58 protein-coding genes and 2 pseudogenes (1 of these 60 cut by a window edge) are annotated in these 55,672 nt (G+C 57.8%); 31 read left to right on the plus strand and 29 right to left on the minus strand.

The window, feature by feature from the left end; all coding sequences use genetic code 11:
• Nucleotides 1–185 (plus strand): annotated as a pseudogene (locus tag HGP16_RS31690) (DNA mismatch repair protein MutT); the annotation flags it as partial.
• Nucleotides 186–319: 134 nt separating this feature from the next.
• Here the strand turns inward: HGP16_RS31690 and HGP16_RS31695 are convergent.
• The gene (locus tag HGP16_RS31695) at nt 320–2,014 is read right to left on the minus strand and encodes a dihydroxyacetone kinase family protein (RefSeq protein ID WP_168843905.1); all 1,695 of its coding nucleotides are present in this window, start codon (nt 2,012–2,014) and stop codon (nt 320–322) included.
• Between the two features lie 336 nt (nt 2,015–2,350).
• Here HGP16_RS31695 and HGP16_RS31700 point away from each other — a divergent pair, with 336 nt between their 5' ends.
• From HGP16_RS31700 to HGP16_RS31730, 7 genes are all read left to right on the plus strand, one after another.
• The gene (locus tag HGP16_RS31700) at nt 2,351–4,075 is read left to right on the plus strand and encodes a penicillin-binding protein 2 (protein WP_168843906.1); all 1,725 of its coding nucleotides are present in this window, start codon (nt 2,351–2,353) and stop codon (nt 4,073–4,075) included.
• 356 nt (nt 4,076–4,431) lie between these two features.
• The gene (locus HGP16_RS31705; RefSeq protein ID WP_168843907.1) at nt 4,432–5,271 is read left to right on the plus strand and encodes a transporter substrate-binding domain-containing protein; all 840 of its coding nucleotides are present in this window, start codon (nt 4,432–4,434) and stop codon (nt 5,269–5,271) included.
• A gap of 54 nt (nt 5,272–5,325) precedes the next feature.
• Nucleotides 5,326–5,988: an amino acid ABC transporter permease gene (locus HGP16_RS31710; RefSeq protein WP_168843908.1), complete on the plus strand. Its 663-nt coding sequence runs from the start codon at nt 5,326–5,328 to the stop codon at nt 5,986–5,988.
• Between the two features lie 4 nt (nt 5,989–5,992).
• Nucleotides 5,993–6,652 (plus strand): amino acid ABC transporter permease, encoded by a 660-nt coding sequence (locus HGP16_RS31715; RefSeq protein WP_168843909.1) that lies wholly within the window; start codon nt 5,993–5,995, stop codon nt 6,650–6,652.
• 12 nt (nt 6,653–6,664) lie between these two features.
• Nucleotides 6,665–7,435: an amino acid ABC transporter ATP-binding protein gene (locus HGP16_RS31720; protein WP_168843910.1), complete on the plus strand. Its 771-nt coding sequence runs from the start codon at nt 6,665–6,667 to the stop codon at nt 7,433–7,435.
• A 15-nt stretch (nt 7,436–7,450) separates the two neighbouring features.
• A complete protein-coding gene (locus tag HGP16_RS31725; protein ID WP_168843911.1) occupies nt 7,451–7,840 on the plus strand; it encodes a RidA family protein in 390 nt (129 codons plus the stop codon).
• Between the two features lie 17 nt (nt 7,841–7,857).
• Complete coding sequence (locus HGP16_RS31730; protein WP_168843912.1) at nt 7,858–8,664, plus strand: IclR family transcriptional regulator; 807 nt, start codon at nt 7,858–7,860, stop codon at nt 8,662–8,664.
• Nucleotides 8,665–8,904: 240 nt separating this feature from the next.
• On the opposite strand, the gene HGP16_RS31735 is transcribed toward HGP16_RS31730, so the two are convergent.
• The 5 genes from HGP16_RS31735 to HGP16_RS31755 all read right to left on the minus strand — a co-directional run bounded on the left by HGP16_RS31735 (nt 8,905) and on the right by HGP16_RS31755 (nt 12,478).
• Nucleotides 8,905–9,204, minus strand: a complete 300-nt coding sequence (locus HGP16_RS31735) for a hypothetical protein (RefSeq protein WP_168843913.1) — start codon at nt 9,202–9,204, stop codon at nt 8,905–8,907.
• 293 nt (nt 9,205–9,497) lie between these two features.
• Nucleotides 9,498–10,304, minus strand: coding sequence for an ABC transporter ATP-binding protein (locus HGP16_RS31740; protein ID WP_168843914.1), 807 nt, complete (start codon nt 10,302–10,304; stop codon nt 9,498–9,500).
• 18 nt (nt 10,305–10,322) lie between these two features.
• Complete coding sequence (locus HGP16_RS31745; RefSeq protein ID WP_168843915.1) at nt 10,323–11,021, minus strand: ABC transporter permease; 699 nt, start codon at nt 11,019–11,021, stop codon at nt 10,323–10,325.
• Nucleotides 11,021–11,746, minus strand: a complete 726-nt coding sequence (locus HGP16_RS31750; RefSeq protein WP_168843916.1) for an ABC transporter permease — start codon at nt 11,744–11,746, stop codon at nt 11,021–11,023. The genes HGP16_RS31745 and HGP16_RS31750 overlap by 1 nt, the downstream gene beginning before the upstream one ends.
• A gap of 33 nt (nt 11,747–11,779) precedes the next feature.
• Nucleotides 11,780–12,478, minus strand: a complete 699-nt coding sequence (locus tag HGP16_RS31755) for a GntR family transcriptional regulator (RefSeq protein ID WP_168843917.1) — start codon at nt 12,476–12,478, stop codon at nt 11,780–11,782.
• A 184-nt stretch (nt 12,479–12,662) separates the two neighbouring features.
• Between HGP16_RS31755 and speB the strand changes: the two genes are divergently transcribed.
• From speB to HGP16_RS31790, 7 genes are all read left to right on the plus strand, one after another.
• The gene (speB, locus tag HGP16_RS31760; RefSeq protein ID WP_168843918.1) at nt 12,663–13,709 is read left to right on the plus strand and encodes an agmatinase; all 1,047 of its coding nucleotides are present in this window, start codon (nt 12,663–12,665) and stop codon (nt 13,707–13,709) included.
• A gap of 82 nt (nt 13,710–13,791) precedes the next feature.
• Nucleotides 13,792–14,634: a lysine/arginine/ornithine ABC transporter substrate-binding protein gene (locus tag HGP16_RS31765; protein WP_168843919.1), complete on the plus strand. Its 843-nt coding sequence runs from the start codon at nt 13,792–13,794 to the stop codon at nt 14,632–14,634.
• 123 nt (nt 14,635–14,757) lie between these two features.
• Nucleotides 14,758–16,140: an aspartate aminotransferase family protein gene (locus tag HGP16_RS31770; protein WP_168843920.1), complete on the plus strand. Its 1,383-nt coding sequence runs from the start codon at nt 14,758–14,760 to the stop codon at nt 16,138–16,140.
• A 17-nt stretch (nt 16,141–16,157) separates the two neighbouring features.
• Nucleotides 16,158–17,750 (plus strand): gamma-glutamyltransferase, encoded by a 1,593-nt coding sequence (gene ggt / locus HGP16_RS31775; RefSeq protein ID WP_168843921.1) that lies wholly within the window; start codon nt 16,158–16,160, stop codon nt 17,748–17,750.
• Between the two features lie 18 nt (nt 17,751–17,768).
• A complete protein-coding gene (locus tag HGP16_RS31780; RefSeq protein WP_168843922.1) occupies nt 17,769–19,202 on the plus strand; it encodes an NAD-dependent succinate-semialdehyde dehydrogenase in 1,434 nt (477 codons plus the stop codon).
• 69 nt (nt 19,203–19,271) lie between these two features.
• Nucleotides 19,272–20,336 carry a phosphotransferase gene (locus HGP16_RS31785; RefSeq protein WP_168843923.1) on the plus strand — a complete coding sequence of 355 codons (1,065 nt, stop codon included), beginning with the start codon at nt 19,272–19,274 and terminating at the stop codon, nt 20,334–20,336.
• A gap of 44 nt (nt 20,337–20,380) precedes the next feature.
• Complete coding sequence (locus HGP16_RS31790; RefSeq protein ID WP_168843958.1) at nt 20,381–21,703, plus strand: aspartate aminotransferase family protein; 1,323 nt, start codon at nt 20,381–20,383, stop codon at nt 21,701–21,703.
• A gap of 55 nt (nt 21,704–21,758) precedes the next feature.
• Here the strand turns inward: HGP16_RS31790 and HGP16_RS31795 are convergent, their stop codons facing one another.
• From HGP16_RS31795 to HGP16_RS31805, 3 genes are all read right to left on the minus strand, one after another.
• Nucleotides 21,759–22,535 carry a molybdopterin-dependent oxidoreductase gene (locus tag HGP16_RS31795; RefSeq protein ID WP_168843924.1) on the minus strand — a complete coding sequence of 259 codons (777 nt, stop codon included), beginning with the start codon at nt 22,533–22,535 and terminating at the stop codon, nt 21,759–21,761.
• On the minus strand, nt 22,532–23,392 hold the full coding sequence (locus HGP16_RS31800; protein WP_168843925.1) for a cytochrome b/b6 domain-containing protein: 861 nt from the start codon (nt 23,390–23,392) through the stop codon (nt 22,532–22,534). The genes HGP16_RS31795 and HGP16_RS31800 overlap by 4 nt, the downstream gene beginning before the upstream one ends.
• Before the next feature lie 131 nt (nt 23,393–23,523).
• Nucleotides 23,524–24,135, minus strand: coding sequence for a hypothetical protein (locus HGP16_RS31805; RefSeq protein ID WP_168843926.1), 612 nt, complete (start codon nt 24,133–24,135; stop codon nt 23,524–23,526).
• A 260-nt stretch (nt 24,136–24,395) separates the two neighbouring features.
• Here HGP16_RS31805 and HGP16_RS31810 point away from each other — a divergent pair, with 260 nt between their 5' ends.
• From HGP16_RS31810 to HGP16_RS31840, 7 genes are all read left to right on the plus strand, one after another.
• On the plus strand, nt 24,396–24,950 hold the full coding sequence (locus tag HGP16_RS31810) for a sigma-70 family RNA polymerase sigma factor (RefSeq protein ID WP_168843927.1): 555 nt from the start codon (nt 24,396–24,398) through the stop codon (nt 24,948–24,950).
• On the plus strand, nt 24,940–25,581 hold the full coding sequence (locus HGP16_RS31815) for a DUF1109 domain-containing protein (RefSeq protein WP_168843928.1): 642 nt from the start codon (nt 24,940–24,942) through the stop codon (nt 25,579–25,581). Before HGP16_RS31810 ends, HGP16_RS31815 begins: the two co-directional genes overlap by 11 nt.
• Before the next feature lie 329 nt (nt 25,582–25,910).
• On the plus strand, nt 25,911–26,141 hold the full coding sequence (locus HGP16_RS34850; protein ID WP_409526877.1) for a hypothetical protein: 231 nt from the start codon (nt 25,911–25,913) through the stop codon (nt 26,139–26,141).
• 136 nt (nt 26,142–26,277) lie between these two features.
• Nucleotides 26,278–26,568 carry a DUF2934 domain-containing protein gene (locus HGP16_RS31825; RefSeq protein ID WP_168843929.1) on the plus strand — a complete coding sequence of 97 codons (291 nt, stop codon included), beginning with the start codon at nt 26,278–26,280 and terminating at the stop codon, nt 26,566–26,568.
• A 15-nt stretch (nt 26,569–26,583) separates the two neighbouring features.
• Complete coding sequence (gene xth / locus HGP16_RS31830) at nt 26,584–27,357, plus strand: exodeoxyribonuclease III (protein ID WP_168843930.1); 774 nt, start codon at nt 26,584–26,586, stop codon at nt 27,355–27,357.
• 684 nt (nt 27,358–28,041) lie between these two features.
• Nucleotides 28,042–28,242: a type II toxin-antitoxin system VapB family antitoxin gene (locus HGP16_RS31835; protein ID WP_017958375.1), complete on the plus strand. Its 201-nt coding sequence runs from the start codon at nt 28,042–28,044 to the stop codon at nt 28,240–28,242.
• A complete protein-coding gene (locus HGP16_RS31840) occupies nt 28,239–28,622 on the plus strand; it encodes a PIN domain-containing protein (RefSeq protein ID WP_168843931.1) in 384 nt (127 codons plus the stop codon). The genes HGP16_RS31835 and HGP16_RS31840 overlap by 4 nt, the downstream gene beginning before the upstream one ends.
• A 577-nt stretch (nt 28,623–29,199) precedes the next feature.
• Here the strand turns inward: HGP16_RS31840 and HGP16_RS31845 are convergent.
• From HGP16_RS31845 to HGP16_RS31860, 4 genes are all read right to left on the minus strand, one after another.
• Nucleotides 29,200–29,973, minus strand: a complete 774-nt coding sequence (locus HGP16_RS31845) for an ABC transporter permease (RefSeq protein WP_168843932.1) — start codon at nt 29,971–29,973, stop codon at nt 29,200–29,202.
• The gene (locus HGP16_RS31850) at nt 29,957–30,727 is read right to left on the minus strand and encodes an ABC transporter ATP-binding protein (RefSeq protein ID WP_168843959.1); all 771 of its coding nucleotides are present in this window, start codon (nt 30,725–30,727) and stop codon (nt 29,957–29,959) included. The genes HGP16_RS31845 and HGP16_RS31850 overlap by 17 nt, the downstream gene beginning before the upstream one ends.
• Nucleotides 30,728–30,801: 74 nt before the next feature.
• Complete coding sequence (locus tag HGP16_RS31855) at nt 30,802–31,803, minus strand: ABC transporter substrate-binding protein (RefSeq protein ID WP_168843933.1); 1,002 nt, start codon at nt 31,801–31,803, stop codon at nt 30,802–30,804.
• Nucleotides 31,804–31,850: 47 nt separating this feature from the next.
• Nucleotides 31,851–32,933 carry a 4-oxalomesaconate tautomerase gene (locus tag HGP16_RS31860; protein WP_168843934.1) on the minus strand — a complete coding sequence of 361 codons (1,083 nt, stop codon included), beginning with the start codon at nt 32,931–32,933 and terminating at the stop codon, nt 31,851–31,853.
• 109 nt (nt 32,934–33,042) lie between these two features.
• Here HGP16_RS31860 and HGP16_RS31865 point away from each other — a divergent pair, with 109 nt between their 5' ends.
• From HGP16_RS31865 to HGP16_RS34860, 3 genes are all read left to right on the plus strand, one after another.
• Nucleotides 33,043–33,942, plus strand: coding sequence for a LysR family transcriptional regulator (locus HGP16_RS31865; RefSeq protein WP_168843935.1), 900 nt, complete (start codon nt 33,043–33,045; stop codon nt 33,940–33,942).
• Between the two features lie 686 nt (nt 33,943–34,628).
• The gene (locus tag HGP16_RS34855; RefSeq protein WP_168843936.1) at nt 34,629–34,877 is read left to right on the plus strand and encodes a DUF982 domain-containing protein; all 249 of its coding nucleotides are present in this window, start codon (nt 34,629–34,631) and stop codon (nt 34,875–34,877) included.
• A 72-nt stretch (nt 34,878–34,949) separates the two neighbouring features.
• A complete protein-coding gene (locus HGP16_RS34860; protein WP_168843937.1) occupies nt 34,950–35,201 on the plus strand; it encodes a DUF982 domain-containing protein in 252 nt (83 codons plus the stop codon).
• Here HGP16_RS34860 and HGP16_RS31880 read toward each other — a convergent pair.
• Both HGP16_RS31880 and HGP16_RS31885 read right to left on the minus strand, forming a co-directional pair.
• Nucleotides 35,106–35,450 (minus strand): hypothetical protein, encoded by a 345-nt coding sequence (locus tag HGP16_RS31880; protein WP_168843904.1) that lies wholly within the window; start codon nt 35,448–35,450, stop codon nt 35,106–35,108. The genes HGP16_RS34860 and HGP16_RS31880 overlap by 96 nt on opposite strands.
• A 369-nt stretch (nt 35,451–35,819) precedes the next feature.
• Nucleotides 35,820–36,167, minus strand: a complete 348-nt coding sequence (locus HGP16_RS31885; protein ID WP_168843938.1) for an NIPSNAP family protein — start codon at nt 36,165–36,167, stop codon at nt 35,820–35,822.
• A gap of 106 nt (nt 36,168–36,273) precedes the next feature.
• On the opposite strand from HGP16_RS31885, the pseudogene HGP16_RS34865 reads away from it, so the two are divergent.
• Nucleotides 36,274–36,411, plus strand: a pseudogene (locus tag HGP16_RS34865) (transposase); the annotation flags it as partial.
• 173 nt (nt 36,412–36,584) lie between these two features.
• Here the strand turns inward: HGP16_RS34865 and HGP16_RS31895 are convergent.
• The 3 genes from HGP16_RS31895 to HGP16_RS31905 form a co-directional block, all read right to left on the minus strand.
• On the minus strand, nt 36,585–36,902 hold the full coding sequence (locus tag HGP16_RS31895) for a WGR domain-containing protein (RefSeq protein ID WP_168843939.1): 318 nt from the start codon (nt 36,900–36,902) through the stop codon (nt 36,585–36,587).
• An 87-nt stretch (nt 36,903–36,989) separates the two neighbouring features.
• Entirely contained in the window at nt 36,990–37,634 is a 645-nt protein-coding gene (locus HGP16_RS31900; RefSeq protein WP_168843940.1) for a TenA family protein, read from the minus strand.
• A 5-nt stretch (nt 37,635–37,639) separates the two neighbouring features.
• Nucleotides 37,640–38,482, minus strand: coding sequence for a BtpA/SgcQ family protein (locus HGP16_RS31905; protein WP_168843941.1), 843 nt, complete (start codon nt 38,480–38,482; stop codon nt 37,640–37,642).
• A 26-nt stretch (nt 38,483–38,508) separates the two neighbouring features.
• Here HGP16_RS31905 and HGP16_RS31910 point away from each other — a divergent pair, with 26 nt between their 5' ends.
• Nucleotides 38,509–39,411, plus strand: coding sequence for a PfkB family carbohydrate kinase (locus tag HGP16_RS31910; RefSeq protein WP_168843942.1), 903 nt, complete (start codon nt 38,509–38,511; stop codon nt 39,409–39,411).
• Nucleotides 39,412–39,414: 3 nt separating this feature from the next.
• Here HGP16_RS31910 and HGP16_RS31915 read toward each other — a convergent pair whose 3' ends face one another.
• The 7 genes from HGP16_RS31915 to HGP16_RS31945 all read right to left on the minus strand — a co-directional run bounded on the left by HGP16_RS31915 (nt 39,415) and on the right by HGP16_RS31945 (nt 45,991).
• Nucleotides 39,415–40,185 (minus strand): glutamine amidotransferase, encoded by a 771-nt coding sequence (locus tag HGP16_RS31915; protein WP_168843943.1) that lies wholly within the window; start codon nt 40,183–40,185, stop codon nt 39,415–39,417.
• A 17-nt stretch (nt 40,186–40,202) separates the two neighbouring features.
• Nucleotides 40,203–41,279, minus strand: a complete 1,077-nt coding sequence (locus HGP16_RS31920; RefSeq protein WP_168843944.1) for a phosphotriesterase — start codon at nt 41,277–41,279, stop codon at nt 40,203–40,205.
• Complete coding sequence (locus tag HGP16_RS31925; RefSeq protein WP_168843945.1) at nt 41,279–42,283, minus strand: ABC transporter permease; 1,005 nt, start codon at nt 42,281–42,283, stop codon at nt 41,279–41,281. Before HGP16_RS31925 ends, HGP16_RS31920 begins: the two co-directional genes overlap by 1 nt.
• A complete protein-coding gene (locus HGP16_RS31930; RefSeq protein ID WP_168843946.1) occupies nt 42,280–43,089 on the minus strand; it encodes an ATP-binding cassette domain-containing protein in 810 nt (269 codons plus the stop codon). The genes HGP16_RS31925 and HGP16_RS31930 overlap by 4 nt, the downstream gene beginning before the upstream one ends.
• Nucleotides 43,086–44,036, minus strand: a complete 951-nt coding sequence (locus HGP16_RS31935) for a substrate-binding domain-containing protein (protein WP_168843947.1) — start codon at nt 44,034–44,036, stop codon at nt 43,086–43,088. The genes HGP16_RS31930 and HGP16_RS31935 overlap by 4 nt, the downstream gene beginning before the upstream one ends.
• A gap of 20 nt (nt 44,037–44,056) precedes the next feature.
• Nucleotides 44,057–45,094: a LacI family DNA-binding transcriptional regulator gene (locus tag HGP16_RS31940; RefSeq protein WP_168843948.1), complete on the minus strand. Its 1,038-nt coding sequence runs from the start codon at nt 45,092–45,094 to the stop codon at nt 44,057–44,059.
• A 186-nt stretch (nt 45,095–45,280) separates the two neighbouring features.
• A complete protein-coding gene (locus tag HGP16_RS31945; protein WP_168843949.1) occupies nt 45,281–45,991 on the minus strand; it encodes an SDR family NAD(P)-dependent oxidoreductase in 711 nt (236 codons plus the stop codon).
• 117 nt (nt 45,992–46,108) lie between these two features.
• Here HGP16_RS31945 and HGP16_RS31950 point away from each other — a divergent pair, with 117 nt between their 5' ends.
• A complete protein-coding gene (locus HGP16_RS31950) occupies nt 46,109–47,050 on the plus strand; it encodes a LysR family transcriptional regulator (protein ID WP_312867356.1) in 942 nt (313 codons plus the stop codon).
• 139 nt (nt 47,051–47,189) lie between these two features.
• Nucleotides 47,190–47,840, plus strand: coding sequence for a glutathione S-transferase family protein (locus HGP16_RS31955; protein WP_168843950.1), 651 nt, complete (start codon nt 47,190–47,192; stop codon nt 47,838–47,840).
• Nucleotides 47,841–47,889: 49 nt separating this feature from the next.
• On the opposite strand, the gene HGP16_RS31960 is transcribed toward HGP16_RS31955, so the two are convergent.
• Nucleotides 47,890–48,483, minus strand: a complete 594-nt coding sequence (locus tag HGP16_RS31960) for a TetR/AcrR family transcriptional regulator (protein ID WP_168843951.1) — start codon at nt 48,481–48,483, stop codon at nt 47,890–47,892.
• A gap of 136 nt (nt 48,484–48,619) precedes the next feature.
• On the opposite strand from HGP16_RS31960, the gene HGP16_RS31965 reads away from it, so the two are divergent.
• The gene (locus tag HGP16_RS31965) at nt 48,620–49,843 is read left to right on the plus strand and encodes an MFS transporter (protein ID WP_168843952.1); all 1,224 of its coding nucleotides are present in this window, start codon (nt 48,620–48,622) and stop codon (nt 49,841–49,843) included.
• 141 nt (nt 49,844–49,984) lie between these two features.
• Here the strand turns inward: HGP16_RS31965 and HGP16_RS31970 are convergent, their stop codons facing one another.
• From HGP16_RS31970 to HGP16_RS31980, 3 genes are all read right to left on the minus strand, one after another.
• Entirely contained in the window at nt 49,985–51,601 is a 1,617-nt protein-coding gene (locus HGP16_RS31970) for a Fic family protein (protein WP_168843953.1), read from the minus strand.
• Nucleotides 51,602–51,847: 246 nt separating this feature from the next.
• Complete coding sequence (locus HGP16_RS31975; protein ID WP_168843954.1) at nt 51,848–52,633, minus strand: class I SAM-dependent methyltransferase; 786 nt, start codon at nt 52,631–52,633, stop codon at nt 51,848–51,850.
• 205 nt (nt 52,634–52,838) lie between these two features.
• Nucleotides 52,839–54,623: an APC family permease gene (locus HGP16_RS31980; protein WP_168843955.1), complete on the minus strand. Its 1,785-nt coding sequence runs from the start codon at nt 54,621–54,623 to the stop codon at nt 52,839–52,841.
• Between the two features lie 244 nt (nt 54,624–54,867).
• Between HGP16_RS31980 and HGP16_RS31985 the strand changes: the two genes are divergently transcribed.
• On the plus strand, nt 54,868–55,672 hold the 5' portion of the coding sequence (locus tag HGP16_RS31985) for a DUF1989 domain-containing protein (RefSeq protein WP_168843956.1). Its footprint extends 1,565 nt past the window's final position; the window shows 805 of its 2,370 coding nt (coding positions 1–805); the start codon lies at nt 54,868–54,870; its stop codon lies beyond the right edge, outside the window.

A 55,672-nucleotide genomic window follows, 5' to 3' on the forward strand; every position in this document is an offset into this window, starting at 1 on the left:
AGACCGTTCCCTCTATCGTTCAAGTCCATCTTCTTGACGTCGCCGAATTGGTGGAGCGCTTTCCGGAGCGCGGTCAGCGCCAGCTGCAATGGTTCTCGCCCCACGAAGCGGCCGCCCATGTCCGCGAGCCGGAGTTGAAGAGCCTGCTGCGCGGGGTGGAGGCAGCTCTCGCGCCGGACAAATGAGCGAAACGGCGGACGCCGCCTAATGGCGGTCCGGATAAATCGCATGTTCAAATCTCGTCTGAGGATGCCTTGGAAGGTTGGCTCGAGCATGGAGCACAACGGATGCGAATGACTCGCAGCCTGCGCTCGCGCAATCAGAGACTTGTCGCCAGCGCCGCCATCCAGATCGCAACGGCGGCGGCACCGCCGTCTTCGGTTCCGAGAGCTCTTTCGCCGAGATAGCTTGCGCGGCCGAGCCTTGGCACCATATCCGCCGTACGGCGCGCGCCGTCCGCCGCTGCCATCGCCGCGCGCTTCCACGCCTCGATCGCGGGCACATTGCCGTCAGTCGCCTCAAGTGCTCTTAACGCTGGGTCGAGTGCATCCAGCATGGTTCGATCGCCCGGTTTGGCGCTGCCGATCTCGCTGATCGCAGCTATGCCGATTGCGAAAGCGGCCCGGAAATCCTCGGGCGAGAAGCGATTGTTCTCTCCGAGATGGCGTCCGGCTCGGGTGAGCGCAATGGCATAGAAAGGACCCGAGCTACCGGCGATCGCCCTGCGCAGCGCATTGCCGATCGCAACCAGGGCATTGGCGGGATTGATCCAGGCGCGGTCGGGCAGGGCGCGGATAGCTTCGGCGCCACGAAGCATGCTCGCTCCGAGATCGCCATCGCCCGCCTTGCTGTCGAGCTCCGTCAGATGGGCTTCGGCTTCTTCCAGCGCATTGCAGACGGCAAGGCCGATACGGCGGAGCTCGCTGGGGTCGAACCGACCCGCATCGCCAAGTGGAGCCTCGTTCTCCGGCGTCTTTGGCACCCGCACGATATGGGGCGCTTGCGCAATTTCGCCGCCCCTCGGCCAGGCGGAGGCACTGGTTGCGGCATCCAGCAGCTCGACATCGCCTGGGCGTAGATCCAGAAGCGAAATCGAACAGCCGGGCATTTCGAGCGCAGTCAGGAAATTGCCGCTCCAGGCACGCTCGATTGCGAGACCCCGCGAACGCAAAGACGCGAGCGCGCAACCGGCGACAATCGCCAGCTCCATTGGCGGCGTCGCGCCGAGACCATTGACGAGCAATGCAACCTTGGTACCCGCGACGAGCTTCATATCCTTTGCGATCTGATCGACGATCCTGTCGGTGATCGCGTCGGCGGGCAGAAGCTTCGTGCGCTCGACACCCTTTTCCCCGTGAATGCCGAGGCCCAGCTCGATCTCGTCCTCGCCGAGCGTGAAACCGGCCTTGCCAGCCGCAGGGACGATGCAGGAGCCGAGCGCGACCCCCATGGTGCCGAGACGGGACGCCGCGGACCGAGCGATGGCGGCGACCTCCTTCAGGCTCTTGCCACCGGTCGCGGCGGCGCCCGCGATCTTGTGCACCAGCACCGTTCCGGCAATGCCGCGCCGGCGCTCGGGCGGCACGAGCCCTGAAAGCGCCACATCATCCGCCACGACGACCACTTCGGTTGGAATACCCTCGATGGCGGCCAATTCGCCGGCAAGGCCGAAATTCAGGCGGTCGCCGGTATAGTTCTTCACGATCAGCAATGCGCCCGCGGGGCCGGCACTGGCGCGGATTGCGGCGAGAACCGCGTCGACGCTGGGGGAGGTGAAAACCTCGCCGGTGACAGCTGCGGTCAACATGCCCGGTCCGACATATCCGGCATGAGCCGGCTCGTGCCCAGCGCCGCCGCCCGAGATCAGCGCCACCGGCCGCTCGGCGACCGCGGGAAGATCGGCGCGAACAACGACATTCTCCGTGTCCAGCAGGGCGAGGCCGGGCGCAAGGGCGACGATGCCCTCCAGCATTTCCCGTACGACATCGATGGGTCGATTGATGAGCTTCTTCATTGGCCTCCATCCCGTTGCTGCTTGCGTCGAAACGCTACCGGTCATCTCGCGCTTATGCTCGGTAAGGGAGAACTAGCGGCAAAATGCGCATTGAAATCCACTCCACCAAGACCCTGCGCCCACCACCCCTAGAATCTCGCGCACCATAGCATAATCGCCGTTCATGCCATGAACCGCGACCAAGAAATCAAATGGGCCGTCGAGCAGGATGGCGGTCTTGCGCCGTTCATCCCGGGCGCCATGGCAGCAGCGCGGCTATGATTAGTCTCCTGTTAACTAACTCGGTTTAAAGTTTCTTAATCCAGAGGCCCTCCCAGCTCTTGCGAATAATCGGTAATGTCAATTATCCATGCCCTCGGCGCAAATAGCGGTCGCCTCATCAGGATCACCTTTGGCCCAGGGTGGCGCCAGCAACCGCCGGCGCGTGTTGCGGGTCAGGCCAAACTTGCAAGAGCCCGCATCATCATGCTGGCCTGCGGGCTGGTCGTCTGTTATCTGGCTATCGTCGCCAAACTCATCTATTTCGACCTGGAGCCGAGAACCGATACGTCCGCGATCCCGCCGGATCGCGTGAGCGCGGCTCGCCCGGATATCGTCGACCGGAACGGTGAACTGCTGGCGACCGATGTCCGCACCGTATCGATGTTCGCCGAGCCAAACCGCGTGATCGATCCGGACGAAGCGGTTGAGAAAATCGCCTCGATCTTTCCCGATATCGACCGCAAGTCCCTCTATAAGAAGCTTGCCGACCGGCGGTCGCACTTTGCCTGGCTACGCCGGCAGCTGACGCCGAAGGAACAGAGCGAAATCCTTGCGCTCGGCATTCCGGCAATCGGTTTTCGCCCCGAGGTGAAACGCTTCTATCCGGGCGGCCGCACGGCCGCGCATATTCTCGGCTATGTCGATATCGACAATCATGGCGTTGCCGGCATGGAAAAATATCTCGACATGCAGGGCCTGTCGGATCTCGCTTCCACAGGCCTGACCAGCCGCGATACACTCGAACCGGTGCGCCTCTCGATCGATCTTCGCGTTCAAAACGTCGTTCACGATGTCGTCACCAACGCGCTCGATCTTTACAAAGGTAAGGCGGCCGGTGCGGTGGTTCTGGATATCCATACCGGTGAAGTACTGGCAATGGCGTCCGCGCCCGATTTCGATCCGAACGACCCGCAAGCAACCGGCAGCGATGGCTGGCTCAATCGCATGTCGAACGGTACGTTCGAAATGGGCTCGACCTTCAAGACCTTTTCGATGGCAATGGCATTTGATGTTGGCGCCGTAAAGGCGACCGACACGTTCGATGCATCCGCGCCGCTGCACTATGGCGGCTTCATCATCCATGACGACCGGGACGTACCGCGTCGCTGGCTGACCGTGCCGGAAATTTTCCGCTATTCTTCCAACATCGGCACGGCCAAGATGATGGACCGCGTCGGCATGGACAACCAAAAGGCCTATCTCACCCGCTTCGGCCTTTTGACCAAGCTGAAGACCGAATTGCCGGAAGTCAAAATGCCAACCCAGCCTCGTGTCTGGAAGAAGATCAACTCGATTACGATTTCCTTCGGCCATGGCGTCGCCACCACTCCGCTGCAGACGGCAGTCGCAGGTGCAGCGCTGATGGATGGCGGCGAATTGATCGAGCCCACGTTTCTGCCGCGTACACGCGAAGAAGCAGAAAAGGTGGAAACACCGATCGTCAAGCCGGCCACCAGCGATATCATCCGCTCGCTCTTCAAACTCAATGGCGAGGAAGGCTCCGGCAAACCGGCCAACGTTCCCGGTTACCATGTCGGTGGCAAAACAGGCACAGCCAACAAGGTCATCCACGGCGTCTATTCTCACAAGCTGAGCTTCAATTCATTTCTTGGCGCCTTCCCGATCGAACATCCGCGATACGTCGTGCTTGCCTTCGTGGATCAGCCGCTGACCGGCGAGCACAATTTGACCTTCGCCACCAACACGGCTGCGCCGATGGTGCGTGATATCATCAAACAGGCGGCTCCGATGCTTGGCGTCAAGCCGGATTTCGGCTCGAACTTGATCGCATCCTACTGAGAGGCCGTCGTATTCGGTTGCCTGTCGCTTTGCACGCCGCCACCCTCGACCGAGATAGATGCCGTCGCTGAAGTGTTCGCCGCGCTCCTCCACGATCCGGCGCGATCGTCAGCGCGTTTCGATTTCTGACTGCGCAAGCCCAATACACCCAATTTCCATCAACGCCGCCATTTTGGGCACAGATCGTGGCCGCCGTGGTTGCGATTTTAAGACCTGGCGACGTAGCGCCGGGCCGTATGCAGCGACGGCTATTGACAACTCACCCCTCATAGGACTTGATATTAAAATCCGTTAAAACGGACATATGTCCATAATTATGGACAATGGGAACGATACTCTACAAAAGGGGAGCCGCAATGACGATTTCACTTAGAGCCGGCCTGATCTCGCTGGCCGCGACCGCAATTCTCTGCAGCCCGGTGCTGGCCGCCGGCAGCAAGCTCGATGACGTGCTGGCCCGCGGCCACCTCGTGATGGGGACCGGCAGCACCAACGCGCCCTGGCATTTCAAGAGCGCGGACGACAAGCTCCAGGGCTTTGACGTCGATATGGGCCATATCATCGCCAAGGCTCTCTTCGGCGATCCGGACAAGATCGAATATGTCAACCAGTCCTCGGACGCGCGCATTCCGAACATCACCACCGACAAGGTCGACATCACCTGCCAGTTCATGACCGTGACGGGCGAGCGTGCTCAACAGATCGCTTTCACGATCCCTTATTATCGCGAGGGCGTCGGCCTCATGCTCAAGGCGGACGGCAAATATGCTGACTATGCCGCACTTAAGGCTGCCGGCTCCTCGGTGACGATCTCGGTACTTCAGAATGTCTATGCGGAAGCGATGGTCCATGCGGCCCTTCCGGAAGCAACCGTCGATCAGTACGATTCCGTCGACCTGATCTACCAGGCGCTTGAGTCCGGCCGGGCCGATGCCGCCGCCACCGATCAGTCGTCACTTGCCTGGTACATGACCCAAAACCCCGGCAAGTATAAGGATGCCGGTTACGGATGGAACCCGCAGACCTATGCCTGTGGCGTCAAGCGCGGCGATCAGGATTGGCTGAACTTCGTCAATACCGCCCTTCATGAGGCTATGACGGGCGTCGAGTTCGATACTTATGCGAAGTCCTATAAAACTTGGTTCGGCAAAGACCTGGCACCTCCGCAGATCGGCTTTCCGGTCGAATTCAAGTAATAGGCAAAAAGGAACGGGAGTATCTCCCGTTCCTTCTTCTGGAGGTGGCCTGTCATGGGTTACACGCTGAATTTTGCTGCCGTTTGGCGCAACTTTGATTTTCTCCTGAGCGGATTGCTGCTGAGCCTTGGGCTGGCAGTGATCTCGCTGTTGATTGGTGCCGTGCTCGGTCTTCTGGTGGCCTTTGCGCTGATCTCGAAGCAACGAGTGGCTGTGGTGCCTGCACGCTGCTACGTCACGCTTATCCGCAATCTCCCAATCCTGGTGCTTGTGCTGTTTGCCTTTTTTGCATTGCCACAAATAGGGTTTAGGCTCGACAAGATCAAAAGCTTTGTCCTCGTCCTGTCCTTGTACTCTGGCGCCTATCTCGCCGAGGTGTTTCGTGCGGGACTGTTGTCCATTCCCAGGGGTCTGACGGAAGCCGGGCTTGCGATCGGCCTCACCGGGATGCAGATTCGTACATCGATCGTTGCGCCGCTGATGCTGCGCAATGTACTCCCTTCCTTGTCATCGACAGTCATATCGCTGTTCAAGGATACCTCGCTTGCGGCAACCATTGCTGTCCCGGAACTGACTTTTGCCGCGCGCAAGATCAACGTCGAAAGCTTCCGCGTGATCGAGACATGGATGGTTACCTCGGCGCTCTATGTTGCAACCTGTCTCCTGATCGCCGCCGGCATGCGTTTTGTTGAACGCCGGCTGGCGCTGCCGAGGTAAGTCGATGTCACAGACTTTTTTAGATCAGCTTTGGATCGCCCGTTATGTCATCATGAACGGTCTGGCAATGACTGTGTCCATATCGTTACTGGCAATTCTTGGGGGTTCACTCCTTGGCGTCCTTGTCGGGCTATCTCTCGCCTATGGCAATGTCGTCCTTCGTCTCATCATACGTGTCTATACCGACGTGATCCGTGGAACGCCGGTTCTCGTCCTGGTGCTGGCAAGCTACTATGTGTCGAGTGCCGTCGGGCTCGCGCTCGGACCCTTTGCCGCCGGTGTGCTGGCATTGGCCATCTTCTGCTCGTCCCATGTCGGAGAAATCGTGCGTGGTGCGCTGCAGGCGATCCCGAAAGGGCAAACCGAAGCGGCCAAGGCGATCGGACTGACCTTTTCGCAAACATTCACCTCGGTGCTCTGGCCGCAGGCGCTGCGCCAATTCCTGCCGGCCTGGGTCAACACCGCCGCAGAGATGGTCAAGGCGTCGACGCTGCTGTCCGTCATCGGGGTGGCCGAGCTGCTTCTTCGCTCACAGGAGATCATCTCCCGCAACTTCATGAGTCTGCAATTCTACTTTCTTGCGGGGGCTCTGTATTTCGTCGTCAACTTCGGGATCGAACGCTTCGGTCAGTTCATCGAGCGCAAGACCGCTCTTCCATCGTGAGGAGGCCAAGCCATGGCCAAGACAATTCTCGAAATCAAGGGCCTGCGGAAGAGCTACGGTCATCACGAGGTCCTCAAAAGCGTCGACTGCTCGGTTGCTGAGGGCGAGGTCATCTCGATCATCGGCTCGTCCGGGTCGGGCAAGACGACCATGCTACGCTGCGTGAATATGCTGGAAGAGTTTCAGGGGGGCACGATCAGCCTCGACGGCGAAGAGATCGGTTATCACATCGAGGGCAGTTCTCGCCGGCGCAAGAGTGAAAAGGAGATTGCCCGTCAGCGTGCGCTGACAGGGATGGCATTCCAGCAATTCAATCTCTTTCCGCACATGAGCGCGGCTGAAAACGTGATGCTTGGCCTGATCAAGGTAAAGAAGATGCCGAAGGCCGAGGCGCGCGCAATCGCCGAGCGCTGGCTCGACCGCGTCGGCCTTTCGGCACGCACCAGTCACTACCCCGGCCAGCTTTCCGGCGGCCAGCAACAACGTGTGGCGATCGCCCGCGCGATCGCGATGTCGCCGCGCCTGATGCTCTTCGATGAGGTGACCTCCGCACTCGATCCGGAACTGGTGGGCGAAGTGCTGCAGGTGATCAAGGGGCTCGCCGCGGATGGAATGACCATGCTGCTGGTCACGCACGAAATGCGCTTTGCCTATGAAGTCTCGTCCCGGGTGATTTTCATGAACCAGGGTGTGATCTGCGAGCAGGGTGATCCGAAGGAAATGTTCATCAAGCCCAAAACCGAGCGGCTTGCCGAATTCCTGAAAAACTCAAGCTTCAACTAAAAGGAAAGAAAGAATATGACGATCAAGCGTTACGGTGCGGGTGAGACCGGCGCAGGCGGCCAGCCGCTGCCATTTGCACGCGCCACCGAAGCCGCGGGATGGCTTTATGTATCCGGCCAGGTGCCGATGGAAAAGGGCGAGATCGTGCCTGGCGGCATCATCGGGCAGAGCCGAAAGGCAATCGAAAACATGATTGCGATCCTCAATGAAGCCGGCTACAGCTTGGAAGATGTCGTGCGCGTCGGCGTGTGGCTTGATGATCCACGCGATTTCTGGAGCTTCAATGGTGTCTATGCCGAGTATTTCGGCAAGAACCCGCCGGCTCGCGCTTGTGTTCAATCGCGCATGATGGTCGACTGCAAGGTCGAGGTTGATTGCGTGGCTTACCGCGCCGATCGCGCCTGACAAGGATTGGAGAGAGCATGACCGAGGCCGCAAGCGATACAGTATCGCGACGCACCCGGGGACTGGATCGCGCCTTCGAGATTCTTGAATTTCTCCGCGTGAAACGACAGCCCATGCGGCCGAACGAGATCGCGTCCGAAATCGGGGCTCCCCGATCGTCGGTCTATGAATTGGTCAATCTTCTCTTGCGCCATGGCATGCTCGATTACCAGGGGAATGACGGCCGTGTTTATCTCGGCCGTCGCCTGTACTTTCTCGGAACAGCCTATGCCGAACAATTCGATTGGATGCGCGAATGTGATCGCATGCTGGTGCGGCTGGCCGAGGAAACACGCGAAACGGCGCAGATGTGCCTGCTTGAAGGCAGGAAATATACGGTTGCCATGATGCGCGAAGGTGTCCGGCCTTTCCGCATTTCGTCAAATGTCGGCGAACCGGTTGCGATCCCCTGGACGGCTTCAGGACGCCTATTGGTGTCGCATCTTACCGATCGAGAAATTATCGATCTGATCCCGCCGGAGGATTTTGTCCTTCCCAATGGGAGGCAGATGGAGCCGTCCGAGTTCATCGGCCAGGTGCGCCAGGCTGGTCGCGACGGTTTCTTCACGTTCAATAGTGAAGTTGAAAATTTCACCCATTGCTTCGCAGTTCCGATCCATCAGGCCGGGGGAGCCTGCATAGCCACGCTCTGCCTCGTCGCCCCACGCGAAGATGGCCTTCGCAACCGCAACATCTACCTTCAAAGCCTGGCGACAGCAGCCAATGAAATCTCTGAGAAACTGGGCTTTCACATTGAACGGGACAAGTCCATCGCGCTCCGTTGAGCCGCCGTTCAAAATGTTCTGGCTTAATGATCGGAAAGAGGGCTGAGATAGCGATCATCGTCTTTTCATGAGGATCACCGGAGCGAGCCCGGCTCCTGGCGGATAACTTCAATGGCAATCGTGCTGATTCAGTTTCAAAATTGCAGAGGCAGCACAGCGTAGCTTTGGCGTTAGCTCGATTTTGTACAAAGCCGAGCTTAGAGGCGTTGCTGTCTATTCGAGCAGGCCCTAACAGTGGCACTAATTGGACTTGGTGCCTTCCTTGTCCGAGACTCGACCAAGATCTGGCATTGCGCCCGTAATCTGTCGGCTCGCCTTCAAGTCGTTTTCATCAAAGGCGTACCGGCGCAAGATCGCAAAGAGTGCTTCATTCATTTGCGCGCCATCCAGAAGCTCGGGACTGTCGCAAATGACATTGATGGTTCGTTGAACGACACGATCGGCAGCCACTTCCGAATCGACAAGCTTGCTAGCCCACTGGCGAAGAAGGGCGCGAAGTTGCGGATCCTGTGGTATGTCTGGGGACGGTGTAAGGGACATGTTCACTCCTCCTATCCTTGCAGGCGGGAGCACGCATGAGCCCTCGGTCGTCACGGCATATAGGATTGGTCTGTGACGATGATTTATCGTATCAATTAGAGCGCAAGAGTCCAGTTCCAATCGAGCTGGCGGCTACTATTAATCTGCTTAAGTGCTCGGGTATCGCGGTCGACCGTGGAATCGCGGCCTATCCCCGGTCATTGTGCGAACACAGATAGAGGCGGTGTTCTCTTCCGTGTCCGACCGGGGCGAAAACGTAAGGCACGGCCAGATGACGGTAAAGTTGTACTTCTTCAGATTCGTTCGTTTGCGAGAAACTGACGAAATCGCTCGGATTTCGGACGTTTGAATAGTTCCGCCGGCTCTCCCGTCTCTTCAATGACACCCTTGTGAAGAAAAACAACTTTATTGGACACGTCTCGCGCAAACGCCATTTCGTGTGTGACGACCAACATCGTTCGACCTTCCTCAGCAAGAGAGCGCATCACCTTCAGGACCTCACCGACGAGTTCGGGGTCAAGCGCAGAAGTCGGTTCATCAAAGAGCATTACCCTGGGCCGCTGCGCGAGAGCGCGGGCGATAGCAGCGCGTTGTTGCTGGCCTCCGGATAGATGCGCCGGATAGAAATTCCGCTTGTCGGCGATTCCAACCCGCTCGAGCAGCGCTTCTGCTTCAGCAATGCATTCAGCACGATCGCGTTTTTGTACGTGCACCGGCGCCTCGATCACATTCTCCAAAATGGTCATATGTGACCAAAGATTGAAGCTCTGAAACACCATGCCAATGTGTTCGCGCAGTCGATCTACTTGGCTGCGGTTAGCGGGCTCGGTTCTGTGGCGGCCTTTTTTCAAAGCGAACATCTCGCCGCCAATACGTATCTCCCCACTGTCAGGCACTTCAAGCATGTTGATGCATCGGAGCATCGTCGACTTGCCGGAGCCGGAAGAACCCAGGATCGATACAACGTCGCCTTCGTGGGCCTCCAGCGAAACACCTTTCAAAACCTCCAACGGGCCAAAGCATTTTCTGAGGTCTTTGACCGAAACGGCAGCGCATTTTTGTATGTTATCGCTGGCCAAAACTGTTCCCCTGACGGACATGCGCACTCCCATTACGTGTTAAGATTGCGGCCGCATGCGCATATGTGGGGAAAGCCAAAATTCGACCACCATGAGCATACGCGTGACGACGAAATTGATCGCAAGGTAGATCGCCCCTGCGACGATGAAGATTTCGAAAGCCCGAAAGCTGTCAGCGATCAATTTTCCCGCGAGACCGGTGACCTCCATGATGGTGATGACAGACGCAAGTGCCGTTGCCTTGACCATCAGGATGATCTCGTTGCCATAGGCAGGCAGTGCGTGCCTGACGGCAATCGGAAGAATGATCCGTCTGAACAATAGAATGCCCGACATGCCGCAAGCGCGCGCTGCCTCAACCTGTTGCATGGAGACCGCCTGCAGGCCACCTCGAAAGATTTCGCTGCAGTAGGCGGCAGTATTCAGTGTCAGTGCCAACACGGCACACCAGTAGGGTTCACGAAAGAACCACCAGACGCCAAGGTCCTGCAGCCCATGCCGGAATTGACCCAGGCCGTAGTAGATCAGGAACATTTGGACAAGAAGGGGTGAACCTCTGAATGCGAAGACATAGGCGCGGGTTACGGTTCGGCCGATTGCGCCGCCTGTTACTGCGAAGAGCGAGATGGCAAGCGCCAGGGCACTCCCCGCCAGGATGGAGGTGATCGCAAGTTCGATGGTCAGCGGCAAACCGGTTAGTAAAGTGAGGAGCGTCTCCCACATGAAGCCAATATCCATCACAACGCCCTCCTGATCCCTTGAGTTGTCCGAGCTTCCATTTTCCTGAACAGAATCGAGGAGAACCAGGTTACAACGAGATAGAGGACGACCGCTGTGAGGTAGAATTCGAACGGACGGCGCGTGGATCCCGCGGCGATTTGCGATTGGCGGAGGAGTTCGACAAGACCCGTCACAGAAATCAATGCTGATTCCTTCAGCACAAGTTGCCAAGTGTTTCCAAGGCCCGGAATGGCGTAGCGAAGCACGAGTGGCGCGACGATGCGTCTGAATTTCGGCCACGGCCGCATGCCAACGGCGCTGGCTGCTTCAATTTCGCCGCGTGCAACCGATCTGAAGGCGCCGCGAAAGATTTCAGCTTGATAAGCCGCCGAGACCACACCAAGTGCCAAGGTCCCTGTCAAAAAGGGAGGCATTCCTATGAATCCACGATAACCTAACAGGCCACCGACGGAGCCGAGAAAGGCGCTTCCGCCAAAATAGAAAAGATAGATGACCAGAAGGTCCGGCACGCCGCGTAGAACCGTCGTGTAACAGTCGGCAAACCAGCGAACCGCCATGTGCCGGGACAGTTGCATGAAGGTGACAATTGAGCCGATGATCGTTCCAGCCAGAAAGCCACATGCGGAAACGCCAATTGTCATGGCCGCTGCCGTCAGAAGGAGCGAACCCCACCCCGTCTGTCCGAAGCCGACGAGTGCCAGGTAACTATCGATAAGCTCCATGCGTGAACCTCTTTGTAAAAGACCAGCTTCGGTTCAGTCGGCAGCTCGCCGATGCGCCCAAATGCGCTGGAGCTTCGACATATTCTTGAGGGAGCTTTGAACGTGAGCACGCGCTGCATTTGCCGCGGCCTCGCGGTCGCGTGCACAGATAGCGTCCGCGATTGCCTGATGCTCATCGAGATCAGTATGCTCGAGATCGACCCAAAGAACTTCGAGCCACAGTGCCAAACGAAGCTGCTGGTAGACTTGGTCGGTCACCCTTACCAGCGCTTCGTTGCGAGTTGACTCCACGATGACGTGATGGATGTGTAGGCCAAGGTCGAGGTTGCGGGCCGCGTCGGACGGCGCCTCGTTAGTCGTCTCCTTGAGCTCTACCATCTGGGCAATTACGCCCCGAAGCCGATCAAGGTCTTCCTCCGTCGCCGTCTCGCAGGCGAGCTGCGCCGCGCAAACATCGAGTGCCTCGCGAACAACCAACAGATTGCAGAATTTGGTGATGTCCAGATCGGTGACCGTGTAGCCGAGGTTCCTTTGCCCGACGATCAGCCCTTCCTCTTCAAGTTTCATAAGCGCTTCGCGCAACGGCGTTCGGCTGACGCCAAAGCGCTTGGCAAGTGTGCTTTCAGACAGGCGCTCCGAGGGTCGTAGTTGGCCACTGAGGATCAGGTCCTTCAGCTGCGAGTATGTGCTCTCACGCAATGAGACTCGCTGTTCCGTTTTGGTCGATGCCAATTAATTCCCCTTCCGTCTTTTGGGCCATTTGCCAGGCCTCCAAGCGTAATCATAACTTTTTCCCTCTTGCTCGATCAAGAAGAATACGATTATGTATACAATATTGGCCACAACAAGCAATGGCTCTTCATCTGCGTTTTTGGAAGCGGCTTGAAAATGTGGGTACAGGATAAATGGAGGCCCGATGCCTGAGATTCTAAGTCTGGAAGAACTGCGGAAACGCTTTTCGAACGTCTCAGGCGGCGAGATGTTTGATCCGGGGTTTCGAAAGGTTGCCGAACTGGTCTTCGGGGAGGGCGACAGCCGTCAGGCTCCTTACTGTGGCGTACCAACGCTTTTGAAGGCTCCTTATCGTCCTGATGCGTCGCCCGGTTTCGCGGGTATCGACATCGCGCTTTTCGGAATTCCGATGGATCTTGGCGTAACGAACCGATCAGGCGCACGGTTCGGGCCGAGAGCCGTTCGCAATGTCGATCGGGTCGGTCCTTATGACCATGTCCTACATGCGGTACCAACCGCCCATGCCCGCGTTGCTGACGTTGGCGACGTTCCCTTCCGCAGCCGCTTTGATCTTGCGGCGTCGCATGAAGATATCGAGAAATTTGTGCGCGGGATCATGCAAGCCGGCGTCGTGCCGCTTGCAGTCGGCGGCGATCATTCGATCGGCCTTCCGATCCTAAGGGCTGTCGGCAAGGATCGACCCGTGGGGATGATCCATATCGACGCACATTGCGACACGGGCGGTTCATTTGAGGGCTGCAAATTCCATCACGGCGGCCCCTTTCGCCAAGCGGTTCTTGACGGTGTCCTTGATCCAAGGCGGACGGTTCAGATCGGAATTCGAGGAAATTCCGAATATCTGTGGGAATTCTCGTATGCCTCCGGCATGACCGTCATACATGCGGAAGACGTCGGCGACCAAGGCTTAAAAGCCGTAATCGCAAAGGCGAGAGAAATCGTCGGACCTGGCCCGACCTACATCAGCTTCGATGTAGACTCTCTTGATCCGGCTTTTGCGCCGGGCACAGGCACGCCCGAAGTCGGCGGATTGACCTCCGCTCAGGCTCTGGGAATCCTGCGCGGCCTCATGGGTTTGAATATAGTTGGCGGCGACGTCGTCGAGATCGCTCCGCAATATGATCCAACCACAAACACGGCACAGATAGCAGCTCAGGTCTTATTCGAAATCCTCTGCCTAGCGGCCGAGGCAATCAAGGTTCGCACGTCCTAGCAATCGGAGCAGGACGTTGCGGAGTCTGTAACAGCCTTGTCTCGCAAAAGAGGGGCAGGGTACAACAAAAAGGGGAATGCAAATGCAACTATCGAAACTTTTGCTGACGTCCGCCCTGCTCGGCGTTTTGTCGGCCGGCGCTGCCGTCGCCGAGACAAAACCAACCGAAATCACCATTGCGACCGAAGGCGCATACGAGCCGTGGAATTTCACCGGCCCCGACGGCAAGCTCGCCGGGTTCGAGATCGATCTCGCCAACGACCTTTGCGCTCGCATGAAGATCAAGTGCACGATCGTTGCCCAGGATTGGGACGGCCTCATTCCGTCGCTCAACGCGAAAAAGTTCGATGCCATCATGGCCTCGATGATCGTTACCGATAAGCGTCTTGCCGTCATTTCGTTCAGCGAACCCTATGCGCCAACGGCGGCGGCCTTCATGGTCGACAAAACAGGTCCGCTTGCGAAGCTTCCAGGGACCGGGACGACGGTCGATCTGGCTGGTGACAAAGCGAAGGTCGAGCAGGAATTGCAGCCGCTTCGCGACGCTCTCAAAGGCAAGGCCGTCGGCGCCCAGGTATCGACCGCAAATGCCACGTTTCTCGACACCTACTTCAAGGGCGTCGTCGATCCGAGAGAATACAAGACCGTCGAGCAGCATGATCTGGATCTTCAGGCTGGTCGCATCGACGCCGTCATTGCACAGAAAACGTCTCTGACAGCAACGCTCGGCAAGGACGATTTCAAGGACTACACGATCGCTGGTCCGACATTCAAAGGCGGGGTTTTTGGGCAGGGCATCGCCGCAGGCCTTCGCAAGGACGACACGGTCTTGAAGTCGATGTTTGATACGGCGATCAAAGCCGCCAAAGCGGACGGCACGATCGACAAACTTTCGCAAAAATGGATCAAGACAACTCTTGATTGATGCGGAGCGAAAGCCCGCCTGAGAGCAAAGAGCAGCCGGTGCGGGCGACGTCTCACCGGCTGACTGACGAAGCCTTGCCCAGCATCGCGCTGTCGAAACAAACCTACCATTCGGAGAACCACTGTGACCATTCTTCTCAACTCCCTGGAATCTCGCGACGCCGCGTTTGTTCTCCATCCCTATACCAACGCGTCACAGCATTTGAAGGATGGCCCGCTGGTGATTGCCAGGGGTGAGGGAATCCACATCATCGACAGCGAAGGCAATAAATATATCGAAGGTCTTGGGGGGCTGTTTTGTGCGTCGCTCGGCTTTAGCGAACAGCGTCTGGTCGATGCAGCAACGCGCCAAATGAAGGAATTGCCGTTCTATCACAGCTTCGGCGGCAAATCGCATGAGACAGCCATCGAGCTGGCCGACAGGCTTATCCAGCTTTCACCGGTCCCGATGTCGAAGGTGTTCTTCGCCAATTCGGGCTCCGAGGCCAACGACACGGCCATGAAACTCGTTTGGTATTATCACAACGCGATCGGCAAGCCGGAAAAGAAGAAGATTATCTCGCGGATGCGGGCCTATCACGGCGTGACCATCGCCTCGGCGAGCCTGACCGGACTTCCGAATAACCATCGTGATTTCGATCTGCCCATCGATCGCGTGCTTCATACGGATTGCCCGGAATACTACCGCTACGGCCAACCAGGCGAAACCGAAGAGGAATTCGCAACACGTTGCGCCGACTCGCTTGAGAAGCTGATCCTCGCCGAAGGCCCGGAAACCATCGGTGCATTCTTCGCCGAGCCGCTGATGGCGTCCGGTGGCTGCATCGTTCCGCCTCCGACCTATTATGACAAGATCCAGGAGATCCTCAAAAAATACGAAGTGCTGCTGATCGCTGACGAGGTCATCTGCGGCTTTGGCAGGCTGGGCACGATGTTCGGTTCCGAAAGTTTCGGACTTCGCCCGGACATGATCGTCATGGCCAAGCAGCTTTCGGCGGCCTATCAGCCGATATCGGCTTTGATGATCAACGAAAAAATCCATTCCGCAGTCGTTTCGGAAAGCGAGAAGATCGGAACATTTGGCCATGGTTTCACATATGGCGGTCATCCGGTTGCGACAGCCGTAGCCCTGGAAACACTCAGGATCTATGAGGAGCGCAATATTGTCGGCCATGTCCAGGACGTCGCACCGGTATTTCAGCGGCGTTTGCACGAACTTGCCGAACATCCACTCGTCGGCAATGCGCGAGGACGCGGCCTGATCGGGACGCTTGAACTGGTTCGCAACAAGGAAACCAAGGAGCCGTTCAAGCCCACCGATGGCATTGCCACTCATGCAGGCAAGATGGCTCAGGTTCGTGGCGTCATCACGCGCGCGCTCGGCGACAACTACTCGCTTTGCCCGCCGCTGATCATTACCGCGGCACAGATCAACGAATTATTCGACCGTTCCACCCGAGCCCTGGATGACACCTACAGCTGGGCGAGGGCGAATGGTCTCTATTGATTGAAGGATCAGACGGTATGCGAAATTTCGAAATGCAGGGACGGTCGATGGCTGTCGGCCGCAATGGAATGGCGGCGACCTCCCATCCAATGGCGACGTTGACCGCCATCGAGATACTCAAGAGCGGTGGCAGGGCGATCGACGCTGCGGTGGGTGCCTGTGCCGTCCAATGCGTGGTCGAGGCAGGTTCCACCGGTATAGGCGGCGATTGTTTTGCACTGCTGGCGTCGAATGGGAGCGATGCAGTCGTTGCTTATAACGGCTCCGGACGCACGCCGGCGGCAGCGCACTTCGACTGGTACAAGGACAATGGGATCGCGTCGATCGAACGATCATCACCGCATGCTGTGACTATTCCCGGCGCGGTGGACGCATGGACGCGTCTTGTCGCCGACCATGGAAGAATGTCGATGGCGGAAATCCTCGCTCCAGCCATTGCACTGGCGCGCGAGGGCTACGGAATCACGCCACGGGTGGCGGTCGACATTTCGAACCAGCGCGATCTGCTGCTCCGCGATCCTTCGACGCGCCGCATTTTCTTGACCAATGATCATGCCCCGCCGGTTGGAGCGGTTCAGCATCAGCACGAACTGGCGCAAACACTGGAAGCAATAGGCGTTTCAGGGCGGGACGGATTTTATCGCGGTCCCGTGGCCGAGGACATGGTGACGCGGCTGAAGTCGCTTGGCGGTCTACACACGCTTGAGGACTTTGGCTCCGCCGCCGGCGAGTATGTCAAGCCTATCAGCGCGACATATCGGGGATGGACGGTGCACGAATGCCCTCCCAACGGGCAGGGTGTCATCGCTCTGATGATCCTGAAGATTCTGGAACGGTTTGAGCGCAAAGGGGATCCCCTGAGCGCCGACAATCTGCATGTTGAAGTCGAGGCGACCCGATTGGCATATGCGGCACGCGATCGGTGGGTAGCCGACGCTGCAGTCTCCGATATTCCGGTCGACTTTCTCTTGTCGGACAAACTCGCCGACAATCTTGCCGCCAAGATCGATATGCATAGCGTGGCGAACGCCAAAGCCGAGATCGACGGCGTTGAGCATTCGGACACTGTTTACATTTCCGTCGTCGACAAGGAACGGAATGTAGCAAGCTTCATCAATTCGATCTTCCATCCCTATGGAAGCGGTCTGATGGCGCCGAAGTCCGGCGTCCTGTTTCACAATCGCGGCCAGAGCTTCGTCGTGAAGGACGGCCACCCAAACGCGATAGGGCCGCGCAAAAGGCCGATGCACACGATCATCCCCGGGCTGGTCACGCGTGGAGGCAGAGCCGTTTTGTCATTCGGTGTTATGGGCGGGCACTACCAGGCGATGGGCCACGCCCATTTCCTCTCCAAGCTGTTCGACTTTGAGCTGGATCTCCAGAGCGCAATTGATTTGCCTCGCCTCTTCCCGCTCCCCGGCACTGCCACCATCGAAATCGAAGCGCTTTTGCGCACATCAATTGGCGCTGGCCTTGAAGCCCGTGGTTTCAAGATTGTCGCACCGAATTGGGCGATTGGCGGCGCGCAGGCGATCTGGATCGATGATCAAAACAACACCCTGTTGGGCGCTTCCGATCATCGAAAAGACGGCTGTGCTCTCGGCTACTGACAAAAGATTGGAATTGATATGTCGGAGTATCCGAACACAAGGCTTCATATCAACGGCGTTTGGCGCGATGGCTCCAACGAGCCGCTAGCCATCATAAATCCAGCCTCGGGCGAGGTCATCGGCAACGTCTCAAATGCCGGCAGCAATGATCTCGACGAAGCGCTTGCCGCAGCCGCGGCCGGCTTCCAACAATGGCGTCAGGTCAGCGCGTTGGAGCGGTCGAAACTTCTTCGCAAGGCGGCTGAAATACTTCGTGGGCGCTCGACGGCGATCGCCAGGACGATGACGCTGGAACAGGGTAAGCCGCTGGCCGAGTCCCTGGCGGAAACCTTGAGCGCCGCCGACATCATCGATTGGTTTGCCGAGGAGGCTCGTCGCGCCTATGGCCGTTTGATTCCTCCAAGAGCGAGGAATGTCAGACAGATGGTCATAAAGGAGCCAGTCGGCCCGGTGGCGGCCTTCAGTCCTTGGAATTTCCCGTTGAATCAGGCGGTGCGTAAAGTGTCGGCAGCTCTTGCAGCCGGCTGTTCAATCATCCTAAAAGGACCCGAAGAGACCCCGGCGAGTTGTGCTGAACTTGTTCGCGCATTCGCTGACGCAAGCTTGCCGGCTGGTGTGCTCAATCTTGTCTTCGGCATACCGGCGGACATCTCGGGTTACCTCATTCCGCACCCGGTGATCCGCAAAATCTCCTTCACCGGATCGACGGCGGTCGGAAAACAACTCGCCTCGCTCGCGGGTGCCCACATGAAGCGCGTGACGATGGAACTGGGCGGGCATGCGCCAGCCATCGTGTTCGACGATGCGGACGTCGATCTGGCGGTTCGAATATTGAGTGGTGCAAAGTTTCGAAATGCCGGACAGGTCTGCGTGGCGCCAACGCGCTTTCTTGTTCAGCAGGGCGTCTATGAGAAATTTCTCGACGGCTTTGTGAAGGCGGCCGAAGCGATAAATGTGGGCGACGGTTTGAAGGATGGTGTGAACATGGGACCGCTTGCCAACGCTCGCCGGATCGAGGCGATGGAAGCCTTGACGGCAGACGCCGTGTCTCGTGGAGCAAGCGTTGCGATCGGAGGCAAGAGGATTGGAAATCGGGGAAATTTCTTCCAGCCCACCATTCTCACCGATGTTCCGCTCGACGCGCGTGTCTCTAATGAGGAGCCTTTTGGGCCGATGGCGCTGGTCAGTACATTTGCGGACTATGATTCTGCCGTCGCGGAGGCGAACCGGCTACCATACGGACTGGCCGCCTATGCCTATACGACATCCGCAAAGACAAGCGCCGCGCTCGCTCGCGACATTGAAAGCGGGATGCTTTCTATCAATCACCACGGACTGGCGCTCCCGGAGTTGCCGTTCGGCGGCATCAAGGATTCCGGTTACGGCTCGGAAGGTGGGACTGAGGCGATGGACAGTTATTTCAATTCGAAGCTCGTGACCGAAGCGACATAGTCCGATTTTTGCCCGCGGAACGCCCGAGACAACTTCAAGAGACGTCCCTAAGAAAGCTGGAACAATGCAATGTCCGCGTTAAAAGGAAATTCTAAGACGGGTGTGCTCGGCGCCGAACTGGAAACTGCTTCTGTCCCCGTGCCATGCGACCAAGCTCAACAAATTGCTTGCGACCATTATGGCCTTTCTGGTCGCGCAACATGGCTGTGGGGCGAAAAGGACAGCAATTATCGCCTGACGCTCGAGGATGGCACGGCGTATCTCTTAAAAATCCTCAATCCTGTAGAGGATCCACTCGTTACCTCCATGCACAGCTTAGCGCTCTTACATGTGGAGGAAGTGGATCCAGGAATTCCGACCCAGCGCGTCATCCGTACGCGTGACGGTGCCGCGGATTTTCGCTTTGTGGCGGACGACGGCAGCGAACGCGGCGTGCGCATGGTCACCTTCGCACCAGGCGTTTCACAACGGACCGCGCCACAGTCTCCTCTACAGCGCCGGCGGGTTGGCGCGTTGCTCGGACGTTTGCAAAAGGCCTTGAAAAGCTTTTCCCATGAGGCTGCATCCCATCGCATCAGCTGGGATTTGAAACATGCGATAGGGATGCGTGAAGTCCTGCCGACATTTGCTGATATACATCAGCGAACGCGCCTCGAAAATGCGATCGACGAGTTCGAGACGGCGATTGTGCCGATCATGAACACGTTGGATGCCCAAGTCATCCACAACGACTTCAATATGGAAAACATCCTCGTCGATACGACAACGCCCGATACAATCACCGGCATCATTGATTTTGGCGACATGGTGCACGCCCCCACGCTTTTCGACGTGGGTGTCGCTGCTGCCTACCAGATCGGGGATGAGCCTGATCCGGTACGGGCGATGTGCGATCTTATCAGGGGATATCGCAGCGAATGTTTCCTATCCGATACCGAAATCTCTCTAGTCTACAAGGCAGCGGTCATGCGGTTGGTGATGCGGCTTTGTATTCCGAAATGGCGCGCACGGCTATTCCCCGAGCACGCTCAGCGCTTGACCACCCAAAGTGCGGGCGTTTGGGCACAATTAGCGCGCCTTGATGCAATTCCAAGGACCGTCGCTATCGAAAGACTGCGCGAAGCCAATCGGTGATCAAAAGCATGAAAAAAACCGTTTCCCACAAACCGAGCGCACCGATGGTCAACGGTTTCGACTCGGCACGGCTCGGTAGCCTGCCGGAACGAGAGCGAAAGATGATCGAGCGCCGACAGATGCTACTCGGATCGTCGTATCGGCTCTTTTATGAAAATCCAGTCCATATCACAAAGGCCAAAGGCGTATGGCTGTATGGACCGGACGGAGAAACCTATCTCGACGCCTATAATAACGTGCCGTCGGTTGGTCATTGCCACCCGCACGTTGTGGAGGCAATAAGTTACCAAGCATCGCAACTCAATACTCATACACGTTATCTGAACGAGCAAATCCTCTCCTACTCCGAAAGGCTTTTGGCGACGTTTCCGGCCGAACTCGACCGTGTGATGTACACCTGCACCGGCAGCGAGGCGGTCGATCTAGCCCTCCGGTTGGCACGCTATTATACCAGTGGCACCGGTATCATCATTACGGAGAACGCTTATCATGGCGTTACGGCTTCGGCGGCGGAAATCTCGCCGTTGCTTGGGGACAGCGTACCTCTTGGCCAGCATGTGCTGACGGTGCCGGCGCCCGACACTTATCGCGCCAACGGTCGCGATGTTGGCGCGGCATTGGCGCAGGACGTCGCTAAAGCGATTGGCCACATGCGCCGCCGGGGTATCACGCCAGCCGCCTTTATCGCCGACAGCATCTTTTCCACGGATGGCGTTCTTGCCGATCCGCCCGGTTTCCTCAAGCCTGTCGTTGATGTGCTAAAAAAAGCTAGTGTACTTTATATCGCTGACGAGGTGCAGCCCGGTTTCGGGCGAGTAGGCTCAAACATGTGGGGTTTCGCGCGTCACGAAGTCGTCCCGGACATTGCAGTCATAGGCAAGCCGATGGGTAACGGAATGCCAATCGCAGCGGCCATTATGAAGTCGGACATCCAGGAGCGTTTCGGCCAGGATATACGTTACTTCAATACATTTGGGGCCAACAACGTTTCTTTGGCTGCTGCCTCGGCTGTACTTGACGTTATCGAGAAAGAAAACCTTATGCAAAATGCTCGCAAGACAGGGGACTACCTAAAGGCAGGAATGAACAGCTTGAAAGAGACGTTCACGTCGATTGGAGATGTACGAGGCAGCGGTTTGTTTCTTGGGTTGGAGTTTGTACGCAATCGGGACAGCCGCGAGCCAGATAGCCGCCTCGCGCTGAAGGTCGTTAGTAAGCTTCGTGATCGGCGTGTGTTGATAAGTGCCTCAGGACCAAATGGCAATGTTCTCAAAATTCGGCCGCCACTCCCTTTCTCTCGCGAAAATGCTGATATGCTGCTCAACGCATTGGAGGATGCTCTTATCGAAATAGAACGCGGGGAGTGAGTATGGCAGCCTTCAAGTCGAGGCGGTGGAAGCCGGAGTGGCAAAGAAGAACCCTTCAGATCCCAGCATACCATTCATAGCCGCGATCCTCCCAGAAGCCGCCATTGCCGCCCCAAAGGTCGTCGAACTTGTCGCGGATCTCGATTCTCATAAGGTATTTGGCATTTTTGTAACCGAGGTGACGCTCGACACGCAGGCGTAACGGCGCGCCATGCTCGACTTCCAGATCCTTGCCGTTCAATGCGTAAGCGAGAATCGATTGCGGATGAAACGCGTCGATCAGGTCGATGCTCTCGTAATAGCGGCCGCTGCCATCAAGCGTCTGCTCCAGCTCATCAGCGCAATAGAAGACCGCGTAGCGAGCACCGGGCTTCAGGCCGGCCGTCTGCAGGATCAGACCCAAAGGCACGCCCTGCCATTTGCCGATGGCGCTCCAACCTTCGACGCAGTCGTGGCGGGTGATCTGGGTGCGCGAGGGCAGTCTCTTCAAGTCCGCCAGCGACAATTCCATCGGCTTGTTGACCATGCCGTCGATCTTCAGACGCCAGTTGGCAAACTTTGTCTCGACCATCTCGACGTATGCCGGACTGTTGGGCGCTGTCGATCCGTTCGGGTGAAAGCTCGGCGAAATATCGGCCTCGGTATATTCGCGGGCGAGCGCCTGCGGGGAAACGATCAGCCGTTGCGTGCCCATGGTCAACCGTTCCGCCAGAGCCAGCACCTGCTGGGCGTGCTGGTTCTGGGTAACATCATCGCAACCGGTCAGGCCCAACGCGCCGAAGCCGGCGGCCGAGCCGATGAGAAAGCGGCGGCGGCTGAGAAAGGAGGTCATCGGTCGGTCTCCTCATTGGTGATGGAATAGCGGCCGGTCACCATCGAACGCATGTTGTTCCAGAGGCCGGAGAGGAACACCATCGCGACGTGAACGATGACGAACAGCACCAGGCTCCAGGCGGTGATAAAATGAATGCCGCGCGCCGACTGGCGGCCGCCGAAGATGTCGAGCAGGAATGGATAGCCGGCATCTATTGCAGGCGACATGGTCAACCCCGAGCCGATCATCAGGGGCAGCAGGATGAAAATCACGATGAGGTAGGCCAGCTTCTGCAGCGCATTGTAGCGGCGCGCATTGTCGCCCTTTGGAAAACGCAGCCGGGCATGGTCCTTGATTTCATGCCAGATATTGCGGGGTGCGATATCCTGAGCGGTCGGGGCTAGGTCACGGCGGAAATGACCGCCGATCAGGCTATATGCAAAATAAACGAACCCGTTGATGACGAACAGCCAAGCAAAAAAGAAATGCCATCGCCGGCCGGCCGCAAGATCCTGGAAGCTGGGGATCGTGGCCCAGGCGGGGAATGCACGCGGCGCCATTTCGCCATCGACCGCAGACGCGCCAAGCAAACCGGTTGTCGTGATCGACAGGCGGCCGATCCGTACTGTTCCGATGACCTTGTCGCCATCCTGATTGCTGGCGATTTCGAACCAGGATGGGTCTTCGACCGCACCGTAGTTCCCCCAATGCAGCTGCGGATCGGCATTGAAGATCTGCATGCCGCTCATCAGCAGCAGCGTCAGACATAGGACGTTGATCCAGTGCGTGATCCGCGTGACAACCGAATGCCGGCGAATGAAGATCTTGGCTGGGGGAGGTGGCGGCGCAGTGCCAATCTGCTCGATGCTTGCCATAGACGGTTCTCCTGATGGTGCCACCGGATAGCGGCTAGCTGGAACTCTATGAGGGGCGGGTCGTCGCCACCCATTGAAATTGCCCGGATGCCATCGGCAGCCGGGCAATCTGCGATTTCGCCGCAGTCGTCTCACATCGGCGGAATAACGCCGTTGATGCCGACGAGCACGCGGTCGGATTCAACCATGTTGTCCCCAGTCGTCGTGCCGTTGATAATAACACCGGCGCCGGGCTTGATGTCGTCCTTCGTCGCGTTGCCAATAGTCACGACGGGCGTACCCGGCGGGATCGAGATCTTCTTCTCGCCGCCCTTATAGGTGAGCGACAGCGTCGGGCCGTTGACCGAGGTCACGGCACTTGCAACCGTGGCATTGGTCATCGAGCTTTTCGGCTTCAGGTCCCAGCCGTAATCACCCTCGCCGGTGCCTTTCATGGCCGCCGGGAAGATCAGCACTTCCAGCGCGCCGTTGACGCCGCTATCGGTCGGCACTGACGCAATGCCGACGAAGTCCCCCGGTTTGATATCTGTTACGGCGGCTTTGACGATGCCGTTGACAGCCCATCCGGACTTCAACATGATCGTAACGTCCTTGCCTTCACGCGATTTGACCTTCAGTGTATCGCCGTTGAGTCTTTCCACGACGCCGCGAACGCGAGCCTTGTCGGCCGCATGCGCAGACACTACGGTCAATGTCCCGAGGGCCAATGCAGCACCCACGATTTTCAACTTTGACAGCGACATTCTGCTCTCCATATCTTCATCTCCTAATACGTGATCCCCACGCGGCCATCGGGCATAGTGCGTAGGCGATCGCTTGGAAGGTCGAACACCTTGCGATGGCACCTGAGCGGCAACAGCAATTGTTCCTCAATTCCGCCCTCTCATTCGGCGGCTCCGGAAATGCGTTACACAGATCACGGGGATGTGATCACGAGACCGGGGAAGAATAATTTGGATGGACATGTAACAAGTCGCGGCCAAGAACGAATGATGGCCCGTGGATGACTAAATCGGTATCGGAAGAGATCTTGAAGGGTTTAATGCTTCTATCGCTTGACGGCGATGAGGCGGCATACAGACGCTTGCTTACAGTTCTGCGTGATCTGCTTCTGATTTATTATCGGAAGCGTTTAGGATCGCGTGTTGAATGGGACGTCGAAGACCTTGTCCAGGAAGTGCTTCTGGCTTTGCACAACCGCCGAATAACCTTCGATCGGGACCGACCGTTCACGGCGTGGTTTTTCCAGATCGCCAGATACAAGCTAGTTGACCACCTGCGTATCGCCAAGCGCAAAAGCGAGAGTAACGTAGAGCTGGACGATGAACTTGCAGGCGATTTTCGAGAGGAAGCACTATTTGCCCATCTCGACGTCGATCGCCTGCTCGATCAACTGCCTCTTAAACAGAGAGAGCTTCTCCGACAGGTCAAGCTATTCGGGAATACGACCGCTGAAACGGCAGTCAACACGGGTCAGTCGGAAGTCATGGTTCGCGTAAGCATCCACCGAAGCATACGAGAGATTGGTCGCAGATTGGGCTTTGCCAATGACGAATAGTGATGAATTGATCGAGAAGCTGGCAGCAGGGCTTGCCCCGGTACCTCCGCACGCCCTGAGAAAGAGGCTGGCTCACGTTGTCGGAATTGGAGTGCTGGGGGCAGCGGTTGCGCTGTTGGCATCGTTCGCTATTCGCTCAAATAGCCAAACCGTTTCCCTGGTCGCGTTCACCGTAAAATTCGCATATTCGGTTTGCGTGATGGCTATGTTGATCGTTGCGCTCGAGCAGATAGCCCGGCCGGGAGGGCGGATTAGTGAGCCGTTACGCGTCATCGGCGCTATATTCGTCATCATGGTTTTTTTGGCTGTCGCGCAGCTTGGCTATTCTCCGCCTACCTCTTATCGCTTTTTGATCCTTGGTTACTCCTCGGTGATATGTCCGTTTCTGATCGCGGCGTTCGGTCTTCCGGCCTTCGGGGCCAACATATGGTTTCTCCGCCGGGCGGCTCCGACGCGACCCAGGCTCGCTGGATTCATTGCTGGTGCGTGTGCCGGCGCTACGGGCGCCTGGGTATATTCCTGGGCGTGCATCGAGAACGGTATTCCGTTCATCACCATCTGGTACACACTCGGCATCCTGTTGAGTGGGCTGTTAGGATGCTTCTTCGGTAAGCTGCTTTTGCGCTGGTAGTCCCCATCGAAACGCCAGCCGTCCTTCCGGCGATTGCCGACCCTCATACGTACTCCTGTGGGTGGAATGCGACCAAAGATATTGGCGTCGCTAATCACAAGCCCTTCAGGTTGGTAATGCTCGCCAATAAGCACCGACGGCATCAACGCAAGCCAACATCGTGGATCGCCTTCTGAGCGGAACACCTTGACGGCGCCATCGGTCACGGGGACGGGGTCTTTACCACCAACCGGATCGAAGACGCCATCGCCGGCGTCTGCACGTCGAACGTCGAAGTCCAGCAGCAGAACAGGCCGATTGGCAAGACCGGCCAGAGCGGGCGCATTCTGGTGCCGAACCTCAATTCCTGTGGACCCAATACCGTTTCCATCGATCCCAAGAATCTCCCCGTCGACGCCGACGTGCCGGCAACCTGGGAAATTGTCGTCCCAGCGGATCGCAGCGGTGTCGTCGTCAAATTCGGCGTGGCGGAAGCGCCGCAGGCGGCACTCGTGACTATCAACGACAAGAACGGCGCCCCTGCGGGCGGGATTGAGCGGCACATTACAGGGATCGGATGAGGCGTTTATTGTCGACTTTGTGATGAAGAGGACCAGCGGAACAATAGCTGGAAAATCGAGTTACTGAGACGCGGAACCCAACTGCGCAATCGGTTGATTGCGACGCTGGATTCCCATTGAAGGAGGAGGAGGAGCGATGGCAATTGATAAACACGAGCAGATCCGCCGCCGTGCTTACGAAATTTGGGAGCAGGAAGGCCGCCCCGATGGCTCAGCTACAAGGCATTGGCTGCAGGCCGCTGATGAACTAGCGGAGGATAACGAGCACGAGACATTGCAAGATTTGATCGACGAGGATGATCGGGATGATGAAGTCTCGCTGCGGACTCAAGGTGAAAGCGGCGATCGACCCAGGCAGTCATCAAAGGCGTCATCAGGCGGGGAAGTGCGTCAAGTCGAGCGAAGACGATCGCGGCGACAATCATAGCGGGCATTGAAGTGCATGAAGATCGCCACCTTCAATGTCAACGGCATCAACGGCCGGCTGGATATTCTTTTACGATGGCTGCAGGAGGCTGAGCCTGCCATCGTTTGCCTGCAGGAATTGAAGGCGCCGGACGAGAAATTTCCAGTCAAGGCATTGAACGCGGCTGGATACGGAGTGATCTGGCATGGTCAGAAAAGCTGGAACGGCGTCGCCATCCTGGCGAAAGGGCAGGAGCCGCTTCAGACAAGGCGCGGGCTACCGGGCGATCCTGACGACACGCACAGCCGGTATATTGAGGCAATCGTCGACGGTATTGTCATCGGCTGCCTCTATATTCCGAACGGTAATCCGGCTCCGGGTCCGAAGTTCGATTACAAGCTTCGCTGGTTCGAACGGCTCAGTACATATGCGGCTGAGCTTCTGGAGCTCGGCGCCCCCGTCGCGCTTATCGGTGACTTCAACGTCATGCCGACCGACATCGATGTCTATGCCCCTGACCGATGGCGCGACGACGCACTCTTTCGGCCCGAGGTGCGAGCCGCTTATGCCGAGTTGATAGCGCAGGGATGGACGGACGCGCTGCGGCACCTGCATCCGGATAAGCGGATCTATACCTTCTGGAAATATTTCCGGAATGCATTTGCGCGCGACGCCGGCCTCAGGATCGATCATTTCCTGCTCAGTCCTGCGCTGGCCCCGGAACTCACTGCGGCCGCGGTAGACAAGTTTACGCGTGCATGGCCGCACGCGAGCGACCACGCGCCGGTGTGGATCGACGTTAAGGATTAATCGATATTTCAACTTTGCTTGCGGTCGCAATCTGCTCCGACAGAAGTCGCCCTTTGGTTCTTTTTCATCCGATTGCCAACGTTGCTTCGCGCGCAGCAATCAACGGTTTACGGGCGAGGGTCCATTAATCACCATTGGATAAAATGGGCAATGTTCCATAATTGAATTAATTTCCATTATACAATTATAGGTAGTGGTTCTAGCATAATCTATATTATGGAACTTTAGCCGCGCCGGGTTTACCGAAGGCCATTTCGTTTAAGTTTTGCGGCCATGGCTGCTTCGTCCAGCATGGCGTAGTACGCTCTTCAGCTTCAGCTGACCGCACCGTCCGCATGCGTGAAATCGTCTGCGAAGCCCCTTGCACCGCGGGCCGTTCCACATATGAGGTTGTATAGGCCCGTGAACGGGCCGGCAATTGCTATAGGCTCAGACCGTGGATCCGCCAATCAAGGAGAACTGCAATGCCAATCGAATGAACAATTGACAAAGAACCTGATGTGAACAGATACGAACTGCGGATCCTGCAATCTTTCAGTTTCATTGGATACAGATATCGGCGCATCGCTGGTTAATTAGCGCTGACTTTAAGTTCGGCGCGCCCGACGGATCGAAGTGGAAAATAGGCGTATATTTCATCACCAAATGGTGCTATTTAAAGCACCAGAACAAGGAAACCAAATAATGCGATCGACCATCAACCTCGACGACACTCTCATGGAAAGGGCGAGGTCCCTAACCGGTACAAAAGAAACCGCCGCCCTGGTCCGCCAAGCGTTGGAAACGCTTGTCCGAGTGGAGTCCGGAAAGCGCCTCATCGCGCTCGGCGGAACTATGCCTGATGCAGAGGCAGCCCCACGTCGCCGGAGCGCAGCAGCCAAGTGATACTGGCAGACACTTCTATATGGATCGATCATTTCCGCCATGGTGACGCAGAGCTGCGCACGATTGTTGATAACGATCGTCTACTCTGCCATCCGGCTGTGATTGGCGAGTTGGCGCTCGGCAGCCTCCGAGATCGTGGGAGCGTGATAACTTTCTTGGCGGCCCAGCGCGAAGCGTTCGTCGCAACACACGACGAAGTCATGACGATGATTGATCGCCACGGCATTTTCAGTATGGGCATTGGCTATACAGATGCCCACTTGCTCGCCTCGATCCTGCTTGATCCGCGGGCGGCCTTATGGACCAGAGACAAGCGTCTGCAGGTAGCGGCTGAAAAAGCGGGCGCTTCACTATACACGCCGGTCAATGCGCGCAACTAAATACTGAAATAATGCTGGTAAGGTTCAGACCAGCAGGACGCAGCAATGGCGCGGTCGCAAGGCCTGCAGCTTTTTTCCTCCGGGGGTGAGCGGAAATCTGTGAGGATTGGTGGAGTATGCTGGAGGCCTCCTTCCGCTCAGGCCGACCAGTCTGCTAACCGATTGAAACCCGTGCACGTGACACTGCCGAACGCTTTACGGCGTCGATCACCTTCAGAGTTTCCAAGCCCTCGCGACCACTTACCAGTGGAGCCTCTAAACCGCGGATCACATTGCAAAACCGGCGGATCCGCATTGCTCGCTTCCACGCGGGATTGGTCGAGAGGTTCTGTCCAGCGTCGCTTCGCTCCATTCTTCCACAGCGTAAGGCTGGGGATAGCGAGTGAACCTGATCTGAACCCTTCAAACTCGACCAGTTCTAGCTAGAGTTTTCCGGTGATCGACCGACCGGTCAGGCTCGCCGGTGCTGGGAGGCATTAAACCGGTTTGCAGCCGCTGAACAATTTGAATCGTAAGAGTCCGTCGAAGTGCGAAAGTCCCTGTTTCGCAATAGGGACTTTCGGCAACCTTTGCAGAATCAAGTGGTGCGCTCCGCCCCGCGCGGCCGCCATTTGATGAGGCGGCCCTCGACGAAATCCAGCACGAGGTCGATCAACAGGACAAATACCGCCAAGATGAATATGCCCGCAAAGACACCGACAGCGTCGAAGTTGCCTTCTGCCTGTGCGATAAGGTAGCCCAGACCGGCCGATGCGCCCAGATATTCACCGATGATCGCGCCAACGACCGCAAATCCCACCGATGTTCGTAGCGACGACAGGATCCAACTTGCGGCGGCCGGAAAATAGACGTGCCGCAGGAGTTCAGCCCGTGTCGCACCGAGAATGCGGGCGTTCGACAGCACCACGGGATTAACTTCGCGGACGCCCTGCATCGCATTGAAAAAGGTCACGAAGAACACGAGCGTAACGGCGAGAGCCACCTTGGACCATAGGCCCAACCCGAGCCAAAGAACAAAGATCGGAGCAAGGACGACACGCGGAATGGCGTTCAAACCTTTGATGAACGGATCGAGGATGCGCGCGGCTGAGCGCGACAGGCCGAGCCACACCCCCGCGGCAACGCCAAGGCCAGTGCCGATGATGTAGCCTAGCACCGTTTCAGTCAGGGTAATGGTTAAATGCTTGAAAAACCCTGGATCGGCGACCCATGCAAATACCTGTTTTAGAATATCGATAGGAGAAGGAAAGAAGAAGACATCGACCACGCCCAGGTTCACGCCGATTTCCCATCCGCCGACGATGATCAGCAGCAATGCCAGTTGCGTAAGTCTTTCAGTCATGGCGTTCATAGCTTTTCTCCACTTCTCCGCGCAGGGAAGCCCAAATATTGCGATACAGCTCGGTAAAACGGGGATCGAGCTTGATTTCGGCGACATCGCGGGGTCGCTCCAGATCAACAGGGAAACTGTCGATTACCCGAGACCGGGGACCCGAGGCCAGAACCACGACACGGTCTCCCAGGGCAATCGCTTCCTCAAGATCATGCGTGATCAGAACGACAGCCCGCCGCTCTTCCTGCCATAGGCGAAGCAACTCATTTTGCATCAGGTGCCGGGTATGAATGTCCAGAGCGGAGAACGGTTCGTCCATGAGGATGACCTTCGGCCCCGTTATCAGGGCTTGAGCCATTTGCACTCGTTTGCGCTGACCACCCGAAAGCTGGTGCGGATAGCGGTCCTCGAAGCCTTTGAGACCGACCTTCGCCAGCCATTTGAGGGCCCGCTCACGGCGCTCACGAGCGCCGACGCCCTGGAACATCGGGCCTAGTTCCACATTTTCGATCGCGGTTTTCCAAGGGAGCAGCGCATCCTGCTGAAACAGATACCCGATATTATTCTGAACCCCGGAGACTAGAGTCCCGTCGATGGAGACGGATCCCTCCGCTGGCTTCAAAAGTCCGGCAATTGCATTCAGGATCGTACTTTTGCCACAGCCCGTCGGCCCGACAATTGCGACGAATTCCCCGTCGGCCACTGCCAGATTTACATCCTGGACCGCGACGAAGGAGCCAAAGGACATGGTGACATTTTCGATCGCCACCATTGCTTTGGATGAAACCCCTGCGTGGGGCGTCTGTGTTACCGGCGCGAACGCTGCCACGGACATCTTAACCTCCCTTAGTTCGATGCCGTCGCCGGCACCTTAGCTACGAATTCATTGGTAAAAGTCTTGGAAAGATCGATCTTGGTCGCCTTGACCTTGTCGTTGAACGAGGTCAGGACCTCGAGAGGCGTCTTGATATCGTCTCCGTTCAGCAGACCATCCGTGGAAAAGATCTGACGGGCATTTTCGACTGCTTTGATGTAGGTAGCCTTGTCGCCGGAAATGAACTCAGGCGGCAGCTTTTCGACAATCTCTGCAGCGCTGTGCGTCTTCATCCATTGCAGCGCTTTCACTGTTGCGTTTGTGACCTTCTGAACTGTCTCCGGATTTTTGGAGATGTAGTCCTGCGTGGCGTAAAGCACCGACGTTGGATAGATGCCGCCATAGATCTCCTTGGCGCCATCATCATTACGAGCGTCAATCAGGATCTTTCCGACGCCCTTCTCGACAACGAACGTCGCAGCAGGGTCGTAATTTACGAGCAGATCGATCTTGCCTTGCTGAAGCGCTGCGACTGCAGCCGAGCCCGACCCCACGCCGATGAGCGAAACGTCGTTCGCTGAGAGATGATGCCGCTGGAGATAGTAGCGAACAAAGAAATCAGAGGACGACCCAGGAGCGGTGATTCCGATCTTGGCGCCTTTGATGGTTTCCGGCTTTTTCGGATCGAACTTCGTATCTTTGCCGCCAGCCAGCACGAGCCCGGAATTGCGGCCCAACTCCACGAACGCGACAATATTCTTGTTCTGGGACTGCATTTGAATCGTATGGTCGTAAAAGCCGACAGCGACATCGGTCGAGCCCGCAACCAAGGCCTGCAACGTCTTTGATCCACCGGATGCGAAGTTTTCGACCGTTACATCCAGCCCTTCCTTCTCATAGAGGCCCAAACCCTGAGCAACAGGAAAAGGCAGGTTGTTAAGGTTATAGGAACCGACGCTGATGCGAACAGGTTCCGCGACAGCCGCACCGGATAGTGCTATCGTTGCAGCGAGTACGAGAATAAGCTTTTTCATTCGATCTCCTCCGTTTTGGCACCCTCCCGGCGCCATGGGTTGATTGATTATGCTGCACAGACCAGTGCTTTGACAGGTTTTGCGAAGACCTGCCCCTCGAAGAGCCTGCGGGCCGTGCGAAGAATTCCGGCAACGAGCTTTCCATCCCGCAACTGCAACTTTACGTCCAGATGGCCGCTGGGATGTTCAATGGAAAGCACGACCGGCGGTCTCTGAATGCCAATGAGGCGAGATGACACGGTGTTTTCGCTCACGCACGCTGTCGCAATCCCGACCGCGCCCGTCGTCGCTAGCGACGGATGGCATTCGTTCGGCATAAAGTATCGAACGCTCAAGGCGCCGCCCTGTCGTGCAGGAGACACGAGAACCGGTTTTGGCGTGACCTGATTGCGAACATCACCCATTCCCATTCTCTTGCCGGCAAGGATACGAAGGTTTTCCAGCCGTTCGATCAAGGAACGATTGCCGTTTAGGTCTGCAGCGCTTTCGTATCCGCTCACGCCAAGCGAGATCGCGTCGATAAGGAGCATCGGCATGGCGCAATCGATACAGGTCACATCGATGCCGTCGATCGTCTCGATCGACTTGCCGCTTGGGAAAAGCTGGCCCGTTCTGGCACCTGCCGCGTCCTTGAACGTAAGCGCGATCGGAGCGGCCTGACCCGGTACGCCGTCAATTTCTGCATCTCCGAGATAGGCTACGGCACCATTTGGGGTCGGAACCTCGGCTTCGATCATCTTGCCGGTGTTCACGTTGAAGATTTTGACGAGGGTGGTCTCTCCGGAGACGGGCACGAGCCCTGCTTCTATTGCGAACGGCCCGACGGCCGCCAGCATGTTCCCGCAATTGGGGGAGGTATCCACGATCTGCTGATCCACGCGAACTTGCGCGAACAGATAGTCCACGTCCGCGCCCGGTACTGTTGCCGGGCCGCAGATGGCAACCTTGCTGGTCACGGGATTTCCCCCTCCGATGCCGTCGATCTGGAGGGGATGCCCCGAGCCCATGATGGACAGAAGCACCTGATCTCGCTGGGCCGGGTCTTGCGGCAGGTCCGACGTCAGAAAGAAGGGGCCTTTTGAGGTGCCGCCCCGCATCAGTACGCATGGTATGGAGAGCAGGTCATTCATACGTTTTCTCGTCGGGTAATGTGATTGGCGTATTAATAAGCCTCGTTATTGCTATTATGGAATTAGTGATTGATATGTGAAATGCTAAAATCGAGGTGATTGATACGGAATGAACATCAATTGTGAGATTCTTGACCTAAGGGCGTTCTTGGCCGTCTTAGAGCTGCAGGGCTTTCATCGCGCTGCCGATCAGCTGAATATGTCGCAACCGGCATTGAGCCGGCGCATTCAAAAGCTCGAGCAGGCGATCGGTGCACCGCTGCTGGAGAGGACGACGCGCCACGTCGCTGCTACCGCTCTTGGAACCGAGCTCGTTCCTCTGGTGCAGCGCATGCTGGAGGAGTTCGATGGATCGCTGTTTTCGATGCGGGAACTGGGAGCCAAGCGCGGAGGCTTGGTAACGATTGCTTGTCTGCCGACGGCAGCCTTTTATTTCCTGCCTTCGGTCATTCGACAGTTCAATCAGGAATATCCGAATATCCGGCTTCGCATTCTCGACCTTACCGCGACCGATGCGCTGCAGGCCGTTGCACGCGGCGAGGTCGAATTCGGAATCAACATTATGGGAAGCTCCGACAGCGATCTGGTGTTTGAGAGGCTGGCCGAGGATCCCTTCGTCTTGGCAGCCAAGCGGGACCATCCACTAGCGGAAAAGAAAGAGGTTCGGTGGGAGGATCTTGAGCCCTACCCGCTTATCACGGTTCATCGCTCCAGCGCGAACAGGACATTGCTTGACGCTGCTCTGGCTAGATCGAACATCAAACTTAACTGGTTTTACGAAGTTACCCATCTTTCAACATCGCTCGGTCTTGTAGAGGCAGGGCTTGGGATTTCCGTGCTACCGAAAATGGCGACCCCACAGGGGGACCATCCTTTTCTCATCACGCGCTCGATCCGAAATCCAGAAATCTCGCGCACTATCGGGATCGTCCGGCGCCGTGGCGGCACTTTGTCACCTGCCGCAGAGCATTTCATGCGCATGTTGATTGGTGCATGGAGACAAACCTAAATGCAGTAATTTTGCCGACACGGCTTGCATGGCCAAGAAGTTGACGTTGGCTCGCAGGTCCACCTTAGCCGTTGTGATGGAATGGGCGATTGCGTGAACAAGGGGGACCATTTACGGCGCGATTTGGTCCGCTTCTGGAATGTCCGTCGCAGCGCAGTGTGGATTAGGTTGCGCAAGTCTCATTGATTGCCGGACCCGTCCCCGGCCGATCAAGCTCGCCCGTTCTCGCTATGCGTCACGGTATAATAAACTTCGAAAACGGAGACATTGCTATGGGCGTGACACGCTATTAATTCCTCGGAATTTACAGAAGAATAAACGAGTGCTCTGATCTGGGAATTGTTGGGAGAGAAGCGCCATTGATGAACTGGTTGCATCCATTGTTTGATTAATCACTTGAGCCGCGCGAGGAGCTATAGGCATTCCCCTAGGACGGCGACTTCCAGAATTGTTGACACTAACACCACGCCCGGTCACCCGGTATTCGAATTCCCTGGAAGGGAGCGATTGCGGCATTACCGTTCGGCTCGCTTCAGGAGCTGCCGGCAGCGTTCGTTTCGCCAGTGAGCATAAGCAGCAACGTCGGTCAAAGAGGCGCTCGAATTTTGCTATCAAACTAATAAAGTTAAATGCATCTCCAATGGCAGAAGGCTCAAAAGGGCTTCTGCTTCTCGGAGACCTCGACAATGAAAAGAGTGCCGCGTTTCGCTCCGGTCTACGTCGTCCGAAATCATACTGGCGAGATCAGAACGGTAGGGACAGCCGACGAGGTTTGGAAGACGCTTCTGGATGACTGGCCCATGGAAGAAGGGAATTGCTTCCTTTCAGCGCTACTTATTTGCTTGGACGTGCAACGAGGTGAACGGCCAGCCGAAGAGGCGCGCGTTGCATTCATAGCGGCAGCAGTCGAGGCAGGCGTTCCCCTGCTATCGTAACATGATCGATTCCCCGCAATCTTTCCGGAACTTTCCAGCCCAGAGTCCGTTCACCGCCCGAGGAGAACGTCGATGGTTCAATGGTGGAGTAAGCCCGTTATCGTCGAAACGCGTAAGACTGGTGCGCGACTGGTCATTTCGAACGCAGAACGCGCCACTGAATATCTTCTGGACGAATGGCCCACGCTTGAAGCTGGACAAGCATATCAATCTGCCAAAAAAGCGTTGCTAGACGCCCACGAAGAAAAGATAGACGCTGAGAAAGCGCGAGAGGCGTTTATCGCTGCTCTGAAAGAGGGCGATATTTACATCTTTGACGAATGAACTCGCGCCACGTCGTGATCTGCCGACATGAGACAATCTGCGTGATCGGCTGATGGCGGCGGCAGTAGCTTTCACCTTGAGCGTAATCCCTGCCGGCGCCCTCACCGTGATGACACAAAGGGCCTCAATTTCGTGGCGCATGTCGGTCTCCGCGTTGCTATATGCCTCGGGTGCTTTGTCGATGCCGGAATTGACGAGCGTTGCGGCTCGTTCTGCTTCGAGCTTTTTCGCGAGGCCATCCAGCTGCAAATGGCGCTCCAGGCCTCGGGCATATCCACGAGGTCATTGGACGCGTCGCTCATCAAATTCGGGATGAGCACTCATATATGATACGATTTCGTCTGCAGGAGACAGGTGCTGGCGGAGGCTTCAATGGGAAACATGGTTTTAGGCTTGCTCGCCCTTGGCGGCCTGGTCGGGTTCATCTTTCTGGCATTCTGGAATTCAATGCCTCGGAAAACGACAAGAAAAGACGGCGAAAATAACAGGCATGGTACCCATGACGAAACCCAAGTTGCCCATGGATCCAATACCGGGCACTGGTCCATCTGGGGAGCGCCCGGCCCGGACGCTTAGAGCAATTCCGGGAAAAGTGCCGGGCGGTTTTTCTATCCGTCTTCAGCCATCGGCCTCGACGGAGGTAAAGGGGCGAAAGAATCCAGTCGGCTGCAGGATCGAACTGGCGATATTGGCAACGATCTGACCCGGCGCCTCGCTCTTTGCCTTGGCCTCTTTCCACGCCGGATCAGCCAGGAATTCCGCCCATTTCCGCTCGCGCTCCTCCAGCGATTGCCATTTGAGGAAATAGATGAGATCGGAGCTGGAAGGCCCGATCATCGTCGTCCAGAAACCGAGGGGGCGGATGCCGAGCCGGTCCCAGATCGCCAGCGTCGCCGTTTCGAAACGCTCCTGGAGCGCTGGCAGCTTGCCGGGCAAGCAGGTATAGATGCGCATTTCATGGATCATGGAAATCTTCCCCGAGTGGATTCAGAACAGGCCGAGCTGGTCCCTGAGATCCCGATTTAAAAGTAGTTGAGCGATAGCAGCGGGAGTGATTCCCTTTTTGCGCCAGATTAAAGGGTTTTCGACGCATTGGACCGCTATTGCTCAATTTGAGCATAACAGAGACGTGCTTCGTTTTTCAAGTGATTCGACGGACCGGGAATGGGCGTTGATCGATCCTCTGATCCCACCGGCACGCAGTGTCGGTAATGGCGTTCAGAATCATTGGTGCGCTCCACAATATCGGCAGCGCGAATTGCTCGTCGCGTCGTCAGTATACAGTTAAGGATCCCAATTCGCGACAGGCCCGTTTTCCGTCGGGAATTATGGGACAATAAAAAGATAGAATGGTTCAAAGATTCTGTGAAAAGCCAAACCACTTTAGGATGGCGGCCGGTATCCTCTGGCGCGCTTCTGCCGGGTTAATGCGAGAAACATCCTGACGGCGTCGCTTTCATCGGCGAAATGATGTGCCATGCTCTGTCCGCCGAACCCTATGCGGCCCCATCTTCTTGTCAGGCATGTGTCGCCGAACAGTGTCGTCGATATTTCCAGAACATAATAACGCGCCATGTTCCGCCCGGCATCCGCGCGTTCGATGTAGAGATGATAGGGTTGAGTAAGCATGCCGGCAGGATGATCGATCCAGCCGGAGGGGTCCAACGAGTGTTTTGAATCGGTCGGCCCGGTTCGATTCATTTCCGTTATTTATTCGGACCGGTCGTCCCCTCGCCTCTTCGAACCTCCCCTGCTCGGAGACCATGCCTGGATCGGCAATCGCTGCCTTTAGGAATAAGCGGCTTCGTGGAAGCCAATTTCCAGACGTTGTGCTTGACCGAAAATGGCACTCAGCCGCTTCCGCTCGTCACCACCCATGGTCTCGCCCGCCTGGTCGAGTACGGCCTTCAGCCATCGCGCCTGCGCCTCGAATTCGGGCTCGGCATGGAGCTTGACCCATTCCTTGAGCAGGGGATCGCGGATCGCCGATCGGTTGGCTTCGATCGACCAGGTCCAATACATCCATTCGGCGGCAAACATCGCCGCGATCGTATCGAGAAACCCGCCGTCGCGGGCAATCGCAAGCATTCCCTCGCGGAAAGCGGCGACATCTTCTCGAGCGGTGTCGTATCGAGCCGGATCGATGCCGCGCGCTGCGAAGGTCCTTTCGAAATAGGCGATCTGCTGGTTTGCCAGCGCGTCGAGTACGCCGATCAGCCAGCGCTTCTGCGCAATGCTCTCGGCCTTGGCGGTGGCATAGGAGAAGATAGCAATCGCCGTGTCGACGAAGGCGCCCTCGAAGACGAGGTAACGCTCGAAGACCTCGTTCGGAAGGCGGCCGGCCTTGATATCCTCGACGAAGCGGTGGCGAACCATCGCTTCAAAGACTTGCCGGTTCTCGTCGAGTATCTGCTCCGATAGGGTTTGTGCCATCGTCCTTACGCCTCCAGGCCGGGTTTTGCCGCTTCGACGAAGGCTGCGACACGGGCTGGGTCAACCGGGTTCCACCAGACGCCGCCTTCCTTCAAAGACGAGGCGACGATGACGCCGTTCGTGCGCTTGAGGATCTCGACGATATTATCCTTGGTGACGCCGGAGCCGACCAGCAGCGGCAGATGGGTGGCGGCGCCGATCTCTTCGATCTCCTCGATCGTCGCGCTGTTGCCTGTCCTCTGGCCGGTGGCGATGACTACGTCGGCATCGAAGAAGGCGAGGTCGCGGGTCAGCTCATCGATCGTCCGGTCGGCGGTGATGGCATGTGCGCCATGCTTCACATGGCTATCGGCAAAGACCCTGATATGTTCGGCGCGCAGCAGCGAGCGATAGCGCATGGCCTCCGCCGCGCGTCCCTCCATGAATCCTTCATTGGCGACATAGGCGTTGGCCCACTGATTGACGCGGATGAAGCTCGCGCCGCCGGCCATCGCAATCGCGAAGGCGGGGATTGGCGCATTGGCAAGGACGTTGATGCCGAGCGGCACGCCGGCGGCGCGGGCAACGCGGTCGGTCACGACGGACATGAAGGCCGCGGTTTCATGGCCGATGTCCTCGGGTTTCGAAAAGGGAATGTCCCCATGGTTTTCGATGATCAGGCCATGGATTCCGCCCTTGACGAGCGCCTCGGCGTCGCGAATACAGGTGTCATAGATGGAATCCATCGCGGCGCCGCGATAGCGCGGAGCACCGGGGAAAGGCGGGCAATGGATCATGCCGATCAGCGCCTTGTCAGTACCGAAGATTTCCCGTATGGCGCTTGAGGCCCTATCCGATATCTGCTGCATTTCTCTTTCCTTTCTGAAAGCCTGCCATGCGTGCCTATGTCATCGGTAACGTCGCCATCGACGAAACCATATCCGTATTGTCCATGCCCGAAGCCGGCGCCTCGATCCTCGGTCGGGAGGAAACCCGCGACCTTGGCGGCAAGGGCGCCAATCAGGCGGTCGTGATGGGTCGGACGGGCCTTTCCACGACGCTCGTAGCCGCCGTCGGCGAGGACTTTCGCGCCCAGACGATCCGCGACCAACTTGCCGGAGAGGCGGTCGATGCCCGCCTTGTGGGATACCCCAACCGCTCCAGCGACTTTTCCATCATCTTCACCACGCCAGACGGCGAAAATGCCATCGTGACGACGACGGCCTCTGCCGAGGCATTGACCCTTGCCGAGGCACTAGCACCGCTTAAGGACGCTGCAGCCGGGGACCTCGCCGTGCTGCAGGGCAATCTCAGCGAAAGCGTCACCCGCGGCATTCTTGCCGAAGCCAGACGCCGTTGCCTGACGACCGCCTTCAACCCCTCCCCGCTACGGCCCTACTTCGCCGAGCTCTGGCCGCTGATCGATATCGCCTTCCTCAACAAGGGCGAAGCCGAAAGCCTGACCGGATCGTCCGGCGAGACCGCCCTTCACCGCCTGGCCGAAGCCGGTGTCGCGCAGACTGTTCTGACCCTCGGCGGCGCCGGCGCGATCCTTGCCAGCGGCAGCCAGGTGCTTGCTACCGTCCCTGCGCTTGCGACCGAAGTCGTCGACACGACCGGCGCCGGCGACACCTTCATGGCCGTTGCGCTTGCCTCGGCTGCCCTCAGAGGCACGACACTCGACGCCCGGGCTGTTCGTCACGCAACAGCGGCAGCCGCCGTCACGGTCAGCCGCCGGGGAACGCGCTCAGCTTTCCCCAGCAGGGCGGACCTCACCGGCATTCTTGCCGGCGAATGACACTTATTTTTCCTCCGTCAGCCAACCGAGAATATTCTTCCAAAGACGCCCGTAACCCTCCCATTTGCAGAAGGCGGGCGAGAGCCAATGCGGGCCGATATCCGAGGTCCAGGCAGCCGTCCTGCCCTTGCCGAAGTGGCCGGTCACCAGGAGCGGATGCCCGCCCTGATCATCGGGCAATCGGGCGATGACTTCGACATCGGCGCGCTCGCGGACTTCGACTTCGTTGACGCCGAGCAGCAAAGGCCAATCCTTCGGCATGCCGGCAACCGTCGCATGTTCGGACTTGACGATGACAGGCGTCGTCCCCTCGGGAATTTCGACGCGATCGTCATAGGGCAGGCATGTCACCGGCAACGCGTCCTCGACCGGCGTGCGGCGCCAGCGGGCCTTGCCGTCTATCCCCTGGAAGGAGAAATAGCCGCCGACCATCAGCAGGCCGCCGCCCTTTTCCACCCAGGCCTTGAGCAGTTTCAGCCGGTTCGGGACGGTCTTCGAATGCAGCCAGACCGCCGGCGGAAGAAGCAGCGAATTGGCGCCGATATCGGAAAGAATGATTGCGTCATAGGCATCCAGCCCGGCCATGTCGAAGGGCAGCTGTTCGACCGCCTCATGGGCCGGCATATAGGTGAGCTCATATTCGCTGCCGGCGAGCGCCTTTACGAGCGGCTCGGCGCCGAGGTGGAAGGTGACGCTTCCGAACTGGTCGAAGCCCTTGTAGTGCGTGGCGGAACTGACCCAGCTTTCGCCGACGAGAAGAACCTTCTTTGTCATGATGTTTCCATTTCTTTTTATGGCGTTGTGTCGGCCTCGAAGACCGACCTCGGATTGGCGCGCATGAAGATGTCGAGCGTTGCGTCGTCCAGTCCATGGCGCTTTAGGCGTGGCAGGAAGTGACGCAGGACATAGGCGTAGCCGTTGCCCCCATAATGCTTGAGCATCATCTTCAGAAAGACGTCGTGGGAGAGCAGGAGCCGGTCCTTGTGTCCCATCTCGACGAGCTTGACGAGCGCTCGGGCAGCCTCCTCATCGCTTGGGCATTGAACCTGCTGGTCGGCGTAGAAGAAATCCATGCCGATCATGTCGTATTCGAGGAAAGCGCCGCGGGCAGCCAGCTCCGATTGGTAGGTGAGATCGTCATGCGACGGGTTCATGTGGCAGAGCACCGTATGCCTGAGATCGCCGCCCTCGGACGCCACGATGTCGAGTACCTTGTGACCCAGGCGATACCAGCCCGGAAGGTGGACCATCAGGGGCAGACCCGTGCGTACATGCGCCTGCGCCGCGCCCCGCAGCGATTTTTCTTCCGCGGCCGTGAAATCAGACGAGACCCCGATCTCACCGATGAGGCCGATCTTCACATCGGTGCCATCCGCGCCCACGGTTGCCTCTGACACGATTTCATCTGCGATCTGAGCCGCGGACATATCGGCAACCCTCGTCGGATGAGACGAGCCGAGATAAAAGCCGGCCCCCATGACGATGTTCAGTCCCGTCGCCTTGGAAATCCGTCGCAGAGCCAGAGGATCGCGACCAATGCCTTGACATGTCGGCTCAACGACCGTCCGGCCTCCGAGCCCGGCAAAATCCTTGAGCTCCATCACGGCGAGCTTTTCGTCATCCAGCGTGATGTTGTGCTTGTTGACGAAGGGGTCCTGCCGCAGCTCGCCAAGGATCTCCATACAGACGAAGCTCTCGGCAAGATATTGACGTTCGGGCGTCTTCGGCGCGTGCCACCAGCAGCGGCAATCATTGAGAATATGCTCGTGCATCAGGGTGATGCCGATGTCGGATACCGGAACCAACCCCGAGGCGGTCATCACATGTCCGGACCGGACGTGACCGGGTGAAAGCTCATCCGTTGCCATCAGCTCTTCCTCCTGCCCGACAGTCGGAAGTTGGTAGTGAAGATGCGTGTGTTCAGCCAGATGGCGACAAGGATGATCGCCCCGGTGACGATTTGGGTAAAGAAGGGTGAGATATGCATCAGGATCAGGCCGTTGCCGATGACGGCGATGGTCATGGTGCCGAGAACCGTGCCGATCATCGTGCCTCGACCGCCCATGAGCGATGTTCCGCCAAGCACGACGGCGGCAATCACCTGAAGTTCGAAGCCGACGGCCGCGTTCGACGAGCCGGAGCCGAGACGTGCGGCGATCAAAAGTCCCGCTAGTGCCGATGCGACCCCTGAGACCAGATAGACCGAAGCGACGATCCATTTGGCGGGCATGCCGACACGACGGGCCGCTTCCATGTTCGACCCAACCGCCACGATCTGGCGTCCGTATTTCGTCGAGGCCATGACGATATAACCGACAATCGCGATCAGGATTGCGATCAGCGCCGGAACGGGAAAGCCGGCCAGTTCGCCGCGGCCCATGTAGAAGAAGCCCGCATCGCCATTGATCGGAATGGAATAACCCTGGGTCAGGTAGAGAGCGACGCCGCGCAGGATGGAGAGACCGGCAAGGGTGACGATGAAGGCAGGAATATTCTGGTAGGCGATGAACCAGCCCTGCAGCAGGCCGATGATGCCGCCGAAGGCGAGCATGCCGATCGATACCACCGGCCAAGGTATGCCCGTCGCCAGCGTGACGGCGGCGACCGCATTGATGAGAGCCAGCATGGAGCCGACGGAAAGGTCGATCCCGCCTGTGACGATGACCAGGGTCATGGCGATCGCCACGACAAGGATGGGGGCCGCCTGACGCACGACGTTGAGGATGTTGCCCATCGTCATGAAGGTCGTCGTCGTCAGCGAAAAGAAGACGAGGCATGCCACAAAGAAGAAGGTGATCGACAGGACCTGAGCGTTTTCACTCAGGAAATCCGATATCGGTGAGCCCTTGCTGCGTTCGGTGTAGACGGTCAATGTCTTTCTCCCCCGACGATGAGCTTGACGAGGTCCTCAAGATTGGTCTTGCCGATGTCACGTTCCGCGACCTTGGTGCCTTCGTACATGACGGCGATCCGGTCGCAGACCCTGAAGAGATCCTGCAGGCGGTGAGTGATGAGGACGACGGATACGCCGGTCGCCTTGACCCGGTTGATGAGCGACAGAACGGCTTCGACCTCGGCGACTGCGAGCGCGGATGTCGGTTCGTCCATGATCAGCACTTTGGGATTGAAGGAGGCCGCCCGCGCAATCGCGATTGCCTGGCGCTGGCCGCCCGACAACTTCTCGACCTTGGCCGAGAGACGCGGAATACGGATTTCGAGGGCATCCAGCATCTTGCGGGCCTCGGCCAGCATTCTCTGGCGATCGAGGAAGGGTCCCCTGGTGATTTCACGCCCGAGGAAAAGATTGCCGACGACATCGACGTGATCGCAAAGGCTCAGATCCTGGAAGACCATTTCAATGTGGCGGTCGCGCGCATCGGCTGGTCCGGAGAATTTGACCTCCTCGCCGTTCAGCGAGATGGTTCCGTCATCCGGCAAATAGGTGCCGGATATGATCTTGGTGAGCGTCGACTTTCCGGCGGCATTGTCGCCGACAAGGCCGAGGCACTCGCCGGGAAAAAGATCGAGATCGACGCCGCGCAGCGCCTGATGCGAACCGAAGGTCTTGCGGATGCCGCGAAGCGATACGGCTGGCGTCAAGGCGGGCGAGCCGGAGGAATGCCGGGAGGCTTGCGCCTCCCCGGCTCCGGCATAAACAGGCCGGTTTTCCGTCATCATTTGAAAACGGCCCGGTATGGATCGACGTTTTGCTTCGTCACGATCGTAATCGGTACGGAGATGCTCTTTTCGACGCTCTGGCCGGCGGTCAGCTTCGCCAGGGCTTCGACGGCGGCCTTGCCCTCGCCTGCCGGGTCCTGCTGGACGACGGCAACGACATAGCCTTGATCGAGACCCGCGATCGCCTGCGCGGTCAGATCCCAGCCAAAGACCTTGATGCTGTCCTGCTTGGACTGGCTCTGAACGGCGGCGATCGCGCCGAGCAGAGCCGGTTCGCCCGTGGCGTAGATCGTCGTCATATCAGGGTTGCCGGTGATGAGGTTTTCGGCGGCGGCAAGAGCATTGTCCTGGATATTCTGGCCATCGACAACGCCGACCGTCTCGATGCTGCCGCCCTTGATCGCGTCTTCGAAACCTTTCTGGCGAAGATTCTGGATATAGGAGTTCAGGGCGCCGACGATGCCCACCTTGGCCTTGCCGCCCATGTTCTTCTTCACGTAGTCGAGGAAATAGGCACCGATATCGGCGCCGGCCTTGCCGTTATCGACGCCGATCTGCGATTTCTGCGGGCCTTCCGGCAAGATCGCATCGATGGCGACGACCGGAATGCCGGCATCCGAAGCCTGCTTGACGGCCGGCATGATGCCGTTGACGTCGATGGCAACGACGATTAGTCCATCGACCTTCTGCTGGACATAGGTCTCGACGGCGCTGTTTTGCGCGGCAGCGTCGTTGTTGGCATTGAAGATGACGAGCTTGTCGCCCGAGGCATCGGCGGCCTTCTGGGCGCCTTCGTTGATCTGATTGAAGAAAAGGGCCTGCTGATTGATCTGTACCAGTGCATAAGTCTTGCCGGCGGCATGCGCGAGTGGAGCTGCCAAGGTCGCGCCCGCAAGCGCGGTAAAGGCAAGGGCGACGTTGAACGCCCGACGTCTGATCTGTTCCATGTTCTCATCCTCTGGTTTGGTTATCGTTGCTTGTTATGTGTCGACGGCGGTGCAACGGATTTCCGCACGACGATTTCAACTGGCACGAGCTCCTCGATGGCGAGCGATTTGCTGTCCTGCCAGTTTGTCTCGAGAAGAAGGGACAGGGCGCGCTGTCCGATGGCGCGCACCGGCTGCCGGATCGCCGTCAGCGGCGGCGCAAAAAGATGCAGCGGACTGACATCGTCAAAGCCGACCAGGGACAGGTCATCGGGTATCGAAATCCCCTTCTCCCGCAGGACTTCGATCATGCCAATGGCGATTTCGTCGGAGCTGGCGAAGATTGCGGTTGCCGGCATGCCTTCCTCCAGGAACCGCAGCGCCATCTCCCGTCCGCAGGCAATCGTGTATTCGCCGCTGTAGCGCCGGATCGAGACGTCGCCGCCGAAGCGCTCCCGCAACCCCTCATGCAATCCGTTGAAGCGCCGCTGCGTGCTGATCATGGCGTCGGGACCGCCGACATAGAGCACGTCGCGATGGCCAAATTCAGCCAAATGGCGGCCGGCGAGATAACCGCCCTGCCGATTGTCGCAGAAAAGTTTCGGGACGGTCGCGAGCGGAACGTCCTCGTCGACCACGACGACCTTGCCCGTTCGATTGATGAGAGCGGCAAGTTCGCCGTTATCGGGATGGTTGGTGACGAAGACCAATCCGTCCACGTGATTGTGCTCGATCAGTCTGAGGTAGGCGACCTCGCGGCCGGTCCGGTTGAGTGTCGCATAGAGGGATACGGCCAACCCCTTGTCGTTAGCCGCTTCTTCGACGGCTGCCACCATGGTCGCGAAGAACGGGTTGGCGATGTCGGGCACGACGAGACCGATCGTGTCGGAGCGGCCGCGGCTCAGCCGCCGGGCATGCGGGTTCGGCTGATATTTGAGGGATGCGATCGCCTCTTCGATCCGCCGCTTGGTGAGTTGGGGCAGATCCAGGGAGCCGTTCAGCATGCGGGAGACCGTTGTCACCGACACGCCGGCAGCTTTCGCGACGTCCTTCAATCCAGGAGTGTGTCCCTTTGCCATCAGCTTGTAAACCGCTTTAGTAAAACGCTTTACTAAACTCGGTGACAATCAAGAATCTGTCAAGAGGATTCGAAAGGCGTTGGTCGGTGAAAAATTTCGCGCGGATGTTTTCGGCAGTTTTGCGGAACGCTGCGAACTCAGTGATGCGCCAAATGATGTCGAGGGTTTCTCTCCCTAATCCGCTGGTTACCAGGGGACCGTTCGGCCCAGGTAATCCAGATATTGCAGGCCGCGCTTTCCTCGCTGATCGAGAAGCACGTTCACCAGGCTTGGAATGCTTTCTTCGATCGTCAGCCGTCCGTCCGGGCCGCCCAGATCGGTCTTGACCCAACCGGGAGCCATCAAAACCAATGCGCGCGCATCATCGCCGTGACGGGCGGCATAGCTGCGCATCAAGGTGTTCAAGGCTGCCTTGCTGCCGCGATAGACTTCCCGCATGCCAGTCGTATTGTTGCTGACGCTGCCCTGCCCCGACGACATGACCCCGATCATGCCCGAGGGCGAGACGAGATCCTGCAGACCTTCGACGGTTCGCATCGGACTGAGCGCATTCGTCACCATGACGCGGACGAATTCCTCCGTCGTTACATCGGCGGTCGTTTCCGTCGGAACATTCGTTGTTCCGGCGTTGACGAACAGGATATCGAAGGCTCGGCCGTCGAGGCACGCGCGCAAAGACGAAAGCTGGTCCGGTTCGTTGATGTCGAGTATCTCAATCGTGACCCGTCCGGCGGAGGCGTCCGCGAGATCGTGCAGTTTTGTCCGCGACGCGGAGGCCCGCACCGTACCGACGACGGACCAGCCTTTCTTGAAGAACTCTTCGGCCATGGCATGGCCGAGCCCGCGGGAGGCGCCGATGATCAATATGCTGCCGGAGGTGGAAGTGGATGATGGCATGTTACATGCCTCCTGTATTCGTGTGCTTTAGGCCAAATATGAAAGCCCGGCCTGGATTTCGCCAGACGCATGCAATGCAAAGAATAGTTGCGTCCAACGCTAGGCGTGTCTGCGGATTTGGTCTACCCAATCGTCATGGAAGACATCGACCTCAATCTTCTCGTCGCACTTGATGCCCTGCTGGCCGAAGGAAGCGTGACCGAAGCGGCAAAGCGGCTGGGGCTCAGCCCTTCCGCCATGAGCCGTACGTTGTCGCGGCTGCGAGCGGTGACAGGCGATCCATTGCTCGTCAGAGCAGGCCGGTCCCTCGCGCCGACACGATTTGCCGAGGCACTTCGGGACCCCGTTCATGCCGTCACCCAGGATGCACGCGCCATTCTGCGGCCGGCGGCAAGCGAGATCGACATGGCCACGCTGGAGACTACGTTCTCCATGCGTGTGAGCGAAGCATTTCTTGAATTCCTGGCGGCGCCTCTAGTCTCCGCCATGACCGACGCCGCTCCCCATGTCCGCATCCGCTTTGTGCTGAAGCCTGACAAGGAGCCCCATGCGCTTCGGGAGGGGCTGGTCGATCTGGAAATCGGTGTGCTTGGCGTGCCGGCGCCTGAATTACGGACCCGACTTCTGCTTCGCGATCGACTTATCGGGATTGCCCGGGAAGACCACCCTCTGCTCACCGGTGAGGCCGTAACGGTGGAGCGCTACGCGGCCTGCAGCCATGTCGTCGCCTCGAGGAACGGAGAGTTCGCTGAGGCAGTCGACGAGGCCTTAGAAAAGAAAAACCTGAAACGAGAAATACGCGTCGTGGTGCCGGGATTTCCGGATGCAATGAGAATTGCGGCTTCGACCTTTTTCGTTGCGGCCGTTCCTGCCTCGTGTCTCGGCAAGAACGGCGTCAACGGGCCCCTGGCGGCGCGCGGCATACGCGGCTTCGAACTACCATTCGAAACGCCCGAAATACTCGTCTCCGCCATATGGCATCCGCGCGCCGATGCCGACCCGGCGCACCGATGGCTGCGCGACATCGTCGCGCGGGTATGCCGAGCGGCCTATCCGTGAATCGATTCAGCAGAGTGAGCCTTGACGATCCGTCGTGGCTTTTGGGGTATTCCCGCTCTCGGAAACTAACTTGCAAACGAAGTGTCGGAATTTTGCTCAGCCACCCGTCTTTAGGGCAGACAAGCCATGGAGAGCAGCAATGACGATAACGATTACCGCCTTTGAAAAGTCGCCGGATCGCGGCAGGGGTTTGGCTCGGGATATGCGCGTTCGCTGGGCGCTCGAAGAGGTCGGCGAGCCTTACGAGGTGCGCCTCCTTTCCTTCAAGGAGATGAAGGAGCCTGCGCATCTCGCGCTTCATCCTTTCGGGCAGATCCCGACCTATGAAGAGGACGATCTCGCCTTGTTCGAGTCGGGATCAATCGTGTTCCATATAGCGGAGCGTCATACTGGCCTGCTGCCGGACGATGCCAACGCCCGTGCACGGGCGATCACATGGATGTTTGCCGCTCTTTCCACAGTAGAGCCGCCGATCATCGATCGAGCAACCGTAAGAATCCAGGAGCGCGATCAGATCTGGTACGAGCAGCGCCTGTCCATGGTCGACGAACGCATCCGCCAGCGACTGACCGAACTGTCCAATCGCCTCGGCAGTGCCGAATGGCTCGAGGAGGCGTTTAGCGCCGGCGATCTCATGATGATATCGGTCCTGCTCAGGCTGAAGGACTCGGAGATATTGCAGGACTATCGGAACCTCTCCGCCTATGTAGCCCGCGGGGAAGCCCGGCCGGCCTACAAGCGGGCTTTCGAGGCTCAGCTGGCGGTCTTCACCGCCGCATCGGCGGGCTGACAAGGCTGCATCCGGTATCTATGGTCGGGATCGGAGATCTCTCGGCCGATCAGTCCTTCTCGATCCGCAAGCCTTCGAGGAAAGTCCGAAAAGCCTCGACCGCCCGTTTCGATGTCGCCTCGGGATCGTCCGAATTGGCGATCCACTGTGCAGCGCTGCTGCTCGCTGCATTGATGAGGCGGCCGCCGGCTTCCGGGTCAATCTCCACGATGATACCCTCGTCTCGAAGGTGGCGAAGGCTCTCTGTGATTGTCGCGATGCAGCCGTTGGCGCTCGGCCATCCGGAGGGATCACCAAGCACAGCCGGGCCGTCGCGAAACATGATGCGTTGGATTTCCGGTTCCAGCGCCATCTCTACATATCCGACGTTCTCATCGACGAATGCCTGCCAGCGCGATGGTGCTGTCGACGAGATCGCACAGAGCCTTGCGGTCATTTCCGCATCGATCTCGCTGACAACGGCTTGCAGCAGCCCCTTCTTGTCGCCGAAATGGTGGTATAGTGCCCCCCGCGTCAGTCCGGCCGCCGCTGTAAAGTCGTCCATCGATGCGTCGGCATAGCCAACGCTACCGAATGCCGTACGGCCAGCGGCCAGCAGCTTGGCTCGCGTCTCGGCGATCATTTCACTACGGGGTTTGCGCATTACGTCTCCGTCAGTGGTTTTACATAAATTCGCATACGCTGCGTATATTAGTTGACATACGCGGCGTATGCAATTATTTCATTCGCATACGCTGCGTATGTCTGTGGCGGCTTCGTTCAATCCATGGAGCGTTCCGATGTCCAATCCATACCGTGAGATCTTCCGAGCGCCGGGTGCGAAAGGCTTTTCGGCCGCGGCCTTCTTCGCGCGCATTCCCATTGCGATGGCTCCTATCGGCATCGTCGCCATGCTCTCCCAGACGCGCGGTGAATACGGGCTCGCCGGCGCGGTTTCCGCCACCTTCGCTTTGGCCAATGCATTCGTCTCGCCGCAGATTTCCCGGCTGGTCGACCGGCTCGGCCAGCGTGCGGTGGTGGCCCCGGCCACCATTCTCTCGGTCATCGCCTTCGTCGTTCTCGTCATCGCCTCAAATCAGGATTGGCCGGCATGGACGCTGTTTGCCTCGGCCTTCGTTGCGGCCGCCATGCCGAGCATTCCGGCCATGGTGCGTGCGCGCTGGACGGAAATCTTCCGTGCCCGGCCTGAGCTCAACACGGCCTTTGCCTTCGAATCCGCGGCCGATGAGCTCGTCTATATCTCCGGGGCTTCCCTTTCGGTCGGCCTCTCCGTCGCTCTGTTCCCGGAGGCCGGGATGCTTGTCAGCACGATCTTCCTTGCGCTGGGGACGACGGCCTTCTTGCTGCAGCGGTCGACGGAGCCCAAGGTGCATGCGCTCGGTTCCGATCGTCCGCAACATTCGGCAATCCGATTGCGTCCGGTCCAGATCATCACACTTGCCCTGATTTTCGTCGGCTCCACCTTCGCTACGGCGGAAGTGAGCGCCGTAGCCATCACCAAGCAGCTCGGCCAGCCCGGCGCCGCAAGCTTTGTCATCGGCGTTTATGCCCTCGGTTCGTTTATCGTCGGTCTGGTCATCGGAGCGCTGAACCCCAAAATGCCGTTTCAGAGGCAGTTGCTGGTTGCGGTCGGTGTCCTTGCCCTCACCTCGCTGCCGCTTCTCGTTGCCGGCACGTCGATTGCCTTGCTTGCCTTTGCGGTTTTCCTGAGCGGCGTTGCCATCTCCCCGACCTTCATCACCGCGTTCGGGCTGATCGAGCGCCGGGTGCCGGAGGCAATGCTGACGGAAGGCGTGACCTGGATCATGACGGGCATTGGTATCGGCATGGCGCTCGGCGCCTTCGTTTCCGGCTGGATGGTCGATAATTTCGGACCCTCGAATGGCTTCTGGGTTTCCGTCGTATCGAGCGCGGTCACTGTCTTGATCGTGGCGCTCGGCCAAAGAAACCTCTCAGGCGCGCGAGCAAGCGATGCTACGGCCGTCAAGCAAGCCGCCGAATGAGTGGTGCTGAAGACATCATTTCGGGAAATAGCGTTCCGCCTCAGTTTCGGCATCGTCGGTTTCAGCCATTATAGCTGCAAGCTCTGCGCTCACCGCATTCGCCTTAGGCAATTTGTTGGCGGCAAGGTGGCTACAGTATTTTCACCTCTTCGGTTTGCGTTGGTTCCTAGAAGCATTGTATCGTGCGACCAATCCTGGAGCGGCTTCCTCGACACGTCTTGCAACATCTGCCTTTTGCTCTTCGGTAATTGCTCCAGGGCTATGATCGTGAAGGGTCTTGATAACTTCGGCTCGTGAGCGGCCATGTTGGCCGATACTTTCATTGATTACGCGTTCTTGGACCGTTTTCCAATTTGCCTTTGCCTTGCCGTATTGGGCGAGTTCGTTGGCGGCGCTATCTCCCAAAATCTTCTCTACCCCCTCTGATTTTTGGAGCTTGGGGATAAGTTCAATCCGTCGTTCGACTTCCTCAGTGATATCTTCAACATCAGTGGGAACTGAGAGGACAATGACGTCTCGTTTCATTTGTGTTGGGAATGTCGGGGTGATTGGCTTCGGAGCAGCGACATCACCATCAGCGAACAAGTTGGGGAACAGTCGTTCTCTGTAATCAAGTGGGAAAGCAATGCGGACCGGTGTCTTCGGCGAGGATGATTTCAAAAAGCCCGCATCGACCAGCTCCTTCGTCGTTTTGCGCGCAGTTCGATCTGTGGTCTTTGTGATCAAATTGACATCACCGCGATTCAGCGAACCATGGCGAAGGACGGCTGAAATCACGTCTGGAGCCCATTTGTCATCGGTGACAGACTCTACCAACTTTCGGTAACGAGCCTCCAGGGTTTCGAAAGCAAAAACTGCCTTTGAAAAATTGATCTGATCCAACGCGACCGAGAGAAACCATTCGCAATAATCCTGAAGGGCTTTTGCGGATAAATTGCCGCGCCCATCCCTTTCGCCCATTCGCTGTGAGTCAGCGTAATCCATCATGCGCTTGTATTCAGTCTTCTCATTCAAGCCACGAGCCAATCCCCGAGAGATCGACCAAAGTCCTTTACCGCCCACTCCCGCATTTTGCGCCATTGCGTGCGACATCAGTCTGCTGACACGACCGTTTCCATCAGTGAAGGGGTGGATGAAGTTCAATCTGTGGTGAGCGGCAGCAATCGAAATAATCCGGCTGGTCGCGCTAGCTTGTGCCATCTTATATCGGTAAGAAAAATATTTCATGAAAGCGCTGACGACTTGAGACGATGGTGGGTAATGCCGGCCTACCGCGACGTCGTCTTTATCCGTTGCACGAAATTGGCCTGGTACGATCTCCACTTTACTCCCATCCGGACGTTCCACGAACCGGAACTCATTCGGCATTTCCTCGTAAAACCGGCGATGCACCCACGAAATGAATTCAATCGAGGTCGGCTCGGGTAATGCTGCGCTGTGGCTAAGATGGTCAATTTCCCTTTGCACTATTACGTGAGCTTTGGCTTCGAGAGCCAATGGACGGGTTGCCTCTTCAACTTCAGCGCCCGCCAATGCTCTCTCGATATCCTTTGGGCGAGTGTTGTGCCCCTCGATTAGATTGGAGTAATAGCAATTCATTACGCGGACGAGGTCCGCCAGCTCAGATGCTGCGTCGTTGTGTAGCCCACTACCCAAGTTAGCCGCAGCCATTTGTATTTCGACAACGAGATCGGACAAGCTCGATGGGATGCTTCCTTCAAAAAAAGCGGGCTCGATGCGGGTGGGAACTTCTTCCATTTTTCCGATCTTTGCATCACTAAAACATACATATATCTAGTATGTTAGGCTGAGAACGGCAAATTTTTTTCCGATCTTTACTTCCGATCTTTTAAGTTTAGCCGATTGCGTAAAATTTTCCGATGTTGGGATTTCAAAATATCTTTTTTTATCAATTAGATGAGAGAATTTTCGGATAAAATTTCCGAACTTCGCTTCCGATCTCTGGAAACCGGCGAGCAAGCCGACGGGGAAGCAAGATGCGTATCAGGCCTTGCGCGCCCTGATATGCAGGAAGATCGGTGCTATGCGGGTATCAGCGACCACCGGTTCGGCAAACGCCACCTCGCGGCTTGCCATCGGTTCACCAAATGCCTCGATCACAAGACCGGCACCAACTATCATCGATACCCAGCTTGTAAGCGTTCGGTGAAATCGAGGAATCGAGAATGGCGTCAGCGCCGAACGCTCTTCTGCGGGGATGGACGAGAAGACCCAGCGTTCGATTCGCCCGTCTCTCTCGTCGAAATAGTCGGCAATTTGAACCGCAATCGGCTCGCCTTTTTCGTCACGGATGTTCTTGCGTGTTGGCGGCACGAAGCAGGGATGGAGGATGGAAAACTGCAAAAAGCCATTGGGTCGGAGAATGCGCACTACCTCATTGAGCACGCCCTGCTGGTTAGCCATGTCCATCATCGACATGAAGGCGGTAACAAAATCGAAGCTTGCCTCGGGAAAGTCGATGGACTGGCCGTCTCCAAGTACATATTCGATGCCGAGCGGATCGCTTGCCTCAGTTTCGCGGGCATAGCGTAGAAAGGTCGGTGCGATATCAAGACCCGTCATGCGGGCACCAAGGCGCGCGACCGCCCTGGTGTTAGAGCCTTCGCCACAGCCAAGATCAAGCCCCTTTAGGCCGGTAACCGAGGGCAGCATGTTTAAAAAAGCGGGCGTGTTCAACGCATCGCGATACCTGTCATAGCCCGCGCGGCTGTAGATGGTCCAAGTCTCGGCGTTGTTTTCCCAATGAGCGGCGACTTCATCGGCGTTCACGGTCATCCTCCTGCCCAATATTATCGGACCGGGAGGTATAAAGGAGATGCACCGGAAGGGGAAGGCGCGCATTGCAACTGCGGTTCACCGGCGCGGTGATCAACGATCGCAAGGAGATCGCGCGAATTCTTCCCTGGCGGCAAGGTCCGGCCTGCCAAGCGAGCCGGACCCTCAGTGCTGTGAATGGGAGGTTCGTCAGGTGCCATTATGCCGGTAGCTGGAAAGCCCAGTTAGCGATTAACACGATAGCGAGGCCCCCGACGAGCGCGACATAGGGCAGGATGCCCGCTTTCTTGACACCCAGATCTTGGCCGATCAGCCCAAGATCGTCCATGGCGCCTGCCGGGAATTTGCCGCCGTCGCGCACATAGTGCCTGTAGGCGAAGACCGGCAGGATCAGCGCCGCGAAGGCGAAGCCGATCCAGAGTGCATTCGCATAGCCCCAAACCTTGGCACCGGCGCCGAGGAAGAGGGCATTGACGAAGGCAAGCACGGTGTTGAGGCCGATGAGCCAGGACGGCGCTTTCCACGGACGCTCGATATGCCCGGAGTCCATGCGATGGATCCAGCCGGAATTGAGGTTGAGGAAGTTGAAGATGATGTATCCGACGTTGGACACAGCCAGCACGAAGAAATAGCCGCTGGTGTCGGACGCGATGGCCAGGAGGAAGAGATTAAAGGCGAAGTCCGTCCACATCGCTCTCGTCGGCGCGCCGTTCTCGTTCACATGATCGAGATATTTCGGCAGCCATCCATCCTTCGAGCCCTGATAGAGGGTGCGAGACGAACCGGCCATCGCCGTCATGATAGCGAGGAACAGTGCAAGGATCATCAGGATGACGAGCAGCTGCGTCACGATGCGGCCGGCGCCGATGAGGCCGCCGAGCGCTTCACCGACGCCGGTGCCGTCGACGATGCCCGGTGCCAGCATGCCCGCATGGCCAAGCACGCCCTGAAAGGCGAAGGGCACGAGGAAGAAGAAGATGCAGCAGGCAAGCCCCGAATAGAAGATCGCCTTGAACGTATCCGTCTTCGGGTTCTTGAGCTCGCGGGTATAGCAGACTGCCGTCTCGAAACCGTAGGTCGACCAGGCGGCAATATAAAGGCCGCCGAGGAAGAGTGTCCAGCCGCCATTGCTCCAGGTGCCGTCGGTCGCGGCGTAAGCCGCTGTCGGCGGCAACAGTCCCGTAACGTTGGCGGAGACGATCTGGCCGCTGACGATCGGATAGACGCCGATGATGAGCAGTGGCACTAGAACGATGATGGCGAGCCATTTCTGCACGCTCGCCGTTTCGGAAATGCCGCGATGCTGGATCGCGAAGATGATCAACATCAGGATGCCGCCGATGAAGAAGGTGGCGTTGATATTGGCGGTTGCGAGGAAGGGAATATTGAAGCTGACGAGAGACCAGTTGCGGATGGCGGGCGTAAAGGCGGCAACGCCATCGGCGCTGAGCAGCGCTTTTACCGCATCGTCTGGCGATGTGCCGGCATGGGCCGCGATGTATTCGGCAATGCGCGGGCTATCGGCGGTGATCGACGTCGCATGCGCGCTGATCCAGCTCAAGACGGCCTGTGAATCCGCTGCGGGAATGGGGAAGAGGGCATTGAGGATATAACCGGCCGCAATGGCGCAGCCGAGCGAGAGCACCGGCGACCAGGCAAACCAGTTGCACCAGACGGACAGTGGCGCGATGAATTTCGAATAGCGCAGCCAGGCCGTCGCGCCATAGACCGAGGCGCCGCCGGACTTGTTGGCGAACATGCCGGCAATTTCCGCATAGGTAAACGATTGCAGGAAGCCCATGATCATCGAGATGATCCACACAACGAAGGCAAGCTTGCCCGTGGTGCCGGCGATACCGCCAATGGAGAAGAGAACAAGCGGCGGCACGCCGGCAGCCACCCAGAACGCGCCCTTCCAGTCAAGCGCGCGTATAAGTTTTCCTTCGGTGCCGGCAGAAGCGCCGGCGTCCACGATATCCGTCATTGTCGAAATTCCCCATTTTGTTCCGGACGTATCTCTCGTACGTCTCCCTGAACGTGCCTCCCATGGCATTGCGGGGCGTGCTGGAGGTTTTCATAAGCCGAGTCTGTGCGCGGGTTTCCAGATGCATGCCCTTTATGCATAGTGAAGATATTTTCTTTTTAGTCAATATCCCTTTACTTTCCACCGGCATTTTGTCAGCATGATTCCGGTGCCTCGACGCACCCCCATTTCCCGAGAGGGCTCTATGCGAGATCTCCACCCGCCAACAGCCGGAATACGGCCGATTTCGGCGAGCATCGTGCGCTATCCGGGCATTCCGGCGTTGCCGCAAGATACCGAACGCTATCGCTGCAAGGGCGGCGGGTCGCTGGTCTTGCGAGTCGAGCCCGGTGATCGGATTACGCTGACGGATAGCGAAGGCGGCCAGATCTGCGAACTGACCTTTCTAGATGAGAAAGGGCGCTTTCAATCCGCTGGCCTGGGCACGGCATTCAGCGGTGAGGCGGCAGGCCTGAAGGCTATCCTTTCATCTGGAAATGAAAGTGCTTCTCGCGTGAAAGCAGCGCTGGAACGGCGTGGAGCCGACATGGCGTCCGCGACGGCGCTGCGCCTCTTCGGCGCGTCATCGCCGGCGGGCAGCACGGCGGAATTCACCGTCGCTCTCAAAGGCCTGCTGATCGCCTCAGCGCCGGGCACGGCCATGTCGCCGGAGGCGCAGGATACGGCAACGCCCATCGAGGTCAGGATACGCCGCACGACTATCCTGCGAGATTATACGTCCGCGCTGCCGGAACCTCTTGCCGATCCGATCGAAGACATTCGCATCAGAGCGGCGACCGCTTCCGCCTATTTCGTTCGGGCCGGCGAGTATATCCAGATCATCGATGTCTATGGCCGGCAATGCACCGACTTTCAGGCCTTTTCCGCGCGCAAGGTCGACAAAGGGCTCGATCTCGCGCTCGATTCCACTGTCACCCGCACCCTGCTCGGTCGCAGCTACCCGGCACCCGGACTTCCGTCCAAGGCTTTCGATCGCGATTTCGAGCCGC

Source organism: Rhizobium sp. P40RR-XXII (genome assembly GCF_012641405.1).
In the GTDB taxonomy this organism is placed as follows: Bacteria; Pseudomonadota; Alphaproteobacteria; order Rhizobiales; family Rhizobiaceae; genus Rhizobium.

What these genes read in the sequence shown, in the direction of transcription:
- HGP16_RS31695 (WP_168843905.1), bottom strand. Translation starts at nt 2,014, where the DNA reads ATGAAGAAGCTCATCAATCGACCCATCGATGTCGTACGGGAAATGCTG.
- HGP16_RS31700 (WP_168843906.1), top strand. Translation starts at nt 2,351, where the DNA reads ATGTCAATTATCCATGCCCTCGGCGCAAATAGCGGTCGCCTCATCAGG.
- HGP16_RS31705 (WP_168843907.1), top strand. Translation starts at nt 4,432, where the DNA reads ATGACGATTTCACTTAGAGCCGGCCTGATCTCGCTGGCCGCGACCGCA.
- HGP16_RS31710 (WP_168843908.1), top strand. Translation starts at nt 5,326, where the DNA reads ATGGGTTACACGCTGAATTTTGCTGCCGTTTGGCGCAACTTTGATTTT.
- HGP16_RS31715 (WP_168843909.1), top strand. Translation starts at nt 5,993, where the DNA reads ATGTCACAGACTTTTTTAGATCAGCTTTGGATCGCCCGTTATGTCATC.
- HGP16_RS31720 (WP_168843910.1), top strand. Translation starts at nt 6,665, where the DNA reads ATGGCCAAGACAATTCTCGAAATCAAGGGCCTGCGGAAGAGCTACGGT.
- HGP16_RS31725 (WP_168843911.1), top strand. Translation starts at nt 7,451, where the DNA reads ATGACGATCAAGCGTTACGGTGCGGGTGAGACCGGCGCAGGCGGCCAG.
- HGP16_RS31730 (WP_168843912.1), top strand. Translation starts at nt 7,858, where the DNA reads ATGACCGAGGCCGCAAGCGATACAGTATCGCGACGCACCCGGGGACTG.
- HGP16_RS31735 (WP_168843913.1), bottom strand. Translation starts at nt 9,204, where the DNA reads ATGTCCCTTACACCGTCCCCAGACATACCACAGGATCCGCAACTTCGC.
- HGP16_RS31740 (WP_168843914.1), bottom strand. Translation starts at nt 10,304, where the DNA reads ATGTCCGTCAGGGGAACAGTTTTGGCCAGCGATAACATACAAAAATGC.
- HGP16_RS31745 (WP_168843915.1), bottom strand. Translation starts at nt 11,021, where the DNA reads ATGGATATTGGCTTCATGTGGGAGACGCTCCTCACTTTACTAACCGGT.
- HGP16_RS31750 (WP_168843916.1), bottom strand. Translation starts at nt 11,746, where the DNA reads ATGGAGCTTATCGATAGTTACCTGGCACTCGTCGGCTTCGGACAGACG.
- speB (WP_168843918.1), top strand. Translation starts at nt 12,663, where the DNA reads ATGCCTGAGATTCTAAGTCTGGAAGAACTGCGGAAACGCTTTTCGAAC.
- HGP16_RS31765 (WP_168843919.1), top strand. Translation starts at nt 13,792, where the DNA reads ATGCAACTATCGAAACTTTTGCTGACGTCCGCCCTGCTCGGCGTTTTG.
- ggt (WP_168843921.1), top strand. Translation starts at nt 16,158, where the DNA reads ATGCGAAATTTCGAAATGCAGGGACGGTCGATGGCTGTCGGCCGCAAT.
- HGP16_RS31780 (WP_168843922.1), top strand. Translation starts at nt 17,769, where the DNA reads ATGTCGGAGTATCCGAACACAAGGCTTCATATCAACGGCGTTTGGCGC.
- HGP16_RS31785 (WP_168843923.1), top strand. Translation starts at nt 19,272, where the DNA reads ATGTCCGCGTTAAAAGGAAATTCTAAGACGGGTGTGCTCGGCGCCGAA.
- HGP16_RS31790 (WP_168843958.1), top strand. Translation starts at nt 20,381, where the DNA reads ATGGTCAACGGTTTCGACTCGGCACGGCTCGGTAGCCTGCCGGAACGA.
- HGP16_RS31795 (WP_168843924.1), bottom strand. Translation starts at nt 22,535, where the DNA reads ATGACCTCCTTTCTCAGCCGCCGCCGCTTTCTCATCGGCTCGGCCGCC.
- HGP16_RS31800 (WP_168843925.1), bottom strand. Translation starts at nt 23,392, where the DNA reads ATGGCAAGCATCGAGCAGATTGGCACTGCGCCGCCACCTCCCCCAGCC.
- HGP16_RS31805 (WP_168843926.1), bottom strand. Translation starts at nt 24,135, where the DNA reads ATGTCGCTGTCAAAGTTGAAAATCGTGGGTGCTGCATTGGCCCTCGGG.
- HGP16_RS31810 (WP_168843927.1), top strand. Translation starts at nt 24,396, where the DNA reads ATGACTAAATCGGTATCGGAAGAGATCTTGAAGGGTTTAATGCTTCTA.
- HGP16_RS31815 (WP_168843928.1), top strand. Translation starts at nt 24,940, where the DNA reads ATGACGAATAGTGATGAATTGATCGAGAAGCTGGCAGCAGGGCTTGCC.
- HGP16_RS31825 (WP_168843929.1), top strand. Translation starts at nt 26,278, where the DNA reads ATGGCAATTGATAAACACGAGCAGATCCGCCGCCGTGCTTACGAAATT.
- xth (WP_168843930.1), top strand. Translation starts at nt 26,584, where the DNA reads ATGAAGATCGCCACCTTCAATGTCAACGGCATCAACGGCCGGCTGGAT.
- HGP16_RS31835 (WP_017958375.1), top strand. Translation starts at nt 28,042, where the DNA reads ATGCGATCGACCATCAACCTCGACGACACTCTCATGGAAAGGGCGAGG.
- HGP16_RS31845 (WP_168843932.1), bottom strand. Translation starts at nt 29,973, where the DNA reads ATGAACGCCATGACTGAAAGACTTACGCAACTGGCATTGCTGCTGATC.
- HGP16_RS31850 (WP_168843959.1), bottom strand. Translation starts at nt 30,727, where the DNA reads ATGGTGGCGATCGAAAATGTCACCATGTCCTTTGGCTCCTTCGTCGCG.
- HGP16_RS31855 (WP_168843933.1), bottom strand. Translation starts at nt 31,803, where the DNA reads ATGAAAAAGCTTATTCTCGTACTCGCTGCAACGATAGCACTATCCGGT.
- HGP16_RS31860 (WP_168843934.1), bottom strand. Translation starts at nt 32,933, where the DNA reads ATGAATGACCTGCTCTCCATACCATGCGTACTGATGCGGGGCGGCACC.
- HGP16_RS31865 (WP_168843935.1), top strand. Translation starts at nt 33,043, where the DNA reads ATGAACATCAATTGTGAGATTCTTGACCTAAGGGCGTTCTTGGCCGTC.
- HGP16_RS34855 (WP_168843936.1), top strand. Translation starts at nt 34,629, where the DNA reads ATGAAAAGAGTGCCGCGTTTCGCTCCGGTCTACGTCGTCCGAAATCAT.
- HGP16_RS34860 (WP_168843937.1), top strand. Translation starts at nt 34,950, where the DNA reads ATGGTTCAATGGTGGAGTAAGCCCGTTATCGTCGAAACGCGTAAGACT.
- HGP16_RS31885 (WP_168843938.1), bottom strand. Translation starts at nt 36,167, where the DNA reads ATGATCCATGAAATGCGCATCTATACCTGCTTGCCCGGCAAGCTGCCA.
- HGP16_RS31895 (WP_168843939.1), bottom strand. Translation starts at nt 36,902, where the DNA reads ATGAATCGAACCGGGCCGACCGATTCAAAACACTCGTTGGACCCCTCC.
- HGP16_RS31900 (WP_168843940.1), bottom strand. Translation starts at nt 37,634, where the DNA reads ATGGCACAAACCCTATCGGAGCAGATACTCGACGAGAACCGGCAAGTC.
- HGP16_RS31905 (WP_168843941.1), bottom strand. Translation starts at nt 38,482, where the DNA reads ATGCAGCAGATATCGGATAGGGCCTCAAGCGCCATACGGGAAATCTTC.
- HGP16_RS31910 (WP_168843942.1), top strand. Translation starts at nt 38,509, where the DNA reads ATGCGTGCCTATGTCATCGGTAACGTCGCCATCGACGAAACCATATCC.
- HGP16_RS31915 (WP_168843943.1), bottom strand. Translation starts at nt 40,185, where the DNA reads ATGACAAAGAAGGTTCTTCTCGTCGGCGAAAGCTGGGTCAGTTCCGCC.
- HGP16_RS31920 (WP_168843944.1), bottom strand. Translation starts at nt 41,279, where the DNA reads ATGGCAACGGATGAGCTTTCACCCGGTCACGTCCGGTCCGGACATGTG.
- HGP16_RS31930 (WP_168843946.1), bottom strand. Translation starts at nt 43,089, where the DNA reads ATGATGACGGAAAACCGGCCTGTTTATGCCGGAGCCGGGGAGGCGCAA.
- HGP16_RS31935 (WP_168843947.1), bottom strand. Translation starts at nt 44,036, where the DNA reads ATGGAACAGATCAGACGTCGGGCGTTCAACGTCGCCCTTGCCTTTACC.
- HGP16_RS31940 (WP_168843948.1), bottom strand. Translation starts at nt 45,094, where the DNA reads ATGGCAAAGGGACACACTCCTGGATTGAAGGACGTCGCGAAAGCTGCC.
- HGP16_RS31945 (WP_168843949.1), bottom strand. Translation starts at nt 45,991, where the DNA reads ATGCCATCATCCACTTCCACCTCCGGCAGCATATTGATCATCGGCGCC.
- HGP16_RS31955 (WP_168843950.1), top strand. Translation starts at nt 47,190, where the DNA reads ATGACGATAACGATTACCGCCTTTGAAAAGTCGCCGGATCGCGGCAGG.
- HGP16_RS31960 (WP_168843951.1), bottom strand. Translation starts at nt 48,483, where the DNA reads ATGCGCAAACCCCGTAGTGAAATGATCGCCGAGACGCGAGCCAAGCTG.
- HGP16_RS31965 (WP_168843952.1), top strand. Translation starts at nt 48,620, where the DNA reads ATGTCCAATCCATACCGTGAGATCTTCCGAGCGCCGGGTGCGAAAGGC.
- HGP16_RS31970 (WP_168843953.1), bottom strand. Translation starts at nt 51,601, where the DNA reads ATGGAAGAAGTTCCCACCCGCATCGAGCCCGCTTTTTTTGAAGGAAGC.
- HGP16_RS31980 (WP_168843955.1), bottom strand. Translation starts at nt 54,623, where the DNA reads ATGACGGATATCGTGGACGCCGGCGCTTCTGCCGGCACCGAAGGAAAA.